The 55,015-nt window shown below is 39.9% G+C and carries 64 protein-coding genes, 3 tRNA genes and 2 pseudogenes; 33 read left to right on the forward strand and 36 right to left on the reverse strand.

The annotated features are described in order from the left end of the window. Positions 1-29: 29 nt before the first annotated feature. The 5 genes from cydP to GBN19_RS05460 are packed head-to-tail and all read left to right on the forward strand — an operon-like array spanning position 30 to position 3,366. The gene (gene cydP / locus GBN19_RS05440; RefSeq protein WP_151709544.1) at positions 30-221 is read left to right on the forward strand and encodes a cytochrome oxidase putative small subunit CydP; all 192 of its coding nucleotides are present in this window, start codon (positions 30-32) and stop codon (positions 219-221) included. After that, positions 221-1,810 (forward strand): cytochrome ubiquinol oxidase subunit I, encoded by a 1,590-nt coding sequence (locus tag GBN19_RS05445; protein ID WP_151709567.1) that lies wholly within the window; start codon positions 221-223, stop codon positions 1,808-1,810. Before cydP ends, GBN19_RS05445 begins: the two co-directional genes overlap by 1 nt. Next, a complete protein-coding gene (gene cydB, locus GBN19_RS05450; RefSeq protein ID WP_151777446.1) occupies positions 1,807-2,952 on the forward strand; it encodes a cytochrome d ubiquinol oxidase subunit II in 1,146 nt (381 codons plus the stop codon). The genes GBN19_RS05445 and cydB overlap by 4 nt, the downstream gene beginning before the upstream one ends. Before the next feature lie 14 nt (positions 2,953-2,966). Next, positions 2,967-3,068, forward strand: a complete 102-nt coding sequence (gene cydX / locus GBN19_RS05455; RefSeq protein WP_151709546.1) for a cytochrome bd-I oxidase subunit CydX — start codon at positions 2,967-2,969, stop codon at positions 3,066-3,068. A gap of 4 nt (positions 3,069-3,072) precedes the next feature. Beyond that, positions 3,073-3,366 carry a cyd operon YbgE family protein gene (locus GBN19_RS05460; RefSeq protein WP_151709547.1) on the forward strand — a complete coding sequence of 98 codons (294 nt, stop codon included), beginning with the start codon at positions 3,073-3,075 and terminating at the stop codon, positions 3,364-3,366. A gap of 57 nt (positions 3,367-3,423) precedes the next feature. Here GBN19_RS05460 and GBN19_RS05465 read toward each other — a convergent pair whose 3' ends face one another. From GBN19_RS05465 to GBN19_RS05480, 4 genes are all read right to left on the reverse strand, one after another. Then, positions 3,424-4,017 carry a nitroreductase family protein gene (locus GBN19_RS05465; protein ID WP_151777447.1) on the reverse strand — a complete coding sequence of 198 codons (594 nt, stop codon included), beginning with the start codon at positions 4,015-4,017 and terminating at the stop codon, positions 3,424-3,426. 159 nt (positions 4,018-4,176) lie between these two features. Then, on the reverse strand, positions 4,177-5,289 hold the full coding sequence (ftsY, locus tag GBN19_RS05470) for a signal recognition particle-docking protein FtsY (RefSeq protein ID WP_151709549.1): 1,113 nt from the start codon (positions 5,287-5,289) through the stop codon (positions 4,177-4,179). A gap of 77 nt (positions 5,290-5,366) precedes the next feature. Further along, complete coding sequence (locus GBN19_RS05475) at positions 5,367-5,702, reverse strand: hypothetical protein (RefSeq protein WP_151709550.1); 336 nt, start codon at positions 5,700-5,702, stop codon at positions 5,367-5,369. Positions 5,703-5,794: 92 nt separating this feature from the next. After that, positions 5,795-6,157 (reverse strand): hypothetical protein, encoded by a 363-nt coding sequence (locus GBN19_RS05480; RefSeq protein ID WP_151709551.1) that lies wholly within the window; start codon positions 6,155-6,157, stop codon positions 5,795-5,797. A 216-nt stretch (positions 6,158-6,373) separates the two neighbouring features. On the opposite strand from GBN19_RS05480, the gene GBN19_RS05485 reads away from it, so the two are divergent. From GBN19_RS05485 to GBN19_RS05495, 3 genes and pseudogenes are all read left to right on the forward strand, one after another. Beyond that, a complete protein-coding gene (locus tag GBN19_RS05485) occupies positions 6,374-6,607 on the forward strand; it encodes a hypothetical protein (protein ID WP_151709552.1) in 234 nt (77 codons plus the stop codon). A gap of 158 nt (positions 6,608-6,765) precedes the next feature. Continuing rightward, positions 6,766-7,197 (forward strand): CBS domain-containing protein, encoded by a 432-nt coding sequence (locus tag GBN19_RS05490; protein WP_151777448.1) that lies wholly within the window; start codon positions 6,766-6,768, stop codon positions 7,195-7,197. Between the two features lie 102 nt (positions 7,198-7,299). Beyond that, positions 7,300-7,722, forward strand: a pseudogene (locus GBN19_RS05495) (CBS domain-containing protein); the annotation flags it as partial. A gap of 149 nt (positions 7,723-7,871) precedes the next feature. Here the strand turns inward: GBN19_RS05495 and trpB are convergent. From trpB to GBN19_RS05540, 9 genes are all read right to left on the reverse strand, one after another. Continuing rightward, positions 7,872-9,074, reverse strand: a complete 1,203-nt coding sequence (gene trpB, locus GBN19_RS05500; protein ID WP_375707855.1) for a tryptophan synthase subunit beta — start codon at positions 9,072-9,074, stop codon at positions 7,872-7,874. A gap of 22 nt (positions 9,075-9,096) precedes the next feature. Beyond that, positions 9,097-10,284, reverse strand: a complete 1,188-nt coding sequence (locus GBN19_RS05505) for a vWA domain-containing protein (protein WP_151777450.1) — start codon at positions 10,282-10,284, stop codon at positions 9,097-9,099. Positions 10,285-10,296: 12 nt separating this feature from the next. Beyond that, positions 10,297-11,139: an AAA family ATPase gene (locus GBN19_RS05510; protein WP_151777451.1), complete on the reverse strand. Its 843-nt coding sequence runs from the start codon at positions 11,137-11,139 to the stop codon at positions 10,297-10,299. 17 nt (positions 11,140-11,156) lie between these two features. Further along, positions 11,157-11,543, reverse strand: coding sequence for a hypothetical protein (locus GBN19_RS05515; RefSeq protein WP_151777452.1), 387 nt, complete (start codon positions 11,541-11,543; stop codon positions 11,157-11,159). Positions 11,544-11,545: 2 nt separating this feature from the next. Next, a complete protein-coding gene (locus GBN19_RS05520; protein WP_151709569.1) occupies positions 11,546-11,845 on the reverse strand; it encodes a YcgL domain-containing protein in 300 nt (99 codons plus the stop codon). 113 nt (positions 11,846-11,958) lie between these two features. Next, positions 11,959-13,101, reverse strand: a complete 1,143-nt coding sequence (locus GBN19_RS05525; protein WP_151777453.1) for a ribonuclease D — start codon at positions 13,099-13,101, stop codon at positions 11,959-11,961. Positions 13,102-13,364: 263 nt separating this feature from the next. Further along, a complete protein-coding gene (gene recR / locus GBN19_RS05530) occupies positions 13,365-13,961 on the reverse strand; it encodes a recombination mediator RecR (RefSeq protein ID WP_151777454.1) in 597 nt (198 codons plus the stop codon). 12 nt (positions 13,962-13,973) lie between these two features. Continuing rightward, positions 13,974-14,303 carry a YbaB/EbfC family nucleoid-associated protein gene (locus GBN19_RS05535; RefSeq protein WP_151709560.1) on the reverse strand — a complete coding sequence of 110 codons (330 nt, stop codon included), beginning with the start codon at positions 14,301-14,303 and terminating at the stop codon, positions 13,974-13,976. A gap of 15 nt (positions 14,304-14,318) precedes the next feature. Beyond that, positions 14,319-15,506 (reverse strand): O-succinylhomoserine sulfhydrylase, encoded by a 1,188-nt coding sequence (locus GBN19_RS05540; RefSeq protein WP_151777455.1) that lies wholly within the window; start codon positions 15,504-15,506, stop codon positions 14,319-14,321. A 333-nt stretch (positions 15,507-15,839) separates the two neighbouring features. Between GBN19_RS05540 and GBN19_RS05545 the strand changes: the two genes are divergently transcribed. From GBN19_RS05545 to GBN19_RS05555, 3 genes are all read left to right on the forward strand, one after another. Beyond that, positions 15,840-16,715 (forward strand): NAD(P)-dependent oxidoreductase, encoded by an 876-nt coding sequence (locus GBN19_RS05545; RefSeq protein ID WP_151777456.1) that lies wholly within the window; start codon positions 15,840-15,842, stop codon positions 16,713-16,715. Between the two features lie 79 nt (positions 16,716-16,794). Then, positions 16,795-17,061: a YARHG domain-containing protein gene (locus tag GBN19_RS05550; RefSeq protein WP_151777457.1), complete on the forward strand. Its 267-nt coding sequence runs from the start codon at positions 16,795-16,797 to the stop codon at positions 17,059-17,061. Positions 17,062-17,086: 25 nt separating this feature from the next. Then, complete coding sequence (locus GBN19_RS05555) at positions 17,087-17,503, forward strand: HIT family protein (protein WP_151777458.1); 417 nt, start codon at positions 17,087-17,089, stop codon at positions 17,501-17,503. A gap of 38 nt (positions 17,504-17,541) precedes the next feature. Here GBN19_RS05555 and GBN19_RS05560 read toward each other — a convergent pair. After that, positions 17,542-17,732, reverse strand: a pseudogene (locus tag GBN19_RS05560) (IS4 family transposase); the annotation flags it as partial. A gap of 62 nt (positions 17,733-17,794) precedes the next feature. Then, positions 17,795-18,406: a glutathione binding-like protein gene (locus tag GBN19_RS05565; protein WP_151709821.1), complete on the reverse strand. Its 612-nt coding sequence runs from the start codon at positions 18,404-18,406 to the stop codon at positions 17,795-17,797. A 223-nt stretch (positions 18,407-18,629) separates the two neighbouring features. On the opposite strand from GBN19_RS05565, the gene trmB reads away from it, so the two are divergent. After that, complete coding sequence (trmB, locus tag GBN19_RS05570; protein ID WP_151709822.1) at positions 18,630-19,346, forward strand: tRNA (guanosine(46)-N7)-methyltransferase TrmB; 717 nt, start codon at positions 18,630-18,632, stop codon at positions 19,344-19,346. Between the two features lie 43 nt (positions 19,347-19,389). On the opposite strand, the gene GBN19_RS05575 is transcribed toward trmB, so the two are convergent. From GBN19_RS05575 to grxD, 4 genes are all read right to left on the reverse strand, one after another. Further along, on the reverse strand, positions 19,390-19,737 hold the full coding sequence (locus GBN19_RS05575) for a hypothetical protein (protein ID WP_151709823.1): 348 nt from the start codon (positions 19,735-19,737) through the stop codon (positions 19,390-19,392). A gap of 5 nt (positions 19,738-19,742) precedes the next feature. Then, a complete protein-coding gene (locus GBN19_RS05580; protein WP_228271216.1) occupies positions 19,743-20,444 on the reverse strand; it encodes a class I SAM-dependent methyltransferase in 702 nt (233 codons plus the stop codon). A gap of 55 nt (positions 20,445-20,499) precedes the next feature. Further along, positions 20,500-21,282, reverse strand: coding sequence for a Rossmann-like and DUF2520 domain-containing protein (locus GBN19_RS05585; RefSeq protein ID WP_151777459.1), 783 nt, complete (start codon positions 21,280-21,282; stop codon positions 20,500-20,502). A 151-nt stretch (positions 21,283-21,433) separates the two neighbouring features. Next, positions 21,434-21,775: a Grx4 family monothiol glutaredoxin gene (gene grxD / locus GBN19_RS05590; protein WP_005176812.1), complete on the reverse strand. Its 342-nt coding sequence runs from the start codon at positions 21,773-21,775 to the stop codon at positions 21,434-21,436. A 163-nt stretch (positions 21,776-21,938) separates the two neighbouring features. Between grxD and GBN19_RS05595 the strand changes: the two genes are divergently transcribed. Further along, positions 21,939-23,153 carry an aspartate aminotransferase family protein gene (locus GBN19_RS05595; RefSeq protein WP_151777460.1) on the forward strand — a complete coding sequence of 405 codons (1,215 nt, stop codon included), beginning with the start codon at positions 21,939-21,941 and terminating at the stop codon, positions 23,151-23,153. A gap of 69 nt (positions 23,154-23,222) precedes the next feature. On the opposite strand, the gene GBN19_RS05600 is transcribed toward GBN19_RS05595, so the two are convergent. The 3 genes from GBN19_RS05600 to surE all read right to left on the reverse strand — a co-directional run bounded on the left by GBN19_RS05600 (position 23,223) and on the right by surE (position 25,967). Then, positions 23,223-24,152 carry a LysR family transcriptional regulator gene (locus tag GBN19_RS05600; protein WP_151777461.1) on the reverse strand — a complete coding sequence of 310 codons (930 nt, stop codon included), beginning with the start codon at positions 24,150-24,152 and terminating at the stop codon, positions 23,223-23,225. An 82-nt stretch (positions 24,153-24,234) separates the two neighbouring features. Then, positions 24,235-25,068: a peptidoglycan DD-metalloendopeptidase family protein gene (locus GBN19_RS05605; RefSeq protein ID WP_151709827.1), complete on the reverse strand. Its 834-nt coding sequence runs from the start codon at positions 25,066-25,068 to the stop codon at positions 24,235-24,237. Positions 25,069-25,178: 110 nt separating this feature from the next. Next, positions 25,179-25,967, reverse strand: coding sequence for a 5'/3'-nucleotidase SurE (surE, locus tag GBN19_RS05610; RefSeq protein ID WP_151777462.1), 789 nt, complete (start codon positions 25,965-25,967; stop codon positions 25,179-25,181). Between the two features lie 94 nt (positions 25,968-26,061). Here surE and GBN19_RS05615 point away from each other — a divergent pair, with 94 nt between their 5' ends. The 9 genes from GBN19_RS05615 (at position 26,062) to GBN19_RS05655 (ending at position 33,469) form a co-directional block, all read left to right on the forward strand. After that, a complete protein-coding gene (locus GBN19_RS05615) occupies positions 26,062-26,421 on the forward strand; it encodes an MCR_0457 family protein (protein WP_228271217.1) in 360 nt (119 codons plus the stop codon). Positions 26,422-26,574: 153 nt separating this feature from the next. Then, positions 26,575-26,973 (forward strand): MCR_0457 family protein, encoded by a 399-nt coding sequence (locus GBN19_RS05620; RefSeq protein WP_151777463.1) that lies wholly within the window; start codon positions 26,575-26,577, stop codon positions 26,971-26,973. Between the two features lie 110 nt (positions 26,974-27,083). After that, complete coding sequence (dacC, locus tag GBN19_RS05625; RefSeq protein WP_151709830.1) at positions 27,084-28,232, forward strand: D-alanyl-D-alanine carboxypeptidase PBP5/6; 1,149 nt, start codon at positions 27,084-27,086, stop codon at positions 28,230-28,232. A 96-nt stretch (positions 28,233-28,328) separates the two neighbouring features. Beyond that, on the forward strand, positions 28,329-28,865 hold the full coding sequence (locus tag GBN19_RS05630; RefSeq protein ID WP_151777464.1) for a gamma carbonic anhydrase family protein: 537 nt from the start codon (positions 28,329-28,331) through the stop codon (positions 28,863-28,865). A 63-nt stretch (positions 28,866-28,928) separates the two neighbouring features. Beyond that, complete coding sequence (locus tag GBN19_RS05635; protein ID WP_151709832.1) at positions 28,929-29,417, forward strand: NUDIX hydrolase; 489 nt, start codon at positions 28,929-28,931, stop codon at positions 29,415-29,417. 4 nt (positions 29,418-29,421) lie between these two features. Further along, complete coding sequence (mnmA, locus tag GBN19_RS05640; RefSeq protein ID WP_151777465.1) at positions 29,422-30,555, forward strand: tRNA 2-thiouridine(34) synthase MnmA; 1,134 nt, start codon at positions 29,422-29,424, stop codon at positions 30,553-30,555. A 12-nt stretch (positions 30,556-30,567) separates the two neighbouring features. After that, entirely contained in the window at positions 30,568-31,305 is a 738-nt protein-coding gene (gene hflD / locus GBN19_RS05645) for a high frequency lysogenization protein HflD (RefSeq protein ID WP_151709834.1), read from the forward strand. A 47-nt stretch (positions 31,306-31,352) separates the two neighbouring features. Beyond that, complete coding sequence (gene purB, locus GBN19_RS05650; protein ID WP_151777466.1) at positions 31,353-32,741, forward strand: adenylosuccinate lyase; 1,389 nt, start codon at positions 31,353-31,355, stop codon at positions 32,739-32,741. Positions 32,742-32,827: 86 nt separating this feature from the next. Next, positions 32,828-33,469 carry a DUF2238 domain-containing protein gene (locus GBN19_RS05655; RefSeq protein ID WP_151777467.1) on the forward strand — a complete coding sequence of 214 codons (642 nt, stop codon included), beginning with the start codon at positions 32,828-32,830 and terminating at the stop codon, positions 33,467-33,469. Here the strand turns inward: GBN19_RS05655 and GBN19_RS05660 are convergent. Next, a complete protein-coding gene (locus GBN19_RS05660) occupies positions 33,449-34,063 on the reverse strand; it encodes a cytochrome b/b6 domain-containing protein (RefSeq protein ID WP_151777468.1) in 615 nt (204 codons plus the stop codon). The genes GBN19_RS05655 and GBN19_RS05660 overlap by 21 nt on opposite strands. A gap of 192 nt (positions 34,064-34,255) precedes the next feature. On the opposite strand from GBN19_RS05660, the gene GBN19_RS05665 reads away from it, so the two are divergent. Beyond that, complete coding sequence (locus tag GBN19_RS05665; RefSeq protein WP_151777469.1) at positions 34,256-34,945, forward strand: pirin family protein; 690 nt, start codon at positions 34,256-34,258, stop codon at positions 34,943-34,945. Between the two features lie 36 nt (positions 34,946-34,981). Here the strand turns inward: GBN19_RS05665 and htpX are convergent, their stop codons facing one another. After that, positions 34,982-35,887 (reverse strand): protease HtpX, encoded by a 906-nt coding sequence (gene htpX, locus GBN19_RS05670; protein WP_151709839.1) that lies wholly within the window; start codon positions 35,885-35,887, stop codon positions 34,982-34,984. A 143-nt stretch (positions 35,888-36,030) separates the two neighbouring features. Then, entirely contained in the window at positions 36,031-36,843 is an 813-nt protein-coding gene (locus GBN19_RS05675; RefSeq protein WP_151777470.1) for a lytic transglycosylase domain-containing protein, read from the reverse strand. A 486-nt stretch (positions 36,844-37,329) separates the two neighbouring features. Here GBN19_RS05675 and ttcA point away from each other — a divergent pair, with 486 nt between their 5' ends. Next, a complete protein-coding gene (gene ttcA, locus GBN19_RS05680; protein WP_151709859.1) occupies positions 37,330-38,235 on the forward strand; it encodes a tRNA 2-thiocytidine(32) synthetase TtcA in 906 nt (301 codons plus the stop codon). Positions 38,236-38,441: 206 nt separating this feature from the next. Continuing rightward, complete coding sequence (locus GBN19_RS05685; protein ID WP_151709841.1) at positions 38,442-38,825, forward strand: SCP2 sterol-binding domain-containing protein; 384 nt, start codon at positions 38,442-38,444, stop codon at positions 38,823-38,825. A 53-nt stretch (positions 38,826-38,878) separates the two neighbouring features. Here the strand turns inward: GBN19_RS05685 and GBN19_RS05690 are convergent, their stop codons facing one another. Continuing rightward, positions 38,879-39,994 carry a transglycosylase SLT domain-containing protein gene (locus GBN19_RS05690; RefSeq protein WP_151709842.1) on the reverse strand — a complete coding sequence of 372 codons (1,116 nt, stop codon included), beginning with the start codon at positions 39,992-39,994 and terminating at the stop codon, positions 38,879-38,881. A 372-nt stretch (positions 39,995-40,366) separates the two neighbouring features. Next, positions 40,367-40,834: a transcription elongation factor GreB gene (gene greB / locus GBN19_RS05695; RefSeq protein WP_151777471.1), complete on the reverse strand. Its 468-nt coding sequence runs from the start codon at positions 40,832-40,834 to the stop codon at positions 40,367-40,369. Positions 40,835-41,037: 203 nt separating this feature from the next. Between greB and GBN19_RS05700 the strand changes: the two genes are divergently transcribed. Continuing rightward, a tRNA-Ser gene (locus GBN19_RS05700) sits at positions 41,038-41,127 on the forward strand. Between the two features lie 333 nt (positions 41,128-41,460). Here GBN19_RS05700 and groL read toward each other — a convergent pair. The 4 genes from groL to GBN19_RS05720 form a co-directional block, all read right to left on the reverse strand. Beyond that, positions 41,461-43,095 (reverse strand): chaperonin GroEL, encoded by a 1,635-nt coding sequence (gene groL / locus GBN19_RS05705; RefSeq protein WP_151777472.1) that lies wholly within the window; start codon positions 43,093-43,095, stop codon positions 41,461-41,463. Between the two features lie 56 nt (positions 43,096-43,151). Continuing rightward, on the reverse strand, positions 43,152-43,442 hold the full coding sequence (locus GBN19_RS05710) for a co-chaperone GroES (protein WP_151777473.1): 291 nt from the start codon (positions 43,440-43,442) through the stop codon (positions 43,152-43,154). 189 nt (positions 43,443-43,631) lie between these two features. Further along, positions 43,632-44,396 carry a metallophosphoesterase family protein gene (locus GBN19_RS05715; RefSeq protein ID WP_151709846.1) on the reverse strand — a complete coding sequence of 255 codons (765 nt, stop codon included), beginning with the start codon at positions 44,394-44,396 and terminating at the stop codon, positions 43,632-43,634. Continuing rightward, positions 44,377-45,312, reverse strand: coding sequence for a diacylglycerol/lipid kinase family protein (locus tag GBN19_RS05720; protein WP_151709847.1), 936 nt, complete (start codon positions 45,310-45,312; stop codon positions 44,377-44,379). Before GBN19_RS05720 ends, GBN19_RS05715 begins: the two co-directional genes overlap by 20 nt. Before the next feature lie 408 nt (positions 45,313-45,720). Between GBN19_RS05720 and GBN19_RS05725 the strand changes: the two genes are divergently transcribed. After that, the gene (locus tag GBN19_RS05725) at positions 45,721-47,571 is read left to right on the forward strand and encodes a phosphoenolpyruvate carboxykinase (GTP) (RefSeq protein WP_151777474.1); all 1,851 of its coding nucleotides are present in this window, start codon (positions 45,721-45,723) and stop codon (positions 47,569-47,571) included. A 323-nt stretch (positions 47,572-47,894) separates the two neighbouring features. Beyond that, positions 47,895-48,197: a hypothetical protein gene (locus tag GBN19_RS05730; RefSeq protein ID WP_228271218.1), complete on the forward strand. Its 303-nt coding sequence runs from the start codon at positions 47,895-47,897 to the stop codon at positions 48,195-48,197. A gap of 77 nt (positions 48,198-48,274) precedes the next feature. On the opposite strand, the gene GBN19_RS05735 is transcribed toward GBN19_RS05730, so the two are convergent. Further along, the gene (locus GBN19_RS05735; protein ID WP_151777476.1) at positions 48,275-49,570 is read right to left on the reverse strand and encodes an MFS transporter; all 1,296 of its coding nucleotides are present in this window, start codon (positions 49,568-49,570) and stop codon (positions 48,275-48,277) included. 281 nt (positions 49,571-49,851) lie between these two features. On the opposite strand from GBN19_RS05735, the gene GBN19_RS05740 reads away from it, so the two are divergent. Then, positions 49,852-50,280, forward strand: a complete 429-nt coding sequence (locus GBN19_RS05740) for a hypothetical protein (RefSeq protein ID WP_151709850.1) — start codon at positions 49,852-49,854, stop codon at positions 50,278-50,280. Between the two features lie 21 nt (positions 50,281-50,301). Here the strand turns inward: GBN19_RS05740 and GBN19_RS05745 are convergent, their stop codons facing one another. Together GBN19_RS05745 and folD are read right to left on the reverse strand one after the other, a co-directional pair. Continuing rightward, positions 50,302-50,973 (reverse strand): class I SAM-dependent methyltransferase, encoded by a 672-nt coding sequence (locus GBN19_RS05745; protein ID WP_151709851.1) that lies wholly within the window; start codon positions 50,971-50,973, stop codon positions 50,302-50,304. A 228-nt stretch (positions 50,974-51,201) separates the two neighbouring features. Next, positions 51,202-52,050, reverse strand: a complete 849-nt coding sequence (folD, locus tag GBN19_RS05750) for a bifunctional methylenetetrahydrofolate dehydrogenase/methenyltetrahydrofolate cyclohydrolase FolD (protein ID WP_151777477.1) — start codon at positions 52,048-52,050, stop codon at positions 51,202-51,204. 153 nt (positions 52,051-52,203) lie between these two features. Between folD and GBN19_RS05755 the strand changes: the two genes are divergently transcribed. Next, positions 52,204-52,277, forward strand: a tRNA-Cys gene (locus GBN19_RS05755). A gap of 11 nt (positions 52,278-52,288) precedes the next feature. Continuing rightward, positions 52,289-52,374, forward strand: a tRNA-Leu gene (locus GBN19_RS05760). A gap of 101 nt (positions 52,375-52,475) precedes the next feature. Here GBN19_RS05760 and def read toward each other — a convergent pair. Continuing rightward, positions 52,476-52,955 (reverse strand): peptide deformylase, encoded by a 480-nt coding sequence (gene def, locus GBN19_RS05765; protein WP_151777478.1) that lies wholly within the window; start codon positions 52,953-52,955, stop codon positions 52,476-52,478. A gap of 78 nt (positions 52,956-53,033) precedes the next feature. Between def and GBN19_RS05770 the strand changes: the two genes are divergently transcribed. Beyond that, on the forward strand, positions 53,034-53,237 hold the full coding sequence (locus GBN19_RS05770; protein WP_151777479.1) for an amino acid transport protein: 204 nt from the start codon (positions 53,034-53,036) through the stop codon (positions 53,235-53,237). Here GBN19_RS05770 and GBN19_RS05775 read toward each other — a convergent pair. After that, complete coding sequence (locus GBN19_RS05775) at positions 53,234-54,058, reverse strand: PhzF family phenazine biosynthesis protein (protein ID WP_151709855.1); 825 nt, start codon at positions 54,056-54,058, stop codon at positions 53,234-53,236. The genes GBN19_RS05770 and GBN19_RS05775 overlap by 4 nt on opposite strands. A 105-nt stretch (positions 54,059-54,163) precedes the next feature. Here GBN19_RS05775 and GBN19_RS05780 point away from each other — a divergent pair, with 105 nt between their 5' ends. Beyond that, positions 54,164-54,763, forward strand: coding sequence for a flavin reductase family protein (locus GBN19_RS05780; RefSeq protein WP_151777480.1), 600 nt, complete (start codon positions 54,164-54,166; stop codon positions 54,761-54,763). Positions 54,764-55,015 lie beyond the last annotated feature (252 nt).

Here is a 55,015-nt window from a genome sequence, read left to right on the forward strand (position 1 = left end):
CTTATAGATCTTGCGATAGGCTTATTAATATGAGCTTAGAGACGAACAAATTCGATAAAAGATTAGTGAAAGAAATTATCATCATTTTGGTAATTAAAATCACTCTTCTCATGTTAATCAAAAATATTTGGTTTGATTCCCCAACCATTCCCAAAAACTTTGACAATCAAGTTGCCGAGCGTATCGCTGGCAGTTCATCCCAAATTAAGGAGACACGTTGATGATTTCTGAAAGCGTGGTCGATCTTTCGCGGTTGCAGTTTGCAATGACCGCGTTATATCACTTTTTATTTGTTCCATTGACTTTAGGTATGTCATTTCTGCTTGCCATCATGGAAACAACCTATGTTGTTTCTGGCAAAGAAATTTATAAAGACATGACCAAATTTTGGGGCAAGCTTTTCGGTATTAACTTTGCATTAGGTGTGACCACAGGCTTAACCATGGAGTTCCAGTTTGGTACAAACTGGGCGTATTACTCACACTATGTGGGTGATATTTTTGGTGCACCTTTAGCGATTGAAGGCTTAATGGCATTCTTCCTTGAATCTACATTTATTGGTTTATTCTTCTTTGGATGGGAACGTCTTTCTCGCGTTCAACATTTGGGCGTCACTTGGTTGGTTGCTCTTGGCTCTAACTTATCAGCACTTTGGATCTTGATCGCAAATGGTTGGATGCAAAACCCTGTGGGTGCAGCATTCAATTTTGAAACGATGCGTATGGAATTGACCGATTTTGGTGCATTGCTGTTTAACCCTGTTGCCCAAGTAAAATTTGTTCATACCGTTTCTTCTGGTTATGTGACTGGTTCTATTTTTGTTCTCGCAATTTCAAGCTATTACCTGCTCAAAAAACGTGATTTAGCATTTGCACGTCGCTCGTTTGCAATCGCTGCCATTTTTGGACTTGCTTCAACATTCTGCGTGATCTTACTCGGTGATGAATCAGGTTATGAAATTGGTGATGTTCAAAAAACCAAACTCGCTGCCATTGAAGCGGAATGGCACACTGAACCTGCCCCTGCAAGTTTTACCTTGTTTGGTATTCCAAACCAACAAGAAATGCGTACCGACTATGCCATTAAAATTCCATATGTCTTGGGCTTAATTGCAACTCGTTCTACTACGGGTCAAGTGACTGGTATTCAAGACTTAATGACTGAACATGAAAATCGTATCCGTAATGGTATGGTGGCTTATGGTCAACTCGAGCAACTTCGTGAAGGCAACCGCACTCCTGAATTGCTCACAGCATTTAAAGCAACTCAAAAAGACTTAGGCTATGGCTTACTTCTTAAAAAATATACACCAAATGTCACTGATGCAACTGATGAGCAAATCAAGTCTGCGGCTAAAGACAGTATTCCTAACGTAAAAGCATTATTCTTCACTTTCCGTGCGATGGTGGCTTCTGGCGTACTCATGCTGTTGTTGTTCCTTCTTGCTGCATGGTCTGTTGCCCGCCGTAACTTTGAACAAAAACCGTGGTTACTTAAATTTGCACTCTATGCATTACCATTACCGTGGATTGCAACACAAACGGGTTGGTATGTGGCCGAAGGTGGTCGTCAGCCTTGGACTATCGGTGAAGTATTACCAACACACCTTTCAGCATCTAGCTTAAGTACAGGTGATCTTGCAGGCTCTATTTTTGCACTCGTTGCCTTCTACACTGTTCTGCTCATTATCGAAATGTACTTGATGATCAAATTTGCTCGCCTTGGCCCAAGCTCATTGCATACTGGCAAATATCATTTTGAAAAATCAGACACACATCACCAATCTGCTGTTGGGGAGGCTCAATCATGATTGAATATGAATTACTCAAAATCATTTGGTGGGTTCTTGTCGGTGTCTTATTAATTGGCTTTGCTCTAACCGATGGCTTTGACATGGGTTCCATGGCAATCATGCCTTTCGTAGGTAAAACCGATAATGAACGTCGTGCTGCAATCAATACGATTGCACCACACTGGGATGGTAACCAAGTTTGGTTTATTACTGCAGGCGGTGCATTATTTGCAGCTTGGCCAATGGTTTATGCGGTTGCGTTCTCAGGTATGTACTGGGCACTTTTACTGGTGTTATTTGCCTTGTTCCTACGTCCTGTTGGTTTTGACTATCGTTCAAAACTAGAAAATACCAAATGGCGTACATCATGGGACTGGGGTTTATGTGTGGGTGGTGCAGTTCCAGCACTCGTATTTGGTGTTGCATTTGGTAACTTATTCCAAGGCGTACCGTTCCACTTTGATGACACACTACGTTCAGAATACACAGGTAGCTTCTTTGCCCTGCTCAACCCATTTGCTTTAGTCTGTGGTGTTGTGAGTTTATCAATGCTATCTGCACATGGTGGTGCTTGGTTAATGTTGCGTACAGATGGTGTCTTACGTCAACGCTCTTCCAAAACAACTCAAATTATGGGTATTGTGTTCTTGGTCTGCTTCTTGGTTACAGGTGCGTGGTTATACTTCGGTCAAATGCCAGGTTATAGCCTAGCAACAGCACTCAATACAGATGCTGCAATTAACCCATTAACTAAACATGTCGTGACCAATGCAAACCCAGGTTGGATGAATAACTATTCAACTTATCCAATCACGATGGCTGCTCCAGTCATTGCAATTTTAGGTGGCTTACTGACTATTGTTGGTGGTGGTTCAGGTAAAGCAGGTTTAAGTTTTACAGGTACAAGTTTAAGTATTGTTGGTGCGATCTTAACCTCTGGTTTTGCGCTATTCCCATTCTTACTTCCATCAAGTATTGATCCAACATCAAGCTTAACCATGTGGGATGCAACTTCAAGTCACCGCACCTTAATGGTAATGACCGTTGCAGCATGTATCTTCGTTCCAATTATTTTGCTATACACCACATGGTGTTACTACAAAATGTGGGGCGTTATTACCAATAAACATATTGAAACTCATTCACATAGTTTGTACTAATAGGAGAATCGGATATGTGGTATTTTGCGTGGATTCTCGGAATTTTAATGGCTTGTTTTGCGAGTGTACTCAGTGCTCTTTACACTGAACATCATCAAGACTTAGACGAGGAATAAGAACATGGCTGAAGCAATGACCGCACCTACAAAAGGCACAGCACAGATTCTCATGATGATTGTTTCTTTCATGCTGGCATTGCCTTTGGCTGCTATTCTACTCATTTATCCATCGCTAATGCTTGATGCAAATGGGCATTATAACCATAGTGTTCTAATGCTCGTCATGCTCGGTATTTCAGGTGGATTCATCTATGGTGTAGGATTTGTTCCTCAGTTTTGGCTATGGAAATGGTTATTTAACCCGATAGTGGCATGGCCACTCATGGCTGTCGGTTATTATCTCTGGCTAGGCTAAAAAAATTTCCAAATAAAAAACCAGCATAAGCTGGTTTTTTATTGCATGATGCTTCAGTTAGTTAAAAGTTTTGAAACGTACTTCATCATCCATAAAGGTTTTTTCGCCAGCAGGTGCTTCAATTGAACCAAATACCAATTGGGCACGTAATTTCCAACTTGCTGGTACTGCAAAAGTTTCAGCCGTTTCAGCATCAACAATTGGGTTATAGTGCTGTAACGATGCACCAACACCTTGTTCAGACAACGCTGTCCATACTGCAAATTGAGCGATTGCAGAAGAATGTTCAGACCATACAGGGAAGTTATCCGCATAAGCTGCGAATTTTTCTTGTAAATCTTTAATTACATCTTGATCTTCATAGAACAATACTGTGCCTTTGCCCGCAGCAAAACTATTAATTTTATTGCTAGTCGCTTCAAATGCTGCTTCTGGCACAATTTTACGTAAAGTTTCACGCACAATTTCCCAAAACTTAACATGTGATGCATCAAACAAAATAACCGCACGTGAGGATTGAGAATTAAATGATGATGGGCTTAAACGGATCGTTTTTTTAATTAACGCTTCAAGCTCAGCATTCGGTACAGTCACGTTATTACCAATAGCATAAATGGTACGGCGTTTTTCAATTTGATCGATAAAAGACATGTTGCAACTCCTTATTGTTACAATTTTAGGAATACTGAATAGCTATAATTCTAATGTTTTATATGCCTGATAAAAGCAGGATTATCTAAACACTGTGTTCTATTTTTAGAATAAAAATGGATAGCATTACAAGATACTATCCATTTATAAAATTTGAGTTTATTTGTCCGTTTCAAATAATGCAGCAACAAATGCTTTTGCAGAAAAAGGACGCAAATCATCAATTTTTTCACCGACACCAATAAATCGGATTGGAACATGTGTACGGCTTGCGATATTAAAGAGTACACCACCTTTTGCTGTGCCATCCAATTTAGTAATCGTAATGCCTGTTAAGCCAACTGCATGATCAAACTCTTGGACTTGATTAATTGCATTTTGTCCTGTACCCGCATCGACCACCAGCATAATTTCATGCGGTGCAGTTGCATCAATTTTTTGCATAACACGTTTAACTTTCTTCAACTCTTCCATTAAGTTGCTTTTGTTATGCAAACGACCAGCAGTATCGGCAATCAGTACATCTACGCCTTTAGCACGTGCGCTTTCAAATGCATCAAAGATTACAGAAGCACTGTCTGCCCCATGCCCCTGAGCAACTACAGCAATATTGTTCCGCTCACCCCAAATTTGTAATTGTTCAGTCGCTGCTGCACGGAATGTATCACCCGCAGCTAACATGACTTTTTTACCTTCGCCTTGTAAACGTTTTGCTAACTTGCCAATTGTTGTAGTTTTACCAACACCGTTGACACCCACCATCAAGATCACATATGGGTTCTTGTTGCTGTCGATATGTAATGGTTTAACACGCGGTGCAAGTAATGCAACCAATTCTTCTTGCAATGCCTTATATAGCGAATGAGAATAAATCAAATCACCACGAGCTGTACGTTCAGTCAAATTGGTAATAATGGTTTTTGTTGCCTCAACACCAATATCTGCAATAAGCAGTTGTTCTTCAACTTCTTCTAACAGCTCATCATCAATTTCTTTACCGCCAATCAGAATATTGACCATACCATCGGTAAAGTTCTTACGGGTTTTAGTCAAACCTTCTTTCATTCGACCAAAGAAACCCGTTTTTGGTTTCTCGTCTTCTGCTATTTCAGAAACTTGCGCAGTCGCTTGTGGCTGTACATCAACAACTGGTTCAGCTTTTTTCTCTACAATTGGGACATCAACAGCAGGTAAACTTGGCAAAGTGACATCATCATCACCAATCTCTGCATCTATCAAAAATTTGTTTTGCCCATGTGTTTGTTGTTGCATGCTGATCCCTTGAAAAACATTGCATTAAAAAGGGCAAGTTTACCACAAGTTTTCGATATTCTGCCGATCAGCGCTGGCTAAAATCTCTGCGGTGTATCATCTAGATCTAAGGCTGGATATTGAGTCATCATAAACTGTTCATACTGGTAAGCACGTATGACATGAAAATATTGCCATTGTTTTAAATCTGACTGCTGTAAAACCTGATTGGCTAACTGTTGTGTTTTTGGGTACTGTGCAGAATGCGCTAATTGCAAGATTGCATTATATTGCTTAACTTGTATTGGACAGATACACAGCAAATACACAAAGCCAATTACAAACAAAACAATTGAACTGATTAAAAAATGAGAGAAATACTGAAAGGAAATTTTGTTTCTAAATGTGGCAAGAATGTCTATAGATTTAAGCATGACCAACCTCTATCGACTGTCTAGTGTAAGTTGATCATGCCCGAAGTACAATAGTTAAAGTTGATACGAAACAATAACTAAACCGAATCAAGCTAGCCTGTTACATGCCGAACAAATGCAAAATATAAAATAACAGCAATAATCACCAAAATTACGACCAGCAAAAACACATTCACGCCTTCTTCTGCATGTGGTGGATGTAATGGATCTTCTACCGCCAAACGACGTAATTCGCGATTATAAATTTTATAAAATTCGGCACGCTGCTCTAAGCCAAGTTGCCGAGTGAAATTGGAGATTCTAGATCGATGAGCGATTCCTAATTCGCCAATATGTTGATCTTCATGATAAATTGCCTCGCCTAACTGCTGACGATGCAATTGGGCAAGTGCTTTTATTTGTGTATGGTCTAAAGGTACATCAAATTCTAAACCGTCTATTGTTGTTGCCGTCATGGTTCACGCTCCTTGTTATAGTTTTATATTTCCATATTAATAAAAATTATTTCTGCTGAATGTTTAATCATGTAAACTTGAAAATATAGAGTTTGACCCCATAGTTAGATTGACTTAATATGTGAATTGTAATATTAGTTAAATCTAAACATGTTAATTTAACTTTAGACTTTTGTATAAGTCGGTCGTAATCATAATTAAAATAAGGAGCTATATATGATTCAACAATTTTCTCAACAAGACTTAGAGCATGTGTACGCAAATGCTGTCAACACAATCCAATCACAAATGATTTTTTGTGATGCTGTGAAAGACTTAGAAAATGTTGCACATGCAGGTCACGGTAAAGCTGCATTATTCTTGGCTGAACTATATACCCAAGGATTCCGTGTAGAACGGGACAGCTTAAAAGCACAATACTGGCAGAAACTGGCAACCATGAAAGCATAAAACAACGTCACCTAGGTGGCGTTTTTTAATTCCTTTTTTTATGACTTGTGCGTAAATTTTTATATACATTTCTTCATTTCTGATGTCTTGCAAAATCTCTTGATTTATTCCATCTTAAGTCTACAACTAGAAAAAAAGCAGTGGAGGATAATATCAATATGACCAATGTAGCCCATGTGATTCAACAAAAATTTGACCAATCTATATATACCATCGCTCCTGATGCTTCCATTACTGAAGCTGTTGTACTTATGGCAACTAAAGATATCGGTGCTTTAATTGTTACTGAAGGACAACAAGTCGTCGGAATTTTATCGGAACGAGACTGCGCACGAAAAATTATTATGCGAGATTTACCCGCAGATAATACACAAGTCTGTGAACTGATGACCTCTGCGGTCATCAGTGTGCGCTTACATAACAGCGTTGAAGAATGCTTAAAGCTCATGACAGATCGTCATTTACGCCACTTGCCAGTATTAGAAGACGAACGCTTAGTTGGTATGGTCGCTGTTGGAGATTTGGTTAAAGCCGTCATCGACGATCAGCATGAATTGATTGCGCAGCTACAGCATTATATTTCACATTAGATGTAATGTTTTTTACATATTCAAGAATTAAATCTGTTGAAAATTCAGGGGAATTATTTCATTTTAATCATGCACTAGAACAACGAAAAATCTAGGTAAATCATGACAAATATTAAATATGTAATTGAAAAAAAACTTGATCCATCTGTACACACGATTTCACCTTCCGCTTCAGTAACTGAAGCGATTTCTTTAATAGCAAACAAAAATATTGGGGCTTTGATTGTCACTGAAGAAACACGCGTGGTTAGAATTTTGTCAGAGCGAGATTGCGCGCGCAAAATGCTGAAACATCAATTTCTCACAGAAGAAGTTCAAGTCCAGCAGCTTATGACAGCCAATGTTTTGACAGTTGCGCTTGAACATAGTGTGAAAGATAGTCTAAAACTGATGACTGATCACCATTTACGCCACTTGCCTGTTCTTGAGCAAGAACGACTGGTAGGCATGGTTGCTGTAGGAGATTTAATCAAAGCAGTGATGGAAGATCAAAATGCGTTCATTCAGCAATTAGAATACTATATCGATCAATATGGTGCTCTTGCTGATGCCACAATCCAAGATCAACAAAAACTGATTCAGCAACTCCAGTCTTACGAGTCCTAAAAAAGATCCACATAAAAGAGCGATGTTTACATCGCTCTTTTTTTTATTGCTTATAACTTTCTATCTATTTACAGTCCCAGTTTCTGTGCAACATAGTCTGCATCTTTATCGCCACGACCCGACAAGTTAACCACTATTTTTGTGTCTTTTGATAAATGTGGCGCTTCTCGCAATGCCCATGCAACAGCATGTGAACTTTCTAGTGCAGGAACAATCCCTTCTACACGAGATAGTGTCATAAAAGCATCCAGACATTCCTGATCTGTTGCTGTGGTATATTCCACTCGTCCCAAATCTTTTAAGAAACTGTGCTGTGGCCCTACCCCTGGGTAATCTAATCCCGAAGCAATCGAATGCACAGGCAAAGGTTGTCCCTGTTCATCTTCTAAAACATAGCATGCCATACCATGAATTTGGCTGGGTTTACCCAAAGTTAATGTTGCTGAATGTTGAGTCGTGTCCAAACCATAACCCGCCGGCTCAACACCAATCAGTTTGACATCCTCTTCGTTCAAAAAGGCTGTAAATGCACCAATTGCATTTGAACCACCGCCAACACAAGCGACCACATAATCTGGAAACTGCTGAAACTGTGCCTGACTTTGAACTTTAATTTCATCGCCAATAATCGCTTGGAAATCCCGTACCATTTTTGGAAATGGATGCGGTCCAACCACCGAACCAATTGCATAAATATAGTTTTCAGGGTCTTTTAAATATTCTTCAAAGGCACTGTCCACAGCATCTTTTAAGGTTGCTGTTCCTTGAGTCACCGCAACGAGTTTTGCACCCAAAATTTTCATTTTCACGACATTCGGATGTTCTTTTTCAATATCGACTTGTCCCATGTGAATTTCACAAGGAATACCGACCAACGCACAGGCTGTCGCCAATGCAACACCATGCTGCCCTGCACCTGTTTCAGCAATCACTTTGGTTTTGCCCATGTATTTTGCAAGTAGAGCTTCACCTAAACAGTGATTGATTTTATGAGCGCCTGTATGATTGAGGTCTTCACGTTTTAAATAAATCTGTGCGCCGCCCAACTGTTCAGACAAACGTTTCGCATAAAATAACGGGCTCGGACGCCCCACATAATGCTGAAATAAATCATTCAGTTCTTGTTGAAATTCAGGCGTATGTCGAATTTTTTCGTATGCGCTATTAATGTCATCCATCGCAGCTTTTAAATGCGGTGGAATAAACTGTCCACCATATTGCCCAAAAAAACCATCTTGTGTGGGTAAGGCAAAGCCCTGTAATTGCTGCATGATATTACCTCTTCATTTATTGTTAGCGTGATAAGTATTTGGTCATATCCTCAATGCCTTTTAAAGTCATGGGATACATATGTTGTTCAAATGTCTGTTGAATTAAGCCGATGGTCTTGGTGTACGCCCAGTATCGTTGATCTTCTGGATTAAGCCATGCTGTTTTTTGAAAATGTTGCCGAATGCGCTGCAACCAGACCAGACCTGTTTCATCATTCATATATTCCACAGAGCCACCAATACTTTGCAGCTCGTAGGGTGCCATACTTGCATCGCCAACCAAAATTACCCGATAGTCTGCGCTGTATTTGTGCAGCAAATCCCATGTCGAGATTTGGCTAGCACGACGGCGCTGATTATCTTTCCAAACATGGTCATAAATGCAGTTATGAAAGTAAAAATAGTCAAGATGCTTAAATTCTGTTTTTGCAGCACTAAACAAGGCTTCACATTGTTGAATATAACCATCCATAGAACCACCAACATCAAACAACATCAGGACTTTAACCCCATTACGGCGTTCAGGAACAAGCTGAACATCCAGCATGCCCTGTTTAGCAGTTGCTTGAATGGTGGCATGAATATCCAGTTCTTGGGCAATACCTTGTCGCGCAAAACGACGTAAATAGCGCAGCGCCAATTGCATTTGTCGTGAAGTCAAATGCTGTTCATCATCAAGGTTTTTATATTGACGTTGCTCCCAGACTTTCACCGCAGCACGCTTACGACTTGGCCCACCAATCCGAATGCCTGCGGGATGATCGCCATATGCACCAAAAGGTGATGTACCGCCCGTGCCAATCATTTTATTGCCGCCCTGATGCTTCTTATGCTGTTCTTTCAGACGTTGTTCGAGCTGTTGTAATAACACCGCAAGTGAATGGGCTTGTTGCAACTCGGCGCGTTGTTGCTCAGTCAAATTTTTTTCAAGCAACTCTAAATCAAACCACTCTTTCGGAAGCTGCTGTAATTTATTTAGAATATCTTCTTGGGAAAGGGGTTCTACTACATCCAAATAAGCTTTAAATGCCAGATCAAATTTATCAAAGTAACGTTCATCTTTCACCATGAGCATACGAACCAGCAGATAAAATTGTTCAGCATCTGCAAAGACCAGTTGCTGCTCAATAGCTCGGTTTAAATCAAGTAGCTCTTGAGTCGTCACTGGAACGCCATATTTTCTTAAAGTATAAAATAGACGCACAAACATGACTTTACTCTTTTAACGTCGTGTCATTAAAGCAAGACGTTGTAAAAGCTGCACGTCCTGTTCATTTTTAAGAAGTGCCCCGTACAAAGGAGGCAATTGATTAGACTCAAGGTGAATTTCGGGTAAGTCTTCAGCCAAAATCAGCGCCAACCAATCAATCAGTTCAGATGTTGAAGGTGCTTTTTTAAGATTTGGAATTTCTCGAAGTTGATAGAAAACGTCCAATGCTTGGCTGAGAACCTGCTGAGAAATTTGTGGGAAATGCACATCGACAATTTGTCGCATGGTTTCAACATCAGGAAAGTCAATGTAATGAAAAAAACAACGACGCAAAAAGGCATTCGGTAGTTCTTTTTCATTATTTGAGGTAATAATGACGATTGGACGCTGTTTCGCATGAATGGTTTGATTGGTTTCATAGACATAAAATGACATTTTGTCTAATTCATGCAGCAAGTCATTTGGAAACTCGATGTCTGCTTTGTCGATCTCATCAATCAATAAAACACAGCGCTCAGGGCTGGTAAACGCTTCCCACAACTTTCCTGGCTTAATATAGTTTTGAATATCATAGACACGACCATCACCTAACTGGCTATCTCGCAAACGCGACACCGCATCGTATTCATATAAGCCCTGTTGCGCTTTGGTGGTCGACTTAATATGCCAAGTGATCAGCTTTAAGCCCATACTTGCAGCCACTTGTTCTGCAAGCAAGGTTTTGCCTGTACCTGGTTCGCCTTTGACAAGTAATGGTTTTTCTAAAGTGCACGCAGCATTGACTGCCAGTTTAAGTCCTTCAGTTGCAATATATTGCGATGTGCCTTGAAACTTTACTGCTGCTTTGTCCACCATAAACAATCCCTGTAATGTTAAAGAGGAGTGGTTTTTTTAGCTGGCTTTGGCTTATGTTGTAAGAACTTCAACCAGAAAAAGCCAACAACGCCACCTAAACCAATAACAAATAAGATGTTAGCCAAATTTACCCAAATCAGATTATGCTCATGCGTCAATATGCCAAATAACAACCCAAAGACAGCGGGAGCAATTGCTGCATTATTACCATCGGAAATATTAGGCGTCACCAAAAAGGCAAATGCAATCCATGTTGAAATTGCACAGAATTGTGGATAAGGCTTGGTCATTGAATACCAACACAGCAGAACTAAAATTGCACCCACCACATAAACACTCACTGCAATTATATTTTCAGGAACTACATCGAGTAATGCTGTCAGTTGATGCAATAGATTGTCCATGCTTAAGCTCCTCGCAAACCTTCAGGTGCAACTGCATTTGGATTAATCAGACCTTCAGGCGGAACTTGAATAAAGAAACCTTTCGTCTGTAGCGAATCCATCACATGTAAGACATTGGCACGTGCCAACTTACGCGTTTCACTCAGCTCTAAATGCATGACAAATGTGGCACGTCCAAATGCTGTACGCAACATTTCTGGCACATCAGCGAAGGGATCTTCATGCGCTTGTTCTGCGTTTTGACGCGCAACATACAAATACATTTCATCTTTCTTGCTTGAGCGATAAATATCACAATGCACAACCATAACCCAGCACTCTTATCATACAAAAATAATAATATAAAAAAATCCTGACCATACACATCAAACATCATTGACGTATGAGTCAGGAAATATTGTATAGGAATTACAGATTATTGGCGAACTTTCATCTGTTCTGCAAGATTTTCCTGATCTTGCTGCAAAATCTCAAGCAATGGCTGCGTGAGTATTTCATAACGCCAACCCATTAAATAATTTGATAATTTATAATTTTTTTTCGGTAAAACACTATATTGATAAATTTCATTCAACCATTTTTTACGCATTAACACCGCATGTGGAATACCTGTTTCAGCAACAACACGATCAATAATCAAATCCACTTGTTCGGCAACATCTTTTGATACATGTTTAACAGGGCGAGGGATACAAGCAGGCCAAAATTCTTTTTCGGGCAAATACTTCAACAAATCTAAAATCAGCTTGCCATATTCACGAATGACATTCGGGCGAATATTTTTAATGTTAGAGAGCTGAAAATGATTACGTGGATTTTTCTCAACCAAGTCAATCATCGTTGCATTTTTCAGCAAAAAGCTTCGTGGAATATTGAGACTTTTTGCAAACTGTTCCCGCCAAATACTGAGTTGCTGTAACTGCATCAATTGACGACGTGAATGTCGATAATTACCGACATCCATATATAAAAGTTCTGTCGGGGTTTGCTGTGCAATCTCTTCGGTGAGATGTTGACAATCTTCAAGCACAAATGCGAGCAATCCTTTTGCTTGAAGCTGTTGCTTTAGCTTGTCAGCCAATTGATTTAAATAAATCACATCGTTTGCTGCATAGCACAATTGTTTGTCAGATAAAGGTCGAGCCAACCAATCCGAACGAGTTTGATCTTTTTCAATCTCAATATCCATAATCTGCTTTAAGCTATTTTGATAGCTAACTTGCAGACCATGCCCTAAAAAAGACATGGCAATTTGAGTATCAAAAACATTATTGAGTTGGCGAGTCTGAGCATAATGATAAATTAAATCAATATCCTCACCGCAAGCATGAAAGATATTTTGCTGAGCAGTGGCAAGTTTTTTCCAAAATGGGTCTAAATCTAAATTTACGCCATCGAGCAAATAGGTTTGCTCTGAAACATTAATTTGAAAAACGCCAAGTTTTGGCCACAACGTATCAACCTTGATAAATTCACTATCGAGTGCATAAACGGCACTGTTGTCCATGGCAGCCAAGACCATGTCAAGTTCTGGTTGATCCTGAATAAAATGATACATATTCTTGCAAAATGCTCTATACGCAACCTAAAGGGGAGAAAATTAACACTAATTTTCAGTTATCTTACCCGATGAACAAGAAATCTGTCGATTGCGATAATTGTCAACAATTTAAAAACTTGATAGGTATTGTTATATGTTTAACTGTACAAAGAAAGGGATTTTCTTGAATTTTTATATTTTTTATTTATTTCAGATCGTTAAAATTAAACTTACACATAAAAAAACCACTCAGAACCCATATGCTTGAATGGTCATTCAGATTATTTCAACTGCATGCGATGATGGAGCGCTTGGCTGAGAGTATGACTATCGACATATTCCAATTCACCGCCTTGTGGCACACCTTGGGCAATTCGGGTCATTTTTACAGTTAAATTTTTGCTCGCTTCCAAAATATAATGGGCGGTTGCCTGACCTTCAATGGTTGCATTGGTCGCTAGAATGACTTCTTGGACTTGCCCTTGTTTTAGCCGTTCTATCAAAGCTGGAATGCCAATTTCCTCAGGCCCAATGCCATCAAGTGGTGATAAATGCCCACCTAAAACATAGTATTTACCTTGAAAACCCGCGCTTTGTTCAATCGCCATTACATCAGCAGGAGATTCCACCACACAAAGTACGCTGTCATCACGGCGTGGCGAAGTACAAATTTCACAGACTTCATCTTCACTTAATGAGTGACAGACCCGACAACTTTGAATGTGGGTCGCTGCTTCATGCAAGGCATGGGCAAGTTGAAACGCACCTTCACGGTTTTTCATGACAAGATGCAACGCCATGCGCTGAGCCGACTTCGGCCCAACGCTTGGCAAGGTGCGTAATGCCTGAACAAGTTGTTCAAAACGAGGACTAAACACCGAATAATGACCTTAGAACAAACCAGATAAGCCTGGTGGCAAGCCTGTACCTGCATTTGCAGCTTTCATTTTGTCTTCTGAAATTGCTTCTGCTTGACGTGCTGCATCGTTCATTGCTGCTGCAATCAAGTCTTCAATCATATCCGCATCGTCTTGTAACAACTCTGGATTGATTTCAATACGTTTAACCACATGACGGCAAGTCATGGTCACTTTCACAAGACCACCACCCGCTTCAGCATGCACTTCAGTTTGCGCTAGCTCTTCTTTGGCTTTTTTAATATTGCTTTCCATATCTTTTTGCATGCGCTGGGCTTGCTGCATCAGCATATTAATATTCATCTGTTGACTCCCAAATTAAATCAGATCAAGACCACGAGAAAGGTCGGCAATAATATCATGAATATCTTCCAAACCAACCGATACACGAATTAGACCTTCACGAATGCCTGCTGCTGCTTTCGCTGCATCGGACAATTTACCATGTGTAGTGGTTGCTGGATGGGTAATGGTTGATTTTGCATCACCTAGGTTACCTGTAATTGAAATGAATTGCGTGCTATCAATCACTTTCCACGCAGCCTCACGACCACCTTTCACTTCAAATGACACAATACCACCAAAACCTGATTGCTGTTTGGCAGCCAACTCATGTCCGACATGTTCAGGTAAACCCGCGTAGTAAACTTTTTCAACTTTGTCATGCTGATTCAGCCATTCCGCCAATTTTTGCGCACCTTCACAGTGAGCTTTCATACGCAAACGTAAAGTTTCTAGACCTTTTAAGAACACCCAAGCGTTGAATGGGCTCATTGATGGACCAAGTGTACGCACCACACCAAAAACTTCTTCAAGCAATTGATGGCTACCGACTACAGCACCACCTAAGGCACGTCCCTGACCATCGATATATTTGGTTGCCGAGTAAATCACAAGGTCAGCACCAAATTTAATTGGCTGTTGCAATGCTGGTGTACAGAAGCTGTTATCAATGGCTAACAAAGCACCATGTGCATGTGCCAAATCAGACAATACCTGAATATCTGCAATTTCAGCCAACGGATTTGATGGAGATTCAACAAAGAATAATTTAGTTTCTGGACGAATCGCATCTTGCCATGCTTGCAAATTGGTCAAATCCACAAAATCGACAGCAACGCCAAATTTACCAATATATTTTTCAAACAAGCTGACGGTAGAACCAAATACAGCACGCGAGCAAATGACATGATCGCCTGCTTTTAAGTACGCCATCGCAATCGCCAAGATTGCTCCCATACCTGAACCTGTTGCGACTGCACGTTCTGCACCATCTAAAGCTGCCAAACGTTTTTCAAACATGGCAACTGTTGGATTAGTAAAACGTGAGTAGATATTACCTGGCTCTTTTCCAGAAAATTTTGCAGCAGCTTCAGCAGCATTGGCATATACAAAAGATGAAGTCAGAAAAATCGGTTCACTGTGTTCACCTTCAAAACTGCGTGTGTGACCTGTACGAATGGCTAAAGTATCAAGTTGGTATTGGGTATCGTCGTGCTGGCTCATTGAGTTCTACTCTTATATAACGCTATGCATTGAATCAAAACTGCCAACATTTTGAGCGTCTTATAGCCAGTCGGTCAAGGTAAAATATTTCATGTTAGGGCGATTTGTATGCATTTTTTGAGCTATTGTTAAGTCGGCAGGTATGATAATTCAACCTCGATGCTCAGCCTTTGAATAGAATTCCATCACTTGTTCAAAAGTATAGCCTTTGTTTACATTGCCGATCAGACAAAAATTCGTTATACCAATACAGGTCAATCTCTATTTTAAAGTCAACTAATATTGGCATAGTGCTTGCTTTAAAGCTCCCATCCATATTATCAAGGATTTATTATGACCATCTCCTCTGTTGCATTTCTTGGTTTAGGTGCTATGGGCTACCGTATGGCAGCACATTTACCGAAACACTTTGAGCAGGTTTTCGTTTGGAATCGTACAGAAGAAAAAGCCAAACAACATGCCCAAGAATATGCAACACAAGCCGTTTCTTTAGAACAGGCTGTACAAGCAGACATCATTTTTTCTTGTTTACCAACCAGCCAAGATGTTGAAGATCTGATTGCAACTGTAACCATCAAATCAGGTGCAATCTGGGTGGACTGCACGAGTGGCGTTCCCGCTAGCGCACAAAAACTGGCTGAACGCTTAAAAGCACAAGGTGTGGATTATTTAGATGCACCTGTCAGTGGACAAACCATTGGTGCTGAAAATGCCACTTTAACCGTAATGGTGGGTGGCGATACGGCAGCATTTGAACGTGCCTTACCTGCTATGCAAGCTGTAGGAAAATTGATTAAGCACGTTGGAGAATCTGGTGCTGGCTTTGCAGTTAAAGCGGTCAACAATATGTTAATGGCGGTACATCTATGCGCAGCTTGTGAAGGTGCAACAACGCTGAAAGCTCACGGTGTCAATCTTACAGAAGCCTTTGAATGTATTAATGCCTCAAGTGGTCAAAGTACCGTGACTAGCAGCATTTTACCAAATCGGATTTTTAACCGCAGTTTCCCACTGACCTTTGCTTTACCTTTACTGGCAAAAGATACTGGTATTGCGCTAGACCTTGTACGTGAAGCAAAACTTGCAGCACCTGTCATTGGTCTCTCTCAAAATCTGATTCAGGCTGCAAATGCCCTTGTTGATGCTGACAGCGACTTTTCAACTGTCGCAAAAATGTATGAATCATGGAGCAAGATTACAATTAAGTAATCTTTAGACATTGCAATTCAACGCGACTGTATCCATATAATGTGTATCCACACATATCGTTACAAATAAGGAATCGCTCATGAAGAAGTTTTCAGTTGCGCTGATTGCAGGGTTTGCAGGATTGATCAGCATCAATGCGCTCGCTGCCTCTGAGCAAGAATGTCAAAAACTTAAAGATGACTATAATTTAATTTATGCATCTAAAGGCTATTGTTTTAGTGACCCTGAAGCCAAAGCGCAGTATGGCAATGACAACTGTCATACCACTAAACCAAAATTTTCTGAAAAAGAGCAACAAAAACTTGACCAAATCAAAGCTCGTCAGAAAGAATTAAGCTGTAAATAAATTCAGCCAATCAAGGAAATCCGTTATGGCATACAATGACCAAAATATTTTTGCAAAAATTTTACGCAGTGAAATCCCAGCCATTAAAGTCTATGAAGATGAACGCGTACTTGCATTTATGGACATTATGCCTCAAGCCGATGGTCATACTTTAGTCATTCCAAAAGCACAAGCGGTGACTTTACTGGACTTAACTGCTGAAGATGCAGCCTATACCATTCAGATCGTACAAAAAGTTGCACGTGCTATTGAAAAAGCACTTGATGCTCAAGGCATTGTCCTTATGCAACTTTCAGGTGAAGCCGCAGGTCAAACTGTACCGCATATTCACTTTCATTTGATTCCAAGTTCAGTACATAAACTGGGTCGCCATGCAGCCGAAATAGGGGATCAAGAGAAAATCAAAGGTTTAGCAGAAAAGATTAAAGCCGCACTTGTATAGAGCAAAGGAGCAATTGCTCCACTGCTGACCCACACATATCATAAGAAGAGCCTCAACTGAGGCTCTTCTTGTTTTTGCCGATTTTTATTCGTCATACACAATAATCTCAAAAGCTTTCTTTCAAATAGATTCACCTGAATAATCCGAAGTAAGCTTTGAAAAATAGTTCAACTTTCCAACGATCTTTATAAATTACTGCAATGGTAGATGCTGCCAAGTAAAAATTATTAAACTCATCAAAGTGACCCAATAAAAAAGGATTCCAAAGAATCCTTTTTTATCAATTGCCCATCAGGAAATTAAACCTTCATCTCGCATTGCAATTTGAACAGATTGGCGTTCAGCTACTTTATTACGTAGTGCAATAATATGTTTATAGTCACCTAGATCATGCTGAATGACTGCTGACCAATTGGTAATCACAAATAAATAAGCATCGGCTGGGCCAAAGTTATCGCCCACCAAGTACTCCGTTTCTGAGTTTGCAATTGTTTGATCAATGTAGGTTAATAAACGATCTATCTCTTGATATGCTTTGGTTTTTTCATCTTCAGTCAATGGCTTGCCAAAAAACACCGCATAAGCATCGTGTAGCTCAGAGTTCAGATAGCCCAGCCATTCCAAAACTTTAGCTCGCCCCAAACCCGATGGTGGGATCAAATCCTGATGCGGATCATGCTGCGCCAAAAAAGGTAAAATTGCCACATTCTCAGTCAAAATCAAGCCAGGATTGATTTCCAATGCAGGAACGTAACCTTTCGGATTGATTTGATAATAATCTGCACCTTTTGCGGTGGTATGGGTTTTTAAATTGACTTTTTCGAGATCAAAATCAACATTTATTTCATTTAAAATAATGTGGGCTGCAAGTGAACATGCACCGGGGGAATAATACAGCTTCATAAATAATCTTGAGTCCTTGTTTTAAGTTATTTTAAAATTACCCTTCTGTTTTAAAACGCTGTTCAACAAGTTGCAAGCCCTGAAAAGTACATCAACTGTAAACCGCAACTGAAGCGTTCTATCAGTAATTGATGATTTCTTGCCGAATTCTGTAGAGATTTATTTGACTTGCTTAAATCGCGATTTAAAATATCGCTTTTTTAGCAAACCGAATTCCAAGCTTATGAGCAACGATCAACTTGAACCACAAATTGTTGACTTAGACAATTTGCACGAGCACCGTGAAATTGTGACATTTATGCGCCGCTCATCTCCGCTAAATACGTCACAACGTACCGCGCTGGAACAACATCGTGACTTTATTTTGGAATATCCAGTCGGTGATTTACGCCAATATTTTGCTCATCCTGAACGTCCGCTAACTGTTGAAATTGGCTTTGGTATGGGACGTTCTTTAGTGCTGATGGCACAAGCCAACCCTGAACGCAACTATGTCGGTATCGAAGTGCATATTCCAGGTATTGCACAGTGTGTTTATGAAGCGGGCGAGGTAGGTTTAGACAACTTAAAAGTCTTGGATGCAGATGCGATTCAGGTGTTACGTGAAATGCCAGATGCGAGTATTAACTGCGTACAACTGTATTTTCCAGACCCGTGGCAGAAAAAACGCCACTTCAAACGCCGTTTCGTGGTTGATGAACGTATGGCACTGGTTGAACAGAAACTTGAGCTTGGTGGTACATTCCATGCAGCAACTGACTGGGAACCCTATGCTGAGTGGATGTTAGATGTTTTGGATCAGCGTGAAAACTTAGAAAACTTGGCAGGAAAAGGTAACAGCTATCCTCGACCAGAATGGCGTCCTTTGACGAAATTCGAACGCCGTGGTTTAGAATCTGGCCACAAAATTAATGATTTTATTTTCAAAAAAATCAAATAAGCCAATAAAATAGCGGCATGCTGTCACACTGACAATATGCCGCTTAACTTAATCTTGAAAAACGCCCTTTTAATACTTCAATAAGCTGCATACGCCAGTGTTCAGTTGAAATCATCCCACTTGACATGCCGCCATGTGCAAAGGCTTCACAATAAAACAAAGCATTATCTGTTAAACGATGTAAGGTTAAACGATAAAAAACTTCTGCTAATTTTCGCTCAAACTCGAGTGGTGACTGGGTGAGTGGATACTTTAAAAACTCCTGCTTCATCGCCTCCCACAAATATGGGCTTCCTCGACTTCCCCACGTTACTGCAACAGGGAAATTTTCCGTTGAAAATAAATTTTCAATATATTTTCGGTGTTTACGGCGCTGTAAAAACTTAAACATATGCTTTACCCTATCTGATTTGGAAATGCCATCAATCCTTGATACTGCAACATCTGCCAGAAGCTTTTTACCTGTGCAAAACCTGCTTGCTGTAACCATGCAATATTTTGTTGTGGATTTACCAAATAAAAATCTTGTTGTAAACGCTGACACATGATTTGACTTTGCGCAGCAGTTAAACCCGTGTACTGACACACTGATTGTAAAATTGCCAAATCATCTATGTGCTCAGGCTGCGTAATATCAACGTTGATGAATACACCTGTTGCAGTTAAATGTTGAGCAATCGACTGGAAAAAATCCAATTTTTCTGAGGTTGCAATAAAATGTGTAACTAAAATACTGAGCACGGCATCATACGGTTGCCGTGAACTCAATTCATGTATATCTCCTTGTATCCATTCAATTTGATTGTTTTTTGACAGATGCTTTTGTGCCGCCTCGAGCATCGTTTTAGACAAATCGAGAGCGGTAAAACTCCATGTCGGATGTTGCTGTGTTAAATAACAAAGTTCATAACCAGTACCACATCCAATGATCAGAACACGGGCATTTTCAGGCAAGTAATGTTGCAAAATTGCTGCTATCTGAGCATGGATCAGGGTATAACCTGGAATTAATTTCACAATATGCTGATCATAACTTGCCACAACCTGTGGATCATGGAAATTTTTTACCACTTTTACCTCTGTTATTTTAATTCTCATTCTCAATGCTAAAGTAATTTTGAAGCAGACTCTAGCGCCTGCAAAACTACGATATTTAGATTTTATGGTGTCGATGCTGTATCGCATTGCTCATTTTTTGATAAATTTCTACCAAATCACCGTGTTGCTGTTTTTGTAATAATTCTTGGTGCATTTGTAAAATTTGTTGATCTTGACGTAGTGCTGGCCCTGTTTGTACATCTTTGGGGTTAAATAGTGTTGCCTTTTGTGCAGTTTCCAAAATCAGTGGATATAGCAAACTAAAATCAACCGATGCACCATCCACCACCTGTTTCGCCATGTCATAACAATAATTGCTAAAATTACAGGCAAATACCGCTGCCAAATGTAAACTCAAACGCTGAGCAGACGAATAAACATATACTCGCTGGCTTAATTGTTGAGCCAAATCTTGTAGGCTATACAAGTCCTGAGATTGATGCGTTTCAATCAGCAATGGAACTTGTGACCAATCCACTGATTTTTCAAAACTAAATGTCTGTAATGGATACAATACGCCACAACGCTCATGAAATTTCTGTAAGACATTGAGATCTGTACTGCCAGAAGTATGTACAAGCAATACATTGGCAAGCTGCTCAGGTAGTTGCTCCGCCACTTGTGCAATCGCCTGATCTTTAACCGCAATAATCAGCAAATCAATTTCAATCTCTATCTGCAATAAATCACTGACAGCATGTGCTTTAACTTGAGTCGCAAGCTGCTGAGCATGGGTTAAATTCGGGCTATAAATGTGCTGAATCTGGTGCCCCAACTGATGTAAAGCAGTTGCCAAATGTGTTGCGACTCGACCAGAACCGATAAAACTTATTTTCATATACATTCTCAAAATAATACGGTGTAGACTTCTTTCATCATTCATCTCTATTGCTGTTATTTTTAAAGAAAAAATAAAAAAATTATGAATGAAATCAATTTTTTCACAATAAAAAAGCGCCATTTACGGCGCTTCTCACATCGGCAACAGATTAAGCTTCTGGTGCTGGGCTGTATTGTTCAACTAAAGGTTGCAATTCACCTTTTTGGAACATATCTAGCATGATGTCGCTACCACCGATTAATTCACCATTAATCCAAAGTTGTGGGAACGTTGGCCAGTTGGCAATTTTTGGTAAAGTCGCGCGAATATCTTGGTTTTCCAAAATATTAACATAAGCAAATGGACGACCAATTTGACTGAGAGCTTCTACTGCACGTGCAGAAAAACCACATTGTGGAAATTGTGGTGTGCCTTTCATGTATAGAAGTACAGCATGTTTAGCAATTTGATCACGAATTAACGCTTCTGTATCGCGTGCTTGTTCAGTCATAGATAAATCCTCAACTATTCTAGGCGGTATTATACCTAAAACTTCGTCATAAGGTGGCGATGTCGAGAATTTTTCTGTTTTTCTCTTATTATGACTTTTCAACCGTTGCAGATTTTGCTTATATAAACCCTCTTTTTATCCTAAGAACCAATACGAGATTATCATGAGTAATATTACCCTTGCTCCGGTACAAACTGATCAGCCTTCTCATCTTATGGCAACTTATGGTCGCCAACCGATCAGTTTCGTCCGAGGACAAGGTTCGTATTTATATACTGAAGATGGTACAGCTTACCTCGATGCATTGACGGGTATTGCTGTTTGCGGCTTAGGTCATGCACACCCAGTGATTGCACAAGCGATTGCAGAACAAGCCCAAACGCTGATTCACACCAGCAATCTGTTTGAAATTCCTTGGCAAACGGCTGCTGCTCAGAAGTTGGCAGAAGTTTCAGGTATGGAAGAAATTTTCTTCTCAAACAGTGGTGCTGAGTCTAACGAAGGCGCAATCAAAATTGCCCGTAAATATGGACATCAGCAAGGCGTTAAAATGCCTAAAATCATTGTTGCTGAACACTCTTTCCACGGTCGTACACTAGCGACACTGTCTGCAACAGGCAATGCCAAAGTTCAAGATGGTTTTGCACCACTCGTTGAAGGTTTCTTACGTGTGCCTTTTGGCGATATCGAAGCCATCGAAGAGCTCGCACTGATTCATCCAGACATCGTGGCGGTACTGGTTGAGCCAATCCAAGGTGAAGGTGGTGTAAATACTGCACCTCAAGGCTTTAGCTACCTTGAAGAAATCCGTCAGCTTTGTAACCAACACCAATGGTTGATGATGCTAGATGAAGTGCAAACAGGTAACGGTCGTACTGGTAAATTCTTCGCGTACCAACATACCAATATTATTCCTGATGTGTTAACAACTGCAAAAGGTTTGGGTAATGGTTTCCCAATTGGCGCAGTGATGACACAAGGGCGTGCTGTTGGTGTATTGCAAGCAGGTAACCACGGTTCAACTTATGGTGGTACAGCACTGGGTTCACGTGTTGTTTATACAGTGATTGATACCATTCAAAAAGAAAACATTGTTGAAAATGCAGGTAAAATTGGTCAGTACATCGTCGATCAACTTCGCAGCCAATTGAGTGAGTTGAATGTCACTGTGCGTGGTTTTGGCATGATGATTGGGATTGAATTACCTAAAGCATGTGGTGAATTGGTCAATATCGCACGCGAACAAAAACAGTTAATCCTAAATGTCACTGCGGGCCATGTAGTTCGTTTACTGCCTGCACTTAATATGACCCAAGAACAAGCAGATGATTTAATTCAACGCCTTATTCCCCTCATTCAAGACTTTTTGAAAAACTAAGTTTTTTCAGGCATAAAAAAGCGATCTATTGAAATCGCTTTTTTATTTCTAGAGATGACTCTGTTTATTTCAAGATGCTGCCTTAAATAAACGTCCACCCGGAATCTGACTAAAATAAGTTTTTAATGCTTCAATACAACGTTGGGTTTTCACAGAGCGCTGCTCAATTGGCGCAGCTACCGCATACAAAGTATAGCTTGGTAATTTCCAGTCAGGCAGAACTTCAATCAGTTCACCATTCATTAATTCTTTTTGTACATCCAAATACAAAACCCGCGCCAAGCCCAAACCATTTTGACATAAAGCTTTCACCACAAAAATATTATTGGTACTAATGCGGGATTTCATTTCCAAGTCGACACGTTGTTCTGATAAACAATGCTGAAAAGAGAAACGATGCCAATTTTGCATGGTGTGTACAGGCAAAACACAATGCTGCTTCAAGTCTTCAGGTGTATTGATGGGTGCTGTCTGGTTCAAATAAGCCGCCGAAGCCACTAAAACTTGTTCAACACGCGCCAAAGGAATGGTATCTAGTGTCGTATCCTCAACTTTAGCTGCCATGCGTAATGCGATATCAATATGATTTTCTTTTAAATCAATAAACTGTGTATCTGCCTCGAACTTTACACTCAAACCACGATGTGCAAACAACCACTGCGAAAGCGCAGGAATAATATGATTTGCCGCCAACTCAGGTGTTGTTGCAATACGAAGTTCACCAATAAGATCATCACGCAGTTCATTCATACGAATTTTTCCACGTTCGGCAGCCGCGAGCATTTCCTTACAACTTTGATAAAAAACTTGACCTTCTTCGGTCAAGCTAATTTTTCGAGTTGAACGGTATAGCAGGGTCGCATCCATCTCCTGTTCTAAAGAGCGAATTTGCTGACTGACAGCACTCGTAGTAATTCCCAACTCACGGGCAGCACCACTAAAAGAGTTCTGTTTGACAACACAAGCAAATACTCCCATTGCTCGAAGTTGATCTAACATTACCTTCCCTCGGTATAAAAAAGCGTGATCTAATCATAATACGCCTGAATACCCGATGAGAATTCAACTTTTGCATTAGTTGCTATGATTTTTTTGCAAGTAACAACATTGGGTCGATTGGTTTTCCATCTGAACGGATTTGGAACTCTAACATGACCCGATTAGCCCCTGTTGACCCCATTTCTGCAATTTTTTGTCCTGCTGAAACAGCCTGACCACTTTTGACCAGCATTTTACTGTTATGTGCATAAGCGCTGATATAACCATTGCTATGTCGAATCAAGATCAGATTACCAAACTCTTTTAAACCATCATCTGCATACACCACTTGTCCTGCGGCGGTTGCAAAAATTGGATCACCTTGCTCACCACCAAAACGTACGCCTTTTATATTATTGGCAAGACTATAGTTTTGAATTACAGGTCCATTTGAAGGACGCAACCACTGTAAACCATTTTGAGCAGGTTCAGTGATTGGTGGTGTAACTGGCTGTACACGGTTTACAGATGGTTTAGGATTTGGGCTTGGCAAGTTACGACGTTGTATTTGATCTGCTGTCTTCTGTTGTTGTTTCTGATTATTCACCACGATTGGTGGTGTTGAATTTTGACGAGATCCTGTTGACTTTAACTTAAGAGATTGATTCACATAAATTGTATATGGAGATGGAATATTATTTAAACGGGCAACTGCAAGATAATCTAGCCCATAACGTGCTGCGATACCACTCAAGGTATCTCCTGAACGCACTGTATAGTTATTTGGAGCATGTGCGTAATGGGTAGTCTGGACTTGTGGCTTAGATGCACATCCTGTAAGTGCAACCGCTGTCAACGCCGCGACAGATAAGAATAATGGCTTTAACCATGTGATTTGTACTTGTTTATTCACAAGATGCTGTTGCAACACCCGCATCAACTTTCCTCTCTAATTCGATAAAACGTCCCATTGATCAACTAAGATTAACAAAATTTTGTTGTGACACACCGAATTCACCCGATTTGTCACAAAGTCGCTACACAGCATCACAAAGAATCATCTTCACTTGCAACTAGTTGTTCGTGTAAATGCTGTAAAACCTGATAATTGGTTGCATCCATTTGAATCGGAGTAATACTGACATAATCATGATTAATCGCATAAAAGTCCGACTGTAAATGATCTGCTGTTTTCGCAGGCTCAGCAACAGCCTCCCCAGACAATCCGATCCAGTAAACTTGACGACCCCGTGGATCGACATGACTTGTAATTGGTTTAGACTGATAACGTCGTCCCTGATAAGTCACCAATGCTCCCTTTAATTCAGCAACATCAGGAATATTAATATTTAAAATATGGCGTTCAGGCAGTTGAGGTAAACCTTGAGCAATAAAATCATGCACCCACTGCGCAGCAACCCGATAATCATCAGGTGACTGATAATTGCGAACATGTGTCCCTGCTAAGGATACGGCGATCGCAGGATGTGCAGTTAAGCGTCCTTCAAAAGCAGCACCTACGGTACCTGAGTACAGCACATCATCGCCTAAATTTGCGCCACTATTAATTCCACTCACTACCAAATCAAATTCAAAATCGAATAAGCCATTCACAGATAAGTAAACACAGTCCGCAGGTGTTCCATTGACAGCCCAAACATCAGGCATAATTTCTACTGGGCGCAAGGGACGATCTAAAGTGAGCGCACTAGAAAAGCCACTCCGCTCCGATTCTGGGGCAACCACAACAACACGCCCTAAAGGTTTCAAAGCCTTAGCTAAAGCTTGTATTCCTGGTGCAAAAACACCATCATCATTGGCAATTAAAATATTCACAAAAAAACTCTTAGAAAAAAACTACTTGCTGATTAAGTTTTAGAAGTATATATATTGGCGGCATTGAATCCACTAAAACTTTGTGAGCAATATCATGTCTTTTGCAAAACGTTTTGTTTGTGCCAGCCTACTCCTTGGCATCATCTTGCCTGCATCGGCAAGTTCAGAGTTAAGCACTGATGAGCAAGACAGTCTTGCCAAAGAAGATATTGCATCATTACAAGTTCTGTCTGAGCTATGCCATCAGGTAATTGGTCATAACCCCAAATTTCAACAGAACATGCAACGTCTTATTGAGCAAAATCAACACAGCCTTTCTCAGGAAAAATTTAAACAAAATTTAAGCCAAGACCATGAATATCAATCGCTTCTTGCTGAAAGTAAGAGCAATAGTCAGGAAATGAGTCCTGCTGAATTAAAGGCCGCATGTGACGAAGTCTTAAACGCACCCTAAGCCCCTATGATTTAATGACTTTTATCTAGCTAACATTTTGTTTTATTTTAAAAAATACTGTACAAAAATACAGCTTTAATACAGTTTTTCTGCTGCTATTTTCATGAAAAACAGGTAATCTTGCCGTACTGTCTTAGGAATAATATGTAGCCCATGATCAAGTCAATTGCCCATAAATTTATGATTGCTGTATTGAGCTGTTCAAGCCTAGGTATTTCATTGGCTTATGCTGAAGCACCCGCAGAAAATATTGAAGTGACCCCTGAACACAATCAAACAACCCCTGAAGAACTCGCTGCAATTTATGTATTATCACAGCTCTGCACAAGCTATGGTTACGACAAAGAAGTAGGCTTCAAAGAAGGATTCGCAACACTTGCCAAAGAAAACCTGCCAGACGAAAAAGATCCCGTACAAGCATTAGAGCAACGTGCTCAACAAAAAGACTTCCAAAAGTATATTATTGAAGCTCAAAATGATGCCAAAAAAGCAGGCGAGCAGCAAAATAAAGATATCTGTAGTGAAATTTCAACCTTAAATAAAGATTCTTAATTTCGTTACAATACTCATCGAAATAAGCCAAGTTGTTCTCTAGCAGTCAACTTGGCTTTGTCCTACAATGCTAGACTTTGTTTGCCGCTACAACCATTGGAATATCCAGAATGAGCAGAAAAAGTGCCTTTGCTGCCTTACTACTTTTACCATCTTTCTCCTACGCAGCAACTGTCTTATCTTCGCCACCAGATTTAAATAATAAATCTTATGTGCTCATGGACTACGAAACAGGTCAGGTACTCGCTGCAAAAAATGAGAATGAGAAGCTGGCACCAGCCTCAATGACCAAAATGATGACCAGTTACATCATTGAGCAAAAGCTTCTCAAGGGTCAACTCACTGAAGGTGAAAAAGTTCGCATGAACGAGTCTGCATGGTGTCGTGGCAGTAGCACCGAATCATGTATGTATGTTCCATTGAATGGCACAGCAAGTGTGCTTGACATGTTGCGCGGGATTATTATTCAGTCAGGTAATGATGCATCCAAAGCAATGGCTGAACACATTGCGGGGAATGAAGGCACATTTGCCTACATGATGAACCAAGAAGCCAAACGCATTGGGATGAATAACACCCACTTTATGAATGCCACTGGTCTTCCTTCTGATGGACATTATTCAACTGCAAAAGATATGGCAACGCTTGCACAACATATCATTCATGACAGTGCCAAGTACTACCCAATCTATTCAGAAAAAGTCTTTGCTTTCAATGGTATCAAACAAGGTAACCGCAATCCTTTACTGTATACAGATCCAAGTGTTGATGGTTTAAAAACAGGTCACACCGATGAAGCAGGTTATTGCTTAACCACTTCAAGTAAACGTGGGCCAATGCGTTTAATTACCGTCATTTTTGGTGCACCAAGCATTAATGAACGCGCCTCACAGACTCGCGAATTATTGGCTTGGGGTTTTGCAAACTATGAAACCGTTAAAGTACAACCTGCCAATCAAACCTTAAAAAATGTGCGGGTTTGGTTTGGTGACGAAAATGAAGTTCCTGCAGGCTTAGCCGAAGACTTTAATGTCACAATGCCAAAAGGTCAGGCAAGCGATATTAAAACCAGCTTGCAGATTTCATCTGAAGTCAATGCACCACTTAAACAAGGACAAGTGATTGGTAAATTGGTCGCAACACTAGATGGTAAAGTGATCGCCGAAAAACCTGTTGTTGCACTTAAAGCGGTTGATGAAGCGGGTTTCTTCTCGCGCTTAATCGACCATATCAAACAATTCTTTAGCAAATTATTTTAATTAAAGATTTTGTTTTAACAAAAGCATCTGTGACATCGTTATAGATGCTTTTTTCTTTTATACTCCATCATATTTAAAATATTTCTACCCAATACAATGAAAAATATCCGCCCCTACCTAGAGCATCATCCCGACATTCATCGCAGTTGTTATATTGACCCAATGTCTGTTGTGATTGGCGATGTGCAACTTGCAGAACATGTTTCAGTTTGGCCGTTTGCTGTGATTCGAGGCGATGTCAATTCGATTCAAATTGGCAAAAATAGTAATGTGCAAGACCACTACATGCTACATGTCAGCCATAAAAATGCAGCCAAACCAAATGGTTCGCCACTGATTATTGGTGAAGATGTCACCATTGGGCATCATGTAACTTTACATGGCTGTACGATTGGCAACCGTGTTCTGGTTGGGATTAATAGCGTTATTTTAGATGATGTCATCATTGAAGATGATGTAATGATTGGTGCAGGAAGTTTAGTTCCACCCCGTAAACACCTAGAAAGTGGTTATTTATATGTGGGTAGCCCTGTACAAAAAATTCGCCCATTAACTGAAAAAGAAAAAGAATTTTTACCCTACTCAGCACGACATTATGTCAAAGTAGCCAACAACTATATAAAGCAGGACTAAATCAACATAGCCATTCCTGTGCAAATTTTGTAGAATACACCTTTTAGATCATGGTGCTTTTTTATGACTGCTTGGACAGCGCATGTCACGGTTGCCACTGTTGTTGAAAAACATGGAAAGTTCCTCCTTGTTGAAGAACATTCTGAAGGGTTTTCCCATCCTGTGTTTAATCAACCTGCTGGGCATGTTGAAGCTGGTGAAACGATCATTGAAGCAGCAATTCGTGAAACACGCGAAGAAACTGGGCATGACGTTGAAATCGACCATTTGCTCGGGATTTACACCTATACGCCCCCCATGTTCCCAGACCGAACCTATTTTCGTTTCTGCTTTTTGGCACATGTGGTTGAAGAGCATCCCGATGCTCAACTCGATACAGGTATTCTCCAAGCAACATGGCTTTCTTTCGAGGAGTTACAGAACTCTGGACGTGCCCGTAGCCCATTGGTGATTCAAGCCATTCAAGACAGTCTGACTGGTCAAAAGTATCCTTTATCCATGATTCATGAACACCCTTTCTCTCCCAATCTAACTTCAAATTTGGATGCCTAGTTTTATGCAACAACGTGTCATCGTCGGTATGTCTGGTGGTGTAGATTCTTCTGTTTCTGCTGCTTTACTTCTTCAACAAGGTTATCAAGTTGAAGGTCTGTTTATGAAGAACTGGGAAGAAGATGACGGTACAGAATACTGTACGGCGCTCGAAGATTTAGCCGATGCCCAAGCCGTTGCTGACAAACTTGGCATTAAACTGCATACCGCAAATTTTGCCATGGAATATTGGGATCGTGTCTTTGAACACTTCCTTGCCGAATACGCAGCAGGACGCACACCAAACCCCGATATTCTCTGTAATAAAGAAATTAAATTCCGTGCGTTTATAGACCATGCTGTAACTTTAGGTGCAGACTTCATTGCAACAGGGCACTACACCCGCCGTGGTGCAACACAGTACAACAGCAAAGGCGAAGCTTATGCACCCCTACTTCGTGGTGTCGATCAAAACAAAGATCAAAGCTATTTCCTGCATGCTGTGCATGGTCGTGAAATCAATAAAACCTTATTCCCAGTCGGTGAGATTGAAAAACCACAAGTCCGTAAAATTGCTGCGGAACTCGATTTAGCGACGGCGAAGAAAAAAGACTCTACGGGAATCTGTTTTATTGGCGAACGTCGTTTTAATGACTTCCTTAAACAGTACTTACCTGCTCAACCTGGAAAAATTGTACTAGAAAATGGTCAAGAAGTTGGTGAACATCACGGCTTAATGTACTATACACTGGGTCAACGCGGTGGCATTGGTTTGGGTGGTATGAAAGATGCCCATGAAGGTGCGTGGTTTGTTCTACACAAAGATGTTGAAGGTAACCGTCTCGTTGTTGGTCAAGGTCATGAACATCCACTCATGCAAAGCACGACTTTGTGGAGTGAAAAAATTGACTGGGTTGCAGGTGAACAAGACATTCCCGCAACAGGTTTACGCTGTACAGCAAAAACCCGTTATCGCCAACCTGATCAGGCATGTACCATTTTTTATGATACAAACACTCAGGACGCGGTTCGTGTTGAGTTTGATGAGCCACAGCGTGCTGTAACGCCAGGGCAAAGTGTTGTATTTTATATCAATGATCACTGTTTAGGTGGTGGTGTGATTCATCATACCAACGCCCCTAAACCTGCTTTTCTTTAGGAATTTTTAGGCATGGTTGATCTTCCCTTTCAACAGCCTCAACACTTTACAGTCCGTCAGAATCGTGTTTTGGCGTTAGCTGGGGTTTTTCAAGCCGCCCAGCTGACCCATATGACTGCCATGACAGGACTGAATCGTATTGGCGAAAGTGGTAATTTCTATTTTGAACAATTGATTAAAGCCAGTTTGAACATCAGACCAGCCGAAAACAATTCTTCTGAAACCCTAGATTTTTTTAGTCAGTTGACTGATTTATCATTAGGTTTAAAAATTTTAGAACAAAGCATCACTCAGCCTTTTACTCCAACACCAAAAAGTAAAGTTCCAAAGCTTGCCACTGCAAAACTACCCATGACTTATGCCATGGGTTTATTGCAATTGGAAAAGAAAGTCTATCGAAATCCAAATTTCGTTGAGAAAATCTCAAAATCACAACAACAAATTTTAAAGCAACTGTCTTTTTTTGATCAAAATTATTTACACCCCAGCATTTTAGCCAATCTTGCACAGACCTATGTCGAAACCGCAGGACAAATCAATCCACGCATTTTAGTTCGTGGCAATGCTGAGGCGTTCAAAGATTCTCAACATACCAACCGAATCCGTGCTTCGTTATTTACAGGACTGCAAATGGCACACCTGTGGCGACAGCTTGGTGGTAGCTCATTGCAGCTAATATTCGGTAAACGTAAGCATTTACAAGAAATTCAAGCCCTTGCACACATGCAATATCAGCTTGGTCAACTTTAACCCTGTTTTTTGTTTTAGGTGTTTTGCACCACATTGAAGGAAACTTTATGAATGCTTTAACTGCACTCTCACCGTTAGACGGACGTTACGCGAGCAAGTGTGATGCTTTGCGTCCTTACCTATCTGAGTTTGGCTTAATTCATGCGCGTGTAACTGTTGAAGTTCGTTGGTTGCAAGCACTTGCAAAACACCCTGAAATTATTGAAGTTGCAGATTTTAGTGCCGCAACTAATCAAGCTTTAGATGCGATTGTTGCTGATTTCTCTGAAGAAGATGCGAACCGCATTAAAGAAATCGAACGTACAACCAACCACGATGTAAAAGCGGTTGAATATTTCTTGAAAGAAAAAATCGCACACATCGATGAACTTAAAAATGCAGGTGAATTCATTCACTTTGCATGTACATCTGAAGACATCAACAACTTGTCTCATGCCTTAATGTTGAAAAATGGTCGTGATGTATTGGTGACTGCAATGCAGCAAATCATCGATTCAATCGTTGCTTTGGCTGAAACTCATGCAGAACAACCAATGTTGTCTCGTACACATGGTCAAACTGCAAGCCCAACCACTTTGGGTAAAGAAATGGCAAACGTGGCCTACCGTTTGGCACGTCAAATCAAACAATTCAAACAAGTTGAATTGTTGGGTAAAATCAATGGCGCAGTCGGTAACTACAATGCCCACTTGTCAGCATATCCAGAAATCAACTGGCCTGCTCACTCACAAGCATTTGTTGAATCTTTAGGTTTAACCTTCAACCCGTACACGACACAAATCGAACCACATGACTACATGGCTGAATTGTTCGATGCACTTCGTCGCTTCAACACCATTTTGATCGACTTCAACCGTGACGTATGGGGTTACATCTCTCTTGGCTTCTTCAAACAAAAATTGAAAGATGGCGAAGTAGGTTCTTCAACCATGCCGCACAAAGTGAATCCAATTGACTTTGAAAACTCTGAAGGTAACTTGGGTCTTGCCAATGCAGTATTGGCGCACTTAGGCGAAAAACTTCCAGTATCTCGCTGGCAGCGCGACCTGACTGACTCAACGGTTCTTCGTAACATGGGTGTTGGTTTTGCACAAAGCTTAATCGCATTTGAAGCTTGCTCTAAAGGTATTGGCAAACTTGAATTGAATGCTGCCCGTATTCTTGAAGATCTTGACCACGCTCAAGAAGTGCTTGCTGAACCAATTCAAACGGTAATGCGTCGTTACAACATTGAAAAGCCATACGAGAAATTAAAAGCATTAACTCGTGGTCAAGCCATGACACGTGAAATGATGGTTGACTTCGTCAATGGTACTGAACTTGCTCAAGTTCCAAGTGAAGAACGCGCTCGTCTAGCTGAACTCACACCTGCAACTTATACAGGTAATGCTGCTGACCAAGCCAAACAAATTAAAGCATTAATCAACAAACTTTAAGTTAAAAATGATTGCTTAGAAAAAGCGAAGCTTCGGCTTCGCTTTTTTGCCTTTATCGAAATCACCACCAATAAAAAATTAAGAATATGCTCGAAAAACAATATACCCTTAAACATTTGATTACCGTTGCAATCCTAACTGTCACATTAATCTTAGCGAGCATTCAACCCTTAGAATATGCTGCTTATCTATTACATCAAGCAGGTACTATCATCATGCTGCTGGTTTTAGGTTATTGCTTTAAAAAATTTGCGCTGAACTTTCTGAGCTTTAGTTTCTATATCGGCTTCCTGATCATTCATATTCTGGGTGCGCATTATTTGTATTCTTATGTACCTTATAACGACTGGATTAAAAGCCTATTCGGTTTTGACTTGAATGCATCCATGCATTGGTCACGCAACATGTATGATCGTCTGGTTCATTTCAGTTATGGTTTTCTACTATTTCCTTTTTTTCAACGTATCTTCCACGTTTATTTTCCACAAGCTTCAAGAAAACAGCTCAACTTTTTAGTCATTCAATGGATCATGGCATCGAGTATGCTGTATGAGCTGATTGAGTGGTGGATTGCGATTGGCTTATCACCTGAAGCGGCTGAAAATTACAATGGTCAACAAGGCGATGTTTGGGATGCCCACAAAGACATGTTTCTTGCTAGCATTGGATGTTTAATTTTTGCTGTTATTGATCTGATTCAAAATAAATTAAGTCAACATAAACCATAAACTAAACACGATTACGGTACACACAATCAAGGCAGCATAGAGCAATACTTTTGGTTGTATTTCCTCATTGATCCAGAACATTTTTTGAAAAATGATTTGGCGAATCGCCAAACTGTTTAAAACAATCGCTGCGAGATGCACAATCACTACACCTAAAAAGAGATTAGCAAACAAATCATGAATTTCTTTGATATTATGCTGCCCTGTTGTTTCAGTGATATAACCTAAAATGACTGTCATCGGCAGGAGCAAAACCATCAAAAAAATGCTCAAATGCAATAATGCTGAGCTTAAATACTGAAGTGATTTCTGTGACCCTAAAGCCTGTTGTTTACCCAATTTAAGAAAGTTAAAACTCATTTGCTGACGCTTGATCCATCCAAAAGGTCGACTGACTTTCATTTTAGCTGCAAGGAATTGCCAAACAATCCGCAAACCCAATGCAATTGCCAACAAGTAACCAAACAACATATGAAGCTGATGTAAATCGAAGTTATCACCAGTAAAGTAAGCACCTGTGAAACTCACTAAAATAATGAGATGCAGTAAACGAATTACACTATCTATATGGCTTGCAGGAATGACTTTATTCATCTTCCATCCAAAAATTGGCTTTTAGATTCATGTTGCCGCAGATAACTTAAGTGTTGATTAGCCTCTGATATGAAAATTCAAAGATTATTGCATTTATAGGATATTTCGTTGTATTTACCTTAGTTTATCTTATTTTATAAAATACCTAAACTATCTCTAAGACAACATGAAATGTCATGTGGAGATCAGATTATGCAAAGTTATTTACATCGTAGCGAAGAACGTGGACATGTCAAAGAAGGCTGGTTAGACACCTATCACAGCTTTTCTTTTGGAAGTTGGTACAATCCAAAGTACATGGGAGTCAGTGTATTACGCGTCATTAATGATGACACCATTGCTGCTCATAAAGGCTTTGGTACACATCCACACGATAATATGGAAATTTTGACCTGTGTGCTTAAAGGCACCATTAGTCATAAAGACACAATGGGAAATCAAACTCAAATTGCCGCGGGTGAATGGCAACTGATGAGTGCAGGAACAGGGATTCAGCACAGCGAAATTAATCAGGGCGATGAAGCTGTACATATGTTACAGATCTGGATTCATCCGAATATTCGTAATGCAGAACCTAGTTATCAACAGATTCAGCGAGACCCGAAACAACAGCCGAATCAATGGCATTTAATTGTTGGAACAGAGAATGCGCCAATGAAGATTCGACAAGATGCTGAAGTTAAAGCAGCCTATTTGAATCAAGGTCAACAGCTTGACGTTAAAGCGACTCGACAGCTCAATTATATTCATGTCATTTCAGGTCAGGTGAGAATGGGTGATCAGTTAGTCAATGCTGGAGATGCATTACTCTTTGCTGAAGACTGTCAGATTGAAGCACAACAAGACAGTCAAATGATCTGGTTTGATTTACCACAAGCCTAAAACAAAAAAGCCTCCAAATTGGAGGCTTTCTTTTTCTTATGAACAGTTCAACTGCTGTAAGGCAGCGACACGTTGCTCAATAGTTGGGTGAGTTTGAAATAAAGCTGCAAGACTAAAGCCTTGTTCCTTACCTTCCGTAATTGCAAGTGCTTTCATTTCTCTTGGCATTTGATCAGGCATTTCAGTTTCAGCTTGCAAGCGCAACAATGCAGAAATCATGGCTTGTTTACCTGCCAAACGCGCACCTGCTTCATCTGCACGGTATTCACGGTAACGCGAAAACCACATCACAATCGCTGATGCCAAAATACCAAAGACAATATCCAAGACCATTGTAATGATAAAATAACCCATACCAGGAGCTTCATCATCTTGGCGACCAAACACGTTACGGTCAATAAAGTCACCAACCACACGTGCAAAGAACATCACAAAGGTGTTCACTACACCTTGAATTAACGACAAAGTCACCATATCGCCGTTGGCAACGTGCCCAATTTCATGAGCAAGTACCGCACGTAATTCATCTTGATTCATGCGCTCAAGCAGACCTGTAGAAACTGCAACTAACGCATCATTTTTATTCCAACCTGTCGCAAAGGCATTCGATTGATAAGATGGGAAAATACCCACTTCTGGCATACGAATCCCTGAACGTTGTGCAAGGTCTGCAACCGTTTGCAATAACCAAACTTCAGCTTGGTTACGTGGTGCGTTTGGATCGATTAATTCAGTCCCTGTGGTTTTCTTAGCCATCCACTTCGACATAAACAGCGAAATCAAAGAACCAACCATACCAAAGACAAAACAGATTACGAGTAGGTTGCCTAAGTTAAGTCCACCTGCACCGTGGTAACTTCCGACACCCAATACGGACAAAATAAGACCAGCGACAACCAGTACCGCGAGGTTGGTAAGCAAAAACAAACCAATCCGCATCATCGAGAAAATCCTCTTATAATAGAAAAAAACATGATTTATCTTACAGATAAATCATGTAACTAATATGCGACCTGAGATCATAAAATTCAAGAATAAATCCGTATCAACATATAAAAATCATGTTTCCGAATTGTATAACAAGACTAATTGCGTACAGCTATATCTGTAAATGTACCATCTGATAATTGTACAATTCGCCGACCCGCCGACTTATGTATATTCAGTGCTTGACTGTTATTGGTATTATTTTTTGCTGTAGCTGCAGCGGTTACAGGTTCAACTGAGCTTTCTTTAATCGCGCTGTCTAGACGAATTCCAGAGGTATATAAATTATTGTAACGACTCATCACGCGGCGTACATAATCTTGGGTTTCTCTAAACGGAGGAATTCCACCATATTTATCAACATTCCCTTCCCCCGCATTATATGCAGCCAATGCCAAGTGCGTATTACCACTATAACGTTTCAACAATAAACTTAGGTACTTTGCACCACCAAAAATATTTTGTTGTGGATCATAAGGATTATTGACATTAAAGCGTCTAGCAGTTGCAGGCATAAGTTGCATCAAACCTTGCGCCCCCACAGGCGAACGTGCATTACTATTAAAGCCTGACTCAGTATGCATAATTGCTTTAATCAATCCTTCAGCTAAACCATGTTGCTGAGCTGCCTGATGAATAATTTGATCAAAAGCATCTTTATTTTTGCTATAGCTAGGCAGCACAGAAGCTTCTGAGCCTCCCCAGTTATGGTAACTATGGATATTACTGTCTTTATAATAAGTGACTTTAATTTTCGTTAAATGTGCGCCACTTTGCTTACGATTCGTAAGAAGTGGTGTTCCATTACCATCTTGATAAGTATAAATTTGTCCAGCATGTACCCAAGAAGCTAAACCCAAACTTCCTAGCGTAGAGAGAGAAAGCAGTACAATTTTGTATAGTATTTTCATTGTTGTGTTTACCAGTAAGCGTTCTGTGCAAACAATTGTATTTGATTGTAACAGGAAAACAGTATGTGCTGTGCTTTTTAACAAGCTTAGTTAAAAAAATCAAGTTAAATTGTTGGGCGAGTAATCAAAAAAAAATTTAATTTTTTTTAAGCCAAGGTCTATTGACAGCAATAAACCATTGAAATTATTAAATAATAAAAAAAGGTTAAAAAATGATCAATGTGTTTCTAAGCCTTAATCAACGGACGATTACTCCTGTCAAGGGCTTAGTTATCCACAATTTTATCCACAATTTTTGTGGAAAACTGTGAATTGTCAAAAAACTCACCAATTTCAAGGCAAACCTACTCATTTAAATAGTTTAGAGTGCTTCAAGGACATTTTGATGACAATAAAAAATATATGAATAAATGTGTATGCACAGATGCGAAGCCATCCCGAATCAGCTAAAATTGCGCGATATTTTTTCCAAGAGTTTGTGTGTCTATGTACTCTCCAGTTGAATCCAACCAAGGATTTAATTTTAAACCTGAACTTCCAACCAGTTCGGCTTATTATCGCCTACTCAAAAAACTTCGTCGTCAAGTCGGTCATGCCATCCGTGACTTTAAAATGATCGAGGAAGGCGATAAGGTGATGGTTTGTATTTCGGGTGGAAAGGACAGCTATACTCTGCTTGATATTTTGTTGCAGTTTAAACGTATTGCACCCATCAATTTTGATGTGGTTGCCGTCAACCTTGACCAAAAACAACCCGGTTTTCCTGAAGATGTTTTACCACGTTATTTAGAAGAAAATAATATTCCATATTATATTCTTGAAAAAGACACCTACAGTATTACCAAACGCTTAACCCCTGAAGGCAAAACCTACTGTGCGGTCTGTTCACGTTTACGCCGTGGTTCACTGTATGGCTTTGCACAAGAAATTGGCGCAACTAAAGTCGCTTTAGGTCATCATCGTGATGATATTATTGCAACATTCTTCCTAAACTTGTTTCATGGCGGTAGCTTAAAGGCGATGCCACCGAAGCTTCTCTCTTCTGATAAGAAAAATATCTTGATTCGCCCATTGGCTTATGTTGAAGAAAAAGACATCATCAAATATGCCGAGATGCGTAAGTTTCCAATCATTCCATGTAACTTGTGTGGTTCTCAAGAAAACCTTCAACGTGCAATGTTAAATGAAATGCTACGCGAATGGGATCAAAAATATCCAAAACGTCTTCATAGTATTTTTGGTGCTCTACAGAATGTTTCACCATCACAACTGGCTGACCGTGAGCTATTTGATTTTGAGGCACTCGATTCCCAACGTGAATTTGATCTTAAAGATCCTGAAGACATGAAAAAACGATTAGATGTCGTCAATTTAAGCTTTGCAGCCGAATAATCACATTTCCATCGCTGCGTAATGTCGGGCACAATCATGTTATATGGTTGTGCCTTTTTTATACTTTCTTACGATTTCTGTGTGATTTATCCCACCAGTTTATAAAAAAACCGCTTTTTTCGATAAGATCATGTTATAACAAGGCAGAACAGACTTGTGCAAAAAATGCATATAGATCTAAGGATAAACAAATTAGAGGAATAACTATGCCTGCTTTTCTATCAGAAGATTGGTTTTCTACAGTTGAACAGCTCACTGCTCAAGCAGGAGACTTGAATTTGCCGCCAGCATTAAAGAATTTAGCCATTAATTTTGTCGTCAATAATACCAGTGGAAATACTGAGCTTTCTCTTGATGGTGGGAAAATTCAAAAAGGGCTTGCGGATAATGCAAAAACCACATTAAACCTAGATGAAGATACTTTACGCAAAGTTTTCCTTGAGTTTGATCTAACCGCAGCAATGCAAGCATTTATGACAGGCAAAATAAAAGTTCAGGGCGACATGTCTCAACTTATGGCATTGCAAACAGCACGCCCTAGCCAAGAACAAAAAACGCTCTATAAAGAAATTCTGCAACATACTGCTTAATTTGAGTGTATTGAATGCAAAAAGGAAGTTATTTAACTTCCTTTTTTTATTTCCTAAACCTCTATACGCTGCTGCATCTGAATATGCTCCAAATAAGCACGAATACGCGTGACATACTGTAAAGCTTGACGATAGCGTGAATTACTCATTTGATGCTGCTGTAAATAAGCATATATATTCAGCCAGCTATTTGGGTCTTCACCTTGCTGCTGAAGTTGTTTTTGAATCACAGCGACTGCACCTGGCCCCATATTATAGGCGACCAAGGCATACCAGTGACGATCAGGATTTGGAATATAATCATACTTTGTCAAAAGCAAATCGTAATATTTTGCTCCACCCTGAATACTTTGCTCAGGATCAACACGGTCTTCAATACCCATTGCCTTAGCTGTTTCATTGGTCAGCATCATTAAACCACGGACACCCGTGGGTGAAATAGAATCAGGTTTTAAATAAGATTCCTGATATCCCATCGCAGCCAGCATATGCCAATTGAGATTATACTGTTGCGCTGCTCGCTCAAAACTGGCACGATAAATCGGCATACGCTGTTGCAAATCACGTTCAATCGTATCCCAAGATTCTTCTTTCACAACATGATGATTATAAAATGAGGCAAGATGCCCAAGTAAACCATTGTTCTTTGACTGACAAATAAATCCGCTTGCCGTTTGAGTTAAACGGTCTTCAGCATCCTTAAATACTAAATTTAATGCAGTATCTAAACCATTTTGTTGTAGGACATTAAAATCCCCACAACTTGCAGAAAAAGACATTAAGTTCTTTTTCTCAACACTGGTAAAATCTGCATTGGTTAATGCCAAATTGGCTTTACCTTTGGCGACCCATTTCAAGGCAGTGGCATTACTATCAACAATTTTAAACTCGAGTTGAACATTTAAACTCTGTGCATAATTGCGCATGAGATCATAGCCAAAGCCATGTAAATATTGTCCATCATTGAAAACTGTTGTTGGACTTTGAACAGTTACAACTGTCAATGTATTACGACTCACAACCTGAGCGTATTGATTATTGGCTTTACTGGCATTAATCGCATGTAATGGCAGCATAGCTAACCCAAATGCAAGGGCTTTTGTTGGCAAGGATATTTTTAGATTGTTTAGGCGAAAACGCCTCCTATCTGCCAATGTTTGATTATACATGGTGACTCCACGACAGAGAATTAACTACCCAATGAAATCGAGCATGACCCAAATTTCAATTAGTTGATCAACGTATGTTTAGGGGGCAGTCATGACATCATTTAAAAAAATGACATAAATGGAAGAAACTAAGTCATATTAAAATCAACAACCTAGACGAAAAAATAACCAAAAATAAATAAGAGTTGCGCATAATATAGACATAGAAATTAAAAGTCAAACTTTTACGTGTAGAAAATCACAGCGCAGATAATCATCCTCCATCAAAATTGATGCTCAATGTTATATCAAATAAAGATGATTTAAATCAGGACAAAGTGATGTCATCTGTAACTTTTAACAATATTTTAGATATCATTTAATTTATATTTATCAATATTTTATTTTTATGATATACCAATTGTTAACACCATTTGGTGTATGTACCTGTACCTCATCATCAACCGCTTTTCCAAGGCAGGCTTTAGCAATTGGCGCTTGCAAAGAAATATAATCTTTATTGCCATAAATTTCTTCATCCCCCACGATACGAAATTGAGCGATTTCCTGTTCATCATTCTCTAATTCAACCCATGCACCAAAATATACTTTACCCTGCTGCTGCGGATGATATTCAACCTTTTGTGCGACTTCAAACAGCTTAGTCAAATGGCGAATTCTACGATCAATTTCACGTAATTTTCGCTTATTATAATGGTAATCAGCATTTTCAGACCGATCGCCTAAACTGGCTGCCCAAGACACAATCTTGGTGATCTCAGGTCGCTCGATTCGTACCAAATGATTTAATTCATCTTGTAAACGTTGATACCCTTCTGCTGTCAATAATTTACGCTGCATCAATTTGTGCTCAATGAAATTTTAATAATTTACGATTGCTGTATTTTAATCAGTTTAAAGCACAAAGTTAAATTACCATATATTTTAAGTCTTTTGATCTTAGTTGAGATACGCCCCATTTCGTCGCTATTTTAATCATTTAAAAATTTTAATATAAAAAAAAGTTGTCAAACTCAATATTTATCGATATGATTACGCACATTGGAAGCGTGGCAGAGCGGTTTAATGCACCGGTCTTGAAAACCGACGAGGGTGTGAGTCCTCCGTGAGTTCGAATCTCACCGCTTCCGCCAAATTCAAAAAAAGCTCTTATAGATAATATAAGAGCTTTTTTTATGGGAAATGGAAAGTAAAAATAGATATTTAAAAATATAAATCATAAATTTTAGGCAAAAAAAAGCCATACTCTGTCAGTAAGGAGTATGGCCAAAATAGGAAACTACAGCAGAATTCCTATAGTTGTTATCATAAAAATCTAAACTTAAAAATTTCTTAATTTAGATGCCCTAAAAATAAAAAACTTATTATTTTTATTTTTAAACAAATAAAATCAAGATTTTAAATATTCAAAAAAAGTCCTCGCATAAAGCGAGGACTTTTTTATTCAGTAAGTGCAGAGATGATAATTACATCATTCCGCCCATACCACCCATACCGCCCATATCTGGAACAGCTGGTTTGTCTTCAGGAATGTCAGTGATCATACATTCAGTTGTCAGCATTAGACCTGCAACAGAAGCAGCATGTTCAAGTGCAGAACGTGCTACTTTTGCAGGGTCAAGAATACCCATTTCTAACATGTCACCATATTCTGAAGTCGCAGCGTTGTAACCGAAGTTACCTTCGCCACTTTTCACTGCATTGACAACAACTGATGGTTCATCACCAGCGTTAGCAACGATTTGACGAAGTGGTGCTTCAATTGCACGACGAAGAATGTTGATACCTACATTTTGGTCATCATTCGCGCCAGTTACACCGTCAAGCGCAGTTGCAGCACGTACAAGCGCTACACCACCACCCGCAACAACACCTTCTTCTACAGCAGCACGTGTAGCATGAAGTGCATCGTCAACACGATCTTTCTTCTCTTTCATTTCAACTTCAGTTGCTGCACCAATTTTGATAACAGCAACACCGCCTGCCAATTTAGCAACGCGTTCTTGTAATTTTTCACGGTCATACTCTGAAGTAGATTCTTCGATTTGAGCACGGATTTGTTGAACACGCTCAGCGATAGCAGCAGCATCACCAGCGCCATCAACAATCACTGTATTTTCTTTAGAAACAGTGATTTTGTGCGCTGTACCTAAATCTTGAAGAGTCGCTTGTTCTAAAGACATACCCACTTCTTCAGAAATCACTGTAGCGCCAGTCAAGATTGCGATGTCTTGAAGCATTGCTTTACGGCGGTCACCAAAACCAGGCGCTTTCACTGCACATACTTTAATGATGCCACGCATGTTGTTAACAACAAGTGTTGCAAGCGCTTCACCTTCAACATCTTCAGCAATAATAAGAAGTGGTTTACCAGTTTTAGCAACTGCTTCCAATACAGTGATTAACTCACGAATGTTGCTGATTTTCTTATCTACAAGAAGAATGAATGGGTTTTCTAATTCAGCAGTCAAAGTATCTTGTTTGTTCGCGAAGTATGGAGAGATATAACCGCGGTCAAACTGCATACCTTCTACAACGTCAAGCGCATCTTCAAAGCCTGAACCTTCTTCAACTGTGATTACGCCTTCTTTACCAACGCGTTCCATTGCTTGAGCAATCAATTTACCCACAGTTTCATCAGAGTTTGCAGAGATCGAACCGACTTGTTCAATCGCTTTAGTATCAGATGCAGGTTTTGCAGTTGCTTTGATTTCTGCAACCAATGCTTTAACTGCAAGGTCAATACCACGTTTAAGATCCATTGGGTTCATACCCGCTGTCACTGACTTGATACCTTCATTCAAAATTGCTTGTGCAAGTACAGTTGCAGTCGTTGTACCATCACCCGCGATGTCGTTAGTTTTTGAAGATACTTCACGAACAAGTTGAGCACCCATGTTTTCAAACTTGTCTTTAAGTGAAATTTCTTTTGCAACAGTAACACCATCTTTAGTGATGTGTGGTGCACCGAAAGAGCGGTCAATAACCACGTTACGACCTTTAGGGCCTAAAGTAACTTTCACTGCGTCTGCAAGAACGTTTACGCCTGCAATCATTTTAGAGCGAGCTGAATCACCAAATTTTACGTCTTTAGCTGACATTATTTATTTACTCCGAATTTTTGCTTTTTACTTGATCTGATATGAATGGTTGAAAATTAGCCTTCCAAAACAGCTAAGATGTCAGACTCTTTCATGATAAGAAGTTCTTCACCGCTTACTTTTACAGTTGTACCTGCATAAGTACCGAACAAGACTTTGTCACCTACTTTTACATCTAATGCACGAACGCCATGCTCAGTCACTTGACCATTACCCACAGCAATGATTTCACCTTGAGCTGGTTTTTCTGCCGCTGAACCTGGTAACAAGATACCACCTGCAGTTTTAGTTTCTTCTTCTACACGACGAATAACAACGCGATCATGTAACGGACGAATGTTGCTCATATAAAACTCCATCAGACTAAGTCTTTGTTTCAATCAAAAATGACGCTTATCGTAATTCCTTTGCGTCATTATCAATAACTGTTTGTGATGTCATTTTTTTGGGGATAGAAAATCAGGCTTCAAGGGGCATTTCAAAAAAAAATCCATTTTTTGCAGTTTTTTTAGGCTAAAACCCCAAATTAATGATACTCAACTTGGCTGTCGAATAAATTCTCGGCTTTGCACATCAAATACATAATGTTGTAGCCCACCCTCTATCGTCACAACATTAAAGCTATTTGGTTGACCTTTACGTAAGCGATGTGACGTTGCTGTTCCCGCATGAATCTCAAAAACAGGATGATCCAACCCAAGTTGGTAAATCCGATTAAGATCATAATAAGCCGTTTGATGTAGATGCCCATGCAATAATCCAAACAATCCTTGTTGCCCCCAAATTTCCAAAGCCATGCGTCCAAGTACGGGACAATCTTTTACAGCATGTCCATCTTCAGGCGAGGTATAAAAAGGTTGATGAACCACCACAATTTTTAATTTATGAGCAGGTGCTGAACGTAATCTGGCATCGATCTCTTGAATTTGAGCCAATGAAATATGTCCTTTGGTATGATGGCGTCGTCGAATACTATTTACACCCAATAAGTAGAAATGCTCGGTTTCCAAAACACCTTCAAGCGCACCAAAAAATGCCTGATAACGAGCAAATGGACTAAACACCCGATTGAAAACATGATATAGCGGAATATCATGATTCCCTGGCACAACCAAATAAGGTAGATTTAACCGCTCCAAAAAATATTGACAACTCAAAAACTGAAGAAAACGAGCACGTTGAGTCAAATCCCCACTCACTGCAATCGCTTCAATCGGATGATCACGGCAGAACTGCTGAATCGCCATAAGACATTCAGGCTTTTCTGTACCAAAATGCAAATCAGAGAGATGGAGTAGCATCTTGAGGAACCATCACCGCCAAAGCATGGCGATTAACTGAAAAATGAAGTGGTGATTGCTCTTCAATCAATTCACCATCAAGTGCCACATGCAATTTTTTGCCTTTTCTTGCATAGACAGTGACTTGATCCGCAGCGAAGCTATAAACATCACTGGCTTTTTCAATATCACCTTTAAGGAGCTGAAATAGCAGTTTCATTAAGGTCAATTTATCACTCTTTGCAACAATGACCCCTGCAATTTTCCCAAACTGAACGACATGAGCAATTTTCAGATTCATTTCCTGTAGCTGTAAATGATTATTTCCAAAAAAAACCAATGGTGTTTTTACAGGATATTTTTCACCATCCACCACAACTTCCAACTTTAACTCACGATGTCGTCTAAGCAAAACATCTAAAGCTGAAGTGTAAGCATGTAAAGGAAAGCGTCCAAATAAGCGATTATAGTATTCTCTCTTTTCAATAAATAAGGGATACAACCCTAAACTTGCATTGTTCAAATAAATATGATTATTCAATTGTGCAACATGAATTTTTTTAACTTCTCCTTGTACAACCACACGTGCAGCTTCAAGCAAATCCAAAGGAATATTTAACACCCTAGCTACATAATTAAATGTACCTAAAGGCAATATTCCCATACAAATATTGGTATGCAGCAAATGACTGGCAACCGCATTTAGTGTTCCATCACCACCTGCCGCAACCACAACTCCTGCAGCATCTGCATTTTGGTGGCGTATCAGAACTTGTTGCATCAACTGATCAAGTGAAACTTGTGAATTCAGTTCAAATACCTGAATTTCAAAATCATATCCTGTAAATATCGTCATGATTTCTTCATAGACACGATCATTCTGAGTTGCATGAAAACCTGATTTTTGATTGTAAATAATTGAAAGCGGTTTAAGCATGATATCGTCATTAGGGCACTGATAACTTTAACCTTTATTGTGTAGATTCCATTTTTGATAAATAGTGTATTTGTGTAAAAAAACTACACAAACTTTTGCAATTTTTTCAGGCCTTTATCATCAATGCGCAATCAATAAGTATTTAATTTAAATATACATTTGCGAAATAAATGATTTTATTCTCATAATTTATCTATTAAATAGTAGTATTTTTAAAACATAAATCATTAATTATTATTGAATTTTATACCATTAAACACACAAATAGTCAGTAAGATCAGTTTTTAGGCATCTTAAAATCTAACGACTTTTATGGTTTAATACGCCCACTTTTTTGACACACTCGTGATCAAGGGTTGATCACACCTTTATGTGTGTTTTGTTTTTTTGTATCTCAAAGGCATCAACATGACCCAAGTGAATGCACCAGAATTCGTTCGTCACCCTAAGCTTATTGCATGGGTGGAAGAAATTGCTAAATTAACCAAACCAGCAAAAATCGAATGGTGTGACGGTAGCGAAGAAGAGTATCAACGTCTTATCGACTTGATGATTGCTAACGGCACCATGCAAAAGCTGAATGAAGAAAAACACCCTGGTTCTTATTTGGCGAATTCTGACCCTTCTGACGTTGCTCGTGTTGAAGATCGTACTTATATCTGCTCTGCACAAAAAGATGATGCTGGCGCAACCAACAACTGGGAAGACCCAGCGGTTATGCGCGAAAAATTAAATGGTTTGTTCGACGGTGCTATGCAAGGACGCACCATGTATGTGGTTCCTTTTTCAATGGGTCCACTAGGAAGCCACATCGCCCACATCGGTATCGAACTGACTGATTCTCCTTACGTTGCTGTGAGCATGAGCAAAATGGCGCGTATGGGTAAAGCAGTATATGACGTTTTAGGTACAGACGGCGAATACGTTCCATGTGTTCACACTGTTGGCGCACCGCTTGCTGAAGGTCAAAAAGACGTTGTTTGGCCATGTAACAAAGAAAAATATATCGTTCATTACCCAGAAACTCGTGAAATCTGGTCTTTCGGTTCTGGTTACGGCGGTAACGCATTGTTAGGTAAAAAATGCCTAGCATTACGTATTGCATCTGTAATGGGTCGTGAGCAAGGCTGGTTAGCTGAACACATGTTGATTTTGGGTATCACCAACCCAGAAGGCGAAAAACACTACGTTGCAGCAGCATTCCCTTCAGCTTGTGGTAAAACCAACTTTGCAATGTTGATTCCACCAGCAGGTTACGAAGGCTGGAAAATTGAAACTGTTGGTGATGACATCGCTTGGATCAAACCAGGTGAAGATGGTCGTCTATACGCGATCAACCCTGAAGCTGGTTTCTTCGGTGTTGCTCCAGGCACAAATACCAAGACCAATCCAAACTGTATGGCAACCATGCATAAAGATGTTATTTATACCAACGTTGCTGTCACTGAAGATGGTCAAGTTTGGTGGGAAGGTCTTTCTAAAGAAGTTCCAGAAAACCTGACTAACTGGAAAGGTCAGCCACACGTTGCAGGCGAAAAAGCAGCGCATCCAAACGCGCGTTTCACTGTAGCAGCAAGTCAATGTCCATCAATTGATGCTGACTGGGAAAACCCAGCAGGCGTACCAATTTCAGCGTTTATCTTTGGTGGTCGTCGTGCTGACACTGTACCATTGATTTCTGAAGCATTTGACTGGGTTGATGGTGTTTATAAAGCTGCAACAATGGGCTCAGAAACCACTGCTGCTGCAGTGGGTCAGCAAGGTGTTGTACGTCGTGACCCATTTGCTATGCTACCTTTCATAGGTTATAACATGGCAGACTACTTCAGTCACTGGTTAGAACTAGGTGAAGATGTTGCAGCAAAAGCGCAAGCTGCAGGCAACAAATTACCAAAAATCTTCAATGTAAACTGGTTCCGTCGTGACGAAAATGGCAACTTCGTATGGCCTGGTTTTGGTCAAAACATGCGTGTGCTTGAGTGGATCATCAACCGTTGTGAAAACCGCGCAAATGCCGTTGAAACTCCAATCGGTTTCGTTCCAACTTACGATGACTTGAACTGGACAGGGACTGATTTCTCTAAAGCTGACTTTGATAAAGTTACTTCTCAAAGCCAAGCACAATGGATCAAAGAAATTGAAAGCCACACCGAGTTATTCAACAAACTGGGGGAGCGTTTACCACAAGCATTAAAAGCTCGTCAAGCAGAGTTACTTGCAGCTGTAAAATCAACTGAAGCTGAAAACGTAAATGCTTAAATAATCAAATAAAAAAAGACCACGCCAATGTGGTCTTTTTTTAACTCAAACAACATTTTACTTTTTTATAAATACAAATATGAATAAATTATTTTATAAGGGCGTATCCTCATTTCATTTTATGAGGCAAATTAGCTCTTATTTTAGTCAACAAACAATTATATTGTTTACTAAATAATCAAATTCAGGCATAAACATACTCATTTTTGAGCTATTTCTTCAAATGAGGACAAGCCCTAGCAATCGTAACACTCCTAAATGCAAATATTACACATGCTGAAAACATTCTAATTCCAGCACAAACATCACCTATACCGCTCAATATGAGCAATCAACCACAACGACTGTGTTTAGTTACAGGAACACCTTCAGGTAATTTACAATACAAAGTCATCAAAAAGATTAAGTTTGGTAAAGGTACTTATGGCAGTGTGACCGACCTATACCCCCGTTTACATCAAACTGCCGAAAAATATCATGCCGATGCCGTGATTCACTATCGAGCAAGCCAACGTTTTGGTTTTTGGCCTTGGCGCTTCGTCCGTCCTGTGATCTCTGGAACAGCAATCCAATGGCAATCACCATCCGCGAACAATTGTCGACTCGCAGGTGGTCAGGAACTTTAATTACAGATCTTGACTGTGATTGAGATAAAAATCCCATCGGATATATCCGACTGGCTTTTTTCGATTTCATCTATTCGTTAATGATCATGATGTAAATATTCAGGCTCTTTAGGCAATTTTAAACTACATAAAAAACAGATAATTAACATCACAATCACATAAATAAAGAAGGTATATTCATGCCCTGCTTGTTTAAATTGCAAAGCAACCGCAGGTGCTGAACCTCCAAAAATTGCATTTGCAACTGCATAAGAAAAACCAACACCCAACGCGCGCACATGGGGTGGGAACATTTCAGCCTTAATCAAACCACTAATCGACGTATAAAAACTCAAGAGAAGCATAAGGAAAATAAGCAGCAAGGTGACGATCACAGGTGAACCACTAAAGGCGTGCATAGCGATGACCATAACTGGATAAATACAGATCGCCAACGAAGCGCTAAAAATCAACATAGCTGCACGACGCCCAATACGGTCTGCAATTGCACCAAAAACAGGTTGTGCCAGCATGTAGGCAAATAATGCGACCGTCATCATATAACCTACTGTTTTTACATCAATTCCAAGACCAGTCAAATAGGTTTTCGAATATACAGTTAACACATAAAATGACAATGAACCTGCCGAGGTGTAACCGACAACCAGCAAGAATGATTGCCAGTGATTTTTAAAAAGTGCCTTTAGTGTTCCTGATTCTTGGTTGTGACTATCTTCATGAGATAGCGTTTCTTCCAAACGACTTCGTGCCAGTAAAGATAAAATTGCGGTAATTCCACCAATCACAAAAGGAATACGCCATCCGCCATCTTGTAACTGCTGTTCAGACATAAAAAATAATAGAACCACACCAAGCAAACTTGCTAAAAGCTGACCACCAGACAATGTCACATATTGAAATGATGCATAAAATCCACGGTGTCCTTTTAAAGCAATTTCACTCATATAGGTTGCAACAGCACCATATTCCCCACCAACCGATAAACCTTGCAACAAACGCACTAAAAGCAATAAGAATGGTGCAACAATACCGACCTGCCCATAAGTGGGTAGCAGTGCAAATAAAAATGAACTCAGTGCCATCAAGCAAATTGAAATGACCATTGAGCGTTTTCGACCATGTTTATCGGCAATGCGTCCAAACAACCAACTTCCGATGGGTCGCATGAAGAAGCTTGCAGCAAACACCCCCCAAACATAAATTTGTTTGGTTTCCGCCCCCATATCGGGTGAGGTTAATGCTTGCTGAAAATACACCGCAAATACAGCATAGATATAAAAATCAAACCACTCCACCAAGTTGCCTGAAGCAGCACCAACAATTCCAAAAATCCGTTTACGTTTTTCCTCTGCAGTATATTGTACGTCACTCATTACCTAACACTCCCTCGTGTATATTTCTAAAGTTGGTTTTCGCTTTCAACAGGATTTTTTGTTGTTATCTCGTCTATGATGAATGATTCAAACGAAATTAATCTTCCTTTTTAGTGATCCTAGCAACCTAAAATACAAATAGTTTATGTGAAAAATCCAATTTTATTTTGTATAAATATGTATAAAGTCAAGATGAATTATAGCGCAATATTTATGTTTATCTAATGAGTATTACAGTGAGCTATGGCATACTGTGAAGAAATGACAAAAGGTCTAATCTCATGAAAATGACATTGAAATTATTGGGTCTGAGCGCTTTTGCTCTTGGGCTAAGTGCCTGCCAAAACTTACCTCAAACTTACAATGGTAACTCAGGCTATCAAGTTGAAAGCAAAACTGAAAATAGCGCTATTATTAGTTACACACTTGCAATTCATGCCAATCAAGCAGCAAATCAAAATAAACTACAAAACACCTGCAAAAAAGTTTTAGGTGCAAACCAAAACTATAAAATTGATGTTCTCAGTAGCAATGAAATTGCAAATCCTGCAAACATGCCTATGAGCAATGCTGTACAAATCGGAAAAACGCATACTACTTTTGGTCTAAGTAATGCCAGCAATAGCAATGATGACGATTATGCAATGCGTAGTGCCATGCAAACTCGACCAAATACACTGACTGTTGTTCGCTTCCGTTGTTCGATCTGATTTAAATCTAACAAGACGCTGTCAATTCAGCGTCTTGTAAAAACTGACATTGCGAAATTCTTTGGCTTCATCCAAATCTGGCCAAGTTGTCGCACTTCGCTCATCTATTTTTTGATATTGCGGATGACTGAAATTTTTAACCCGACTATCCGCTACCCATACCTCTGGGGCAAACTTTAAGAATTCATCCAAGAAAAAACGATTGCACTGGTCATACAGCACATCTGCTGCCAATAACACATCAACTGGTTCAGCACGATAGAGATCATCCAAATATTCAAGCTCAACCTGATTCAGTGCTGCATTCTCCCGACAAGCGGCTAGGCTCACCGCATCTATATCACAACAGATGACACGTTTAGCTCCTGCCAATTTTGCAGCAATTGCCACTACACCTGAACCCGCACCAAAATCCAAGACAACCTTGTCTTTGACGTGCTCAGGTTCTGCAAGTAGCCACTGTGCCATCGCCAGACCCGAAGCCCAGCAGAAAATCCAGTAAGGCGTGTCATTCCAGATCCGTTGAATTACCTCGTCGTCCAAACGTTCAGTTGGAAATACAGGAGGAATTAACCATAATGAAATTGGCGTATTGGGTAACTGCTGAGATTGTAAGTCACAATTGGGAATAATCTGATGCAAAGCATCAAGCAAATATTCAGGGGCATTGGTCAATTGAAAGGTGCAGCTCATAAATAAGCTCAACAATTTATAATTAATATTCGATACGCGTTAACGTCATCCGCAATTGTTCGAGGTGAGACTACATGAGATCGAAATGTTTCTGCGACTCGTCTAAAGCTAGACGGTAGCTAACGAGTTTTGCGGATGACAAATGGTTTTGGTTACTTTTCCCGAAAGAAAAGTAACCTACGAACTCCTAACATTTGCATCAAACGATAGGATGCTGTCGTAAATAAATTAACCTAAAGCTTTTTCAGCAGCTTCAACGGTTTGACGAATCAAAGTTGTAATCGTCATCGGGCCAACACCACCTGGAACAGGCGTGTAAGCAGAAGCAATGTCTTCAATACCTTGTAATTGGATATCGCCAACACCGCCGCCATCACGCGGGTGGAAGCCAGCATCTACGACAACCGCGCCTTGCTTGATCCAGTCTTTTTGAATCAATTCAGCTTTACCTACAGCACCCACCACGATGTCGGCTTGTTTAACCAAGTCAGCTAAGTTTTGAGTACGTGAATGGCAAATCGTGACTGTTGCATTGGCTTGAAGTAGCATCATCGCCATTGGTTTACCCAAAATTGCAGAACGACCAACAACAACGGCGTGTTTACCCGCAATTTCAATGTTGTTTGCTTGCAAGATGGTCATGATCCCCGCTGGTGTTGCTGAACCATAAGCAGCTTCACCCATCGCCATACGACCAAAACCAAGACAAGTAACCCCATCAACGTCTTTTGCAAGGCTAATGGCATCAAAACATGCACGTTCATCAATTTGCGCAGGCACTGGGTGCTGCAACAAAATACCGTGAACATCAGGATTTGCATTTAATTTTTCAATTTCAGCCAACAACTGTTCAGTTGTGGTTTCTTGTGGCAATTCAATTTTCAATGAATCCATGCCCACACGGCGGCATGCATTGCCTTTCATGCGTACATAAGTTGCCGATGCACCATCATCCCCAACTAAAATTGTTGCCAAAATCGGAGTACGACCTGATTTTTGTTTCAACACTTCAACACGTGCAAATAAATCTGCTTCAATTTGCTTTGCTAACGCTTTTCCATCTAATACCAATGCCACAATACGTCTCCACAGGCTGATATCAATCAATTTCGCAAATAATACATGATTATTTGCCCAATTTTATTTTAGATGTTGATTTTATGTGCATATCCACTGAATTCCCTATTGTTTTTTTTTAAAAGATTGCTAATATGTGCATCACCAAGACAAGGCGGGGTGGCAGAGTGGTCATGCAGCGGACTGCAACTCCGTGGACGCCGGTTCGATTCCGACCTCCGCCTCCAATCTTGGTCAAGCCCGGGTGGTGAAATAGGTAGACACAGGGGATTTAAAATCCCCCGCCCACAAAGCGTGCCGGTTCGAGTCCGGCCCCGGGCACCATTTTAAGACTGTTAAAATGGTGCAAATAAAGAATCCAGCGAAAGCTGGTTTTTTTATGCCTGAAATTTCATTTATAGTGTTTCAAATATTAAAAAAGCGACTTAAAGTCGCTCTACAAATAAAATTCCATTCAGATGATCTATTTCATGTTGCACAATCCGTGCAGGAAAACCTTCATAAGATTGTTCAATCTGCTCACCTTGTACAGTGAAATAACGTACCTTAACCACATAAGCACGCTCTACCTGCCCTCTTTGCTCAGGTACGCTCAAACACCCCTCTTCACCAAAACAGGTTTCAGTTGAATATTCAATAATTTCAGGGTTAATCATGGTCACGGCAGGCATTTCAGGTGCATCTGGATAACGCGGATTTGGACGAGAAGCCACAATAATCACTCGTTTCGAGACATAAACCTGTGGCGCAGCAATTCCAACACCATGACGCTCTAGCATAGTCGCTTGCAGTGCGAGAGCTAGCTGCTCAAGCCATGCCGAATTAAACTCATTTTGTGCAACAGATGCCGCTTTGAATGTGAGAATTTCCTCACCACGTTGAGCAATAGGTAAGACTACAGACACCTTTTCTTCCTCAAAATTTATTTTCATTTCAGATCATTCAGCTTAACATAAGCAAAAATCAATACAGCAGATTGACATATGAATGCAACGCAGCTTTTTCTTGGGGTCATTTTTAGCTCAATCGGCTTAGGTTATTTTATGTATGGCAAGAAGCAGCAGCGTACTGTACCACTGGTCTGTGGCATTGGCTTAATGGTGTATTCTTATTTCTTTGATAGCAACCTCCCCATTATTGGTATCGGTTGCATTTTAAGTATTATTCCCTACTTCCTTAGAGCCTAGATAAACAGCTCACCAATCATATAGAGTTTGGCATAACCCGAAACTTCAATACGTTCATCATTTAAAATACGGCAGAACAACTCGCCACCACGCGCTGATGCCTGATACGCCACCAATTCCGTTTTACCAAGTTTTTCAGCCCATAACGGTACAATTGCGGTATGAATAGAACCTGTCACAGGATCTTCATTAACCCCGATATCTGGCGCAAAATAACGTGAAATACAGTCATAAGCATATTCGCCTGCATAATTTGCTGTCACAGCAACATCTAAACTGGGTGCTTCCATCGCAGCGCGCATATCACCTAAAGCTTTCAGCTTTAAAAAATCAACCTCTAAGTCCAGTACATCTTGTGCAGAATCAAGTTCAACCACATAAGCCTGTGCATTGACATACACCGCCTGAATCGGTTTGTTCAGAGCTTCATTTAAAAGTTCTGGATATTCTTCTAGATACTCAGGTTTACGAATTGGAAAATTCATATTGATTTTTCCATCTGCTGCCTGAGACACATAAAATGTTCCCAATTCTTTGACTTCAAACTCAATTTCTGTTGCCTGTGTATATTCACGAAATAATACAAAGGCACTTGCCAAAGTGGCATGTCCACAAAATGCCACCTCAGCCGCAGGTGTAAACCAACGAATTTCATAATGTTTATCATCAATTCGTTTTACAAATGCGGTTTCAGAAAGGTTATTTTCCAGCGCAATATTTTGCATGAGTTCATCTGACAACCATTCATTTTGCACAATGACCGCCGCAGGATTACCTTGAAATAATTGTTGGCTAAAGGCATCCACTTGATAAATTTTCATTGTTTTACATTCTCTATATAGACTTAATCTGTTGATGAATCACACAATCTTTTATTGTGATTGAATACATTTCTTTTTAACCTAATCTTAGATGATTGTCACTTTATGAATTTTTCAAATCTCCACTTTAAAAGTGTACCTCTCGAGAAAGCCTACCGTTTGTTGACACATGGTGCGACAGTATTAGTTTCTTCACAACACGAACAACAATGTGATGTCATGGCAGCAGCATGGGCTTGTGCACTGGAGTTTAAACCTGCCAAAGTCAGCGTAGTTCTCGATAAAAGCACCATGACCCGCAAAATCATTGAGCAATCGGGTTATTTTGTTTTACAGATTCCAACCTATAAACAAATTGATATGGTCTATCAGCTTGGTACAACCAGCTTGCATGACACACCCAACAAACTAGAATTAAGTGGTGTAGAATTATTTTATCTAGATGATACAAAACAACCACTTGTTGCAGGTTGTTCTGCATGGCTCGTTTGTAAACTGATTTCTGAACCCCACAATCAACAAGCGCATGATTTATTTATTGGAGAAGTCATCAGTGCATGGGCAGATGAGCGTATTTTTCGTGATGGACACTGGCACTTTGAAGACGCCGATCCTGAATGGCGCAGCCTGCATCATGTCGCAGGTGGAAATTTTTATCTGATTGGTGAACCTGTCAGCGTAGCTGATCGGCTCAATTCACCTTAAAATGAGAAAACCTCGCAAAGTGCGAGGTAACTTCAAGCATTGAGTGATCCATCTGAATTGCATTCGTATAAATGCAGAATGAAGCGCTAAGCGCCTAACTTTAAATCACTCTCGGTCAGACAATTTAACCAATTTAAAAAATAATTGCCGTGAAGCAATACTTTCACGCCTTCTTATCGCATAATAGGCGCATCAAATTAATTCCTTTTTGAGATTTATGCAAGAAACTATCGATTTCCTGCCTTCATCAAT

This window comes from Acinetobacter brisouii (assembly GCF_008993995.1).
Classification (GTDB): Bacteria; Pseudomonadota; Gammaproteobacteria; order Pseudomonadales; family Moraxellaceae; genus Acinetobacter; species Acinetobacter brisouii_A.

Bases quoted from the DNA above. Each gene is read 5' to 3' on its own strand.
- GBN19_RS05720 (WP_151709847.1), bottom strand. From the start codon at position 45,312: ATGCTTAAACCGCTTTCAATTATTTACAATCAAAAATCAGGTTTTCAT.
- GBN19_RS05735 (WP_151777476.1), bottom strand. From the start codon at position 49,570: ATGAGTGACGTACAATATACTGCAGAGGAAAAACGTAAACGGATTTTT.
- GBN19_RS05465 (WP_151777447.1), bottom strand. From the start codon at position 4,017: ATGTCTTTTATCGATCAAATTGAAAAACGCCGTACCATTTATGCTATT.
- trmB (WP_151709822.1), top strand. From the start codon at position 18,630: ATGAGCAACGATCAACTTGAACCACAAATTGTTGACTTAGACAATTTG.
- GBN19_RS05685 (WP_151709841.1), top strand. From the start codon at position 38,442: ATGCCTGCTTTTCTATCAGAAGATTGGTTTTCTACAGTTGAACAGCTC.
- GBN19_RS05480 (WP_151709551.1), bottom strand. From the start codon at position 6,157: ATGACGGCAACAACAATAGACGGTTTAGAATTTGATGTACCTTTAGAC.
- GBN19_RS05775 (WP_151709855.1), bottom strand. From the start codon at position 54,058: ATGAAAATTTATCAAGTGGATGCCTTTAGCCAACAATTATTTCAAGGT.
- GBN19_RS05445 (WP_151709567.1), top strand. From the start codon at position 221: ATGATTTCTGAAAGCGTGGTCGATCTTTCGCGGTTGCAGTTTGCAATG.
- GBN19_RS05555 (WP_151777458.1), top strand. From the start codon at position 17,087: ATGGCATACAATGACCAAAATATTTTTGCAAAAATTTTACGCAGTGAA.
- hflD (WP_151709834.1), top strand. From the start codon at position 30,568: ATGGTTGATCTTCCCTTTCAACAGCCTCAACACTTTACAGTCCGTCAG.
- GBN19_RS05710 (WP_151777473.1), bottom strand. From the start codon at position 43,442: ATGAGCAACATTCGTCCGTTACATGATCGCGTTGTTATTCGTCGTGTA.
- GBN19_RS05690 (WP_151709842.1), bottom strand. From the start codon at position 39,994: ATGTATAATCAAACATTGGCAGATAGGAGGCGTTTTCGCCTAAACAAT.
- GBN19_RS05485 (WP_151709552.1), top strand. From the start codon at position 6,374: ATGATTCAACAATTTTCTCAACAAGACTTAGAGCATGTGTACGCAAAT.
- trpB (WP_375707855.1), bottom strand. From the start codon at position 9,074: ATGCAGCAATTACAGGGCTTTGCCTTACCCACACAAGATGGTTTTTTT.
- GBN19_RS05505 (WP_151777450.1), bottom strand. From the start codon at position 10,284: ATGTTTGTGCGTCTATTTTATACTTTAAGAAAATATGGCGTTCCAGTG.
- greB (WP_151777471.1), bottom strand. From the start codon at position 40,834: ATGCAGCGTAAATTATTGACAGCAGAAGGGTATCAACGTTTACAAGAT.
- GBN19_RS05565 (WP_151709821.1), bottom strand. From the start codon at position 18,406: ATGAAGCTGTATTATTCCCCCGGTGCATGTTCACTTGCAGCCCACATT.
- htpX (WP_151709839.1), bottom strand. From the start codon at position 35,887: ATGATGCGGATTGGTTTGTTTTTGCTTACCAACCTCGCGGTACTGGTT.
- cydB (WP_151777446.1), top strand. From the start codon at position 1,807: ATGATTGAATATGAATTACTCAAAATCATTTGGTGGGTTCTTGTCGGT.
- GBN19_RS05630 (WP_151777464.1), top strand. From the start codon at position 28,329: ATGAAAAATATCCGCCCCTACCTAGAGCATCATCCCGACATTCATCGC.
- grxD (WP_005176812.1), bottom strand. From the start codon at position 21,775: ATGACTGAACAAGCACGCGATACAGAAGCGTTAATTCGTGATCAAATT.
- GBN19_RS05725 (WP_151777474.1), top strand. From the start codon at position 45,721: ATGACCCAAGTGAATGCACCAGAATTCGTTCGTCACCCTAAGCTTATT.
- GBN19_RS05575 (WP_151709823.1), bottom strand. From the start codon at position 19,737: ATGTTTAAGTTTTTACAGCGCCGTAAACACCGAAAATATATTGAAAAT.
- ttcA (WP_151709859.1), top strand. From the start codon at position 37,330: ATGTACTCTCCAGTTGAATCCAACCAAGGATTTAATTTTAAACCTGAA.
- GBN19_RS05675 (WP_151777470.1), bottom strand. From the start codon at position 36,843: ATGAAAATACTATACAAAATTGTACTGCTTTCTCTCTCTACGCTAGGA.
- GBN19_RS05620 (WP_151777463.1), top strand. From the start codon at position 26,575: ATGATCAAGTCAATTGCCCATAAATTTATGATTGCTGTATTGAGCTGT.
- groL (WP_151777472.1), bottom strand. From the start codon at position 43,095: ATGTCAGCTAAAGACGTAAAATTTGGTGATTCAGCTCGCTCTAAAATG.
- ftsY (WP_151709549.1), bottom strand. From the start codon at position 5,289: ATGCAACAACAAACACATGGGCAAAACAAATTTTTGATAGATGCAGAG.
- GBN19_RS05580 (WP_228271216.1), bottom strand. From the start codon at position 20,444: ATGAGAATTAAAATAACAGAGGTAAAAGTGGTAAAAAATTTCCATGAT.
- GBN19_RS05665 (WP_151777469.1), top strand. From the start codon at position 34,256: ATGCAAAGTTATTTACATCGTAGCGAAGAACGTGGACATGTCAAAGAA.
- GBN19_RS05745 (WP_151709851.1), bottom strand. From the start codon at position 50,973: ATGAGCTGCACCTTTCAATTGACCAATGCCCCTGAATATTTGCTTGAT.
- GBN19_RS05525 (WP_151777453.1), bottom strand. From the start codon at position 13,101: ATGTATCATTTTATTCAGGATCAACCAGAACTTGACATGGTCTTGGCT.
- GBN19_RS05660 (WP_151777468.1), bottom strand. From the start codon at position 34,063: ATGAATAAAGTCATTCCTGCAAGCCATATAGATAGTGTAATTCGTTTA.
- GBN19_RS05545 (WP_151777456.1), top strand. From the start codon at position 15,840: ATGACCATCTCCTCTGTTGCATTTCTTGGTTTAGGTGCTATGGGCTAC.
- GBN19_RS05510 (WP_151777451.1), bottom strand. From the start codon at position 11,139: ATGGTGGACAAAGCAGCAGTAAAGTTTCAAGGCACATCGCAATATATT.
- mnmA (WP_151777465.1), top strand. From the start codon at position 29,422: ATGCAACAACGTGTCATCGTCGGTATGTCTGGTGGTGTAGATTCTTCT.
- GBN19_RS05715 (WP_151709846.1), bottom strand. From the start codon at position 44,396: ATGCTACTCCATCTCTCTGATTTGCATTTTGGTACAGAAAAGCCTGAA.
- GBN19_RS05515 (WP_151777452.1), bottom strand. From the start codon at position 11,543: ATGGACAATCTATTGCATCAACTGACAGCATTACTCGATGTAGTTCCT.
- purB (WP_151777466.1), top strand. From the start codon at position 31,353: ATGAATGCTTTAACTGCACTCTCACCGTTAGACGGACGTTACGCGAGC.
- GBN19_RS05585 (WP_151777459.1), bottom strand. From the start codon at position 21,282: ATGAAAATAAGTTTTATCGGTTCTGGTCGAGTCGCAACACATTTGGCA.
- GBN19_RS05770 (WP_151777479.1), top strand. From the start codon at position 53,034: ATGAATGCAACGCAGCTTTTTCTTGGGGTCATTTTTAGCTCAATCGGC.
- cydP (WP_151709544.1), top strand. From the start codon at position 30: ATGAGCTTAGAGACGAACAAATTCGATAAAAGATTAGTGAAAGAAATT.
- GBN19_RS05655 (WP_151777467.1), top strand. From the start codon at position 32,828: ATGCTCGAAAAACAATATACCCTTAAACATTTGATTACCGTTGCAATC.
- GBN19_RS05535 (WP_151709560.1), bottom strand. From the start codon at position 14,303: ATGAATATTAATATGCTGATGCAGCAAGCCCAGCGCATGCAAAAAGAT.
- GBN19_RS05550 (WP_151777457.1), top strand. From the start codon at position 16,795: ATGAAGAAGTTTTCAGTTGCGCTGATTGCAGGGTTTGCAGGATTGATC.
- GBN19_RS05780 (WP_151777480.1), top strand. From the start codon at position 54,164: ATGAATTTTTCAAATCTCCACTTTAAAAGTGTACCTCTCGAGAAAGCC.
- GBN19_RS05730 (WP_228271218.1), top strand. From the start codon at position 47,895: ATGAGCAATCAACCACAACGACTGTGTTTAGTTACAGGAACACCTTCA.
- GBN19_RS05615 (WP_228271217.1), top strand. From the start codon at position 26,062: ATGTCTTTTGCAAAACGTTTTGTTTGTGCCAGCCTACTCCTTGGCATC.
- dacC (WP_151709830.1), top strand. From the start codon at position 27,084: ATGAGCAGAAAAAGTGCCTTTGCTGCCTTACTACTTTTACCATCTTTC.
- GBN19_RS05460 (WP_151709547.1), top strand. From the start codon at position 3,073: ATGGCTGAAGCAATGACCGCACCTACAAAAGGCACAGCACAGATTCTC.
- GBN19_RS05600 (WP_151777461.1), bottom strand. From the start codon at position 24,152: ATGTTAGATCAACTTCGAGCAATGGGAGTATTTGCTTGTGTTGTCAAA.
- cydX (WP_151709546.1), top strand. From the start codon at position 2,967: ATGTGGTATTTTGCGTGGATTCTCGGAATTTTAATGGCTTGTTTTGCG.
- GBN19_RS05740 (WP_151709850.1), top strand. From the start codon at position 49,852: ATGAAAATGACATTGAAATTATTGGGTCTGAGCGCTTTTGCTCTTGGG.
- GBN19_RS05475 (WP_151709550.1), bottom strand. From the start codon at position 5,702: ATGCTTAAATCTATAGACATTCTTGCCACATTTAGAAACAAAATTTCC.
- GBN19_RS05595 (WP_151777460.1), top strand. From the start codon at position 21,939: ATGAGTAATATTACCCTTGCTCCGGTACAAACTGATCAGCCTTCTCAT.
- GBN19_RS05540 (WP_151777455.1), bottom strand. From the start codon at position 15,506: ATGAGCCAGCACGACGATACCCAATACCAACTTGATACTTTAGCCATT.
- GBN19_RS05605 (WP_151709827.1), bottom strand. From the start codon at position 25,068: ATGCGGGTGTTGCAACAGCATCTTGTGAATAAACAAGTACAAATCACA.
- GBN19_RS05490 (WP_151777448.1), top strand. From the start codon at position 6,766: ATGACCAATGTAGCCCATGTGATTCAACAAAAATTTGACCAATCTATA.
- GBN19_RS05635 (WP_151709832.1), top strand. From the start codon at position 28,929: ATGACTGCTTGGACAGCGCATGTCACGGTTGCCACTGTTGTTGAAAAA.